This is a genomic window from Mycobacterium sp. 23, from assembly GCF_048287075.1.
Lineage (GTDB): Bacteria > Actinomycetota > Actinomycetes > Mycobacteriales > Mycobacteriaceae > Mycobacterium > Mycobacterium gordonae_B.
The window spans coordinates 5,129,811-5,187,481 of record NZ_JBLVUX010000005.1 but is presented as its reverse complement, the minus strand read 5'-3'; the positions used below and the strand labels follow the sequence as shown (position 1 = coordinate 5,187,481).

Annotated in this window: 45 protein-coding genes and 1 pseudogene (2 of these 46 cut by a window edge); 19 read left to right on the top strand and 27 right to left on the bottom strand. The window is 65.8% G+C overall.

Going from position 1 to position 57,671, the window contains the following annotated elements:
• The 3 genes in view from ACNQS7_RS25225 to ACNQS7_RS25215 are tightly spaced (at most 4 nt apart) and all read left to right on the top strand, a layout consistent with a single transcriptional unit that may run on beyond the window.
• On the top strand, window positions 1-473 hold the end of the coding sequence (locus ACNQS7_RS25225; RefSeq protein ID WP_418014680.1) for an acetyl-CoA acetyltransferase. The gene continues 757 nt to the left of window position 1, outside the view; the window shows 473 of its 1,230 coding nt (coding positions 758-1,230); the start codon falls outside the window, past its left edge; its stop codon occupies window positions 471-473.
• A 1-nt stretch (window position 474) separates the two neighbouring features.
• Window positions 475-2,001, top strand: a complete 1,527-nt coding sequence (locus ACNQS7_RS25220; protein ID WP_418014679.1) for a carotenoid oxygenase family protein — start codon at window positions 475-477, stop codon at window positions 1,999-2,001.
• A 4-nt stretch (window positions 2,002-2,005) separates the two neighbouring features.
• Window positions 2,006-2,479 (top strand): VOC family protein, encoded by a 474-nt coding sequence (locus ACNQS7_RS25215; RefSeq protein ID WP_418014678.1) that lies wholly within the window; start codon window positions 2,006-2,008, stop codon window positions 2,477-2,479.
• 40 nt (window positions 2,480-2,519) lie between these two features.
• Here ACNQS7_RS25215 and ACNQS7_RS25210 read toward each other — a convergent pair whose 3' ends face one another.
• The 10 genes from ACNQS7_RS25210 to ACNQS7_RS25165 form a co-directional block, all read right to left on the bottom strand.
• Window positions 2,520-2,954: an SRPBCC family protein gene (locus ACNQS7_RS25210; protein WP_418014677.1), complete on the bottom strand. Its 435-nt coding sequence runs from the start codon at window positions 2,952-2,954 to the stop codon at window positions 2,520-2,522.
• An 83-nt stretch (window positions 2,955-3,037) separates the two neighbouring features.
• Window positions 3,038-3,466, bottom strand: coding sequence for a hypothetical protein (locus tag ACNQS7_RS25205; protein ID WP_418014676.1), 429 nt, complete (start codon window positions 3,464-3,466; stop codon window positions 3,038-3,040).
• 27 nt (window positions 3,467-3,493) lie between these two features.
• Window positions 3,494-4,267, bottom strand: coding sequence for a VOC family protein (locus tag ACNQS7_RS25200; protein ID WP_418014675.1), 774 nt, complete (start codon window positions 4,265-4,267; stop codon window positions 3,494-3,496).
• A 77-nt stretch (window positions 4,268-4,344) separates the two neighbouring features.
• Window positions 4,345-4,818: an SRPBCC family protein gene (locus tag ACNQS7_RS25195; RefSeq protein WP_418014674.1), complete on the bottom strand. Its 474-nt coding sequence runs from the start codon at window positions 4,816-4,818 to the stop codon at window positions 4,345-4,347.
• A 4-nt stretch (window positions 4,819-4,822) separates the two neighbouring features.
• On the bottom strand, window positions 4,823-5,002 hold the full coding sequence (locus tag ACNQS7_RS25190; RefSeq protein WP_418014673.1) for an antitoxin: 180 nt from the start codon (window positions 5,000-5,002) through the stop codon (window positions 4,823-4,825).
• 77 nt (window positions 5,003-5,079) lie between these two features.
• Window positions 5,080-13,800, bottom strand: a complete 8,721-nt coding sequence (locus ACNQS7_RS25185) for a PPE family protein (protein WP_418014672.1) — start codon at window positions 13,798-13,800, stop codon at window positions 5,080-5,082.
• A gap of 255 nt (window positions 13,801-14,055) precedes the next feature.
• The gene (locus tag ACNQS7_RS25180) at window positions 14,056-16,440 is read right to left on the bottom strand and encodes a cation-translocating P-type ATPase (RefSeq protein ID WP_418014671.1); all 2,385 of its coding nucleotides are present in this window, start codon (window positions 16,438-16,440) and stop codon (window positions 14,056-14,058) included.
• Window positions 16,437-18,020, bottom strand: a complete 1,584-nt coding sequence (locus ACNQS7_RS25175; protein ID WP_418014670.1) for a serine hydrolase — start codon at window positions 18,018-18,020, stop codon at window positions 16,437-16,439. The genes ACNQS7_RS25180 and ACNQS7_RS25175 overlap by 4 nt, the downstream gene beginning before the upstream one ends.
• 19 nt (window positions 18,021-18,039) lie before the next feature.
• The gene (locus tag ACNQS7_RS25170; RefSeq protein WP_418014669.1) at window positions 18,040-19,158 is read right to left on the bottom strand and encodes an MBL fold metallo-hydrolase; all 1,119 of its coding nucleotides are present in this window, start codon (window positions 19,156-19,158) and stop codon (window positions 18,040-18,042) included.
• 5 nt (window positions 19,159-19,163) lie between these two features.
• Window positions 19,164-19,895 carry an enoyl-CoA hydratase gene (locus tag ACNQS7_RS25165; protein WP_418014668.1) on the bottom strand — a complete coding sequence of 244 codons (732 nt, stop codon included), beginning with the start codon at window positions 19,893-19,895 and terminating at the stop codon, window positions 19,164-19,166.
• A 28-nt stretch (window positions 19,896-19,923) separates the two neighbouring features.
• Between ACNQS7_RS25165 and ACNQS7_RS25160 the strand changes: the two are divergent.
• Window positions 19,924-21,422 (top strand): annotated as a pseudogene (locus ACNQS7_RS25160) (carboxyl transferase domain-containing protein).
• Here ACNQS7_RS25160 and ACNQS7_RS25155 read toward each other — a convergent pair.
• Window positions 21,407-21,952, bottom strand: a complete 546-nt coding sequence (locus tag ACNQS7_RS25155; protein ID WP_418014667.1) for a TetR family transcriptional regulator — start codon at window positions 21,950-21,952, stop codon at window positions 21,407-21,409. The pseudogene ACNQS7_RS25160 and the gene ACNQS7_RS25155 overlap by 16 nt on opposite strands.
• 103 nt (window positions 21,953-22,055) lie before the next feature.
• Here ACNQS7_RS25155 and ACNQS7_RS25150 point away from each other — a divergent pair, with 103 nt between their 5' ends.
• On the top strand, window positions 22,056-23,183 hold the full coding sequence (locus tag ACNQS7_RS25150) for an FAD-dependent oxidoreductase (RefSeq protein WP_418014666.1): 1,128 nt from the start codon (window positions 22,056-22,058) through the stop codon (window positions 23,181-23,183).
• 3 nt (window positions 23,184-23,186) lie between these two features.
• Here the strand turns inward: ACNQS7_RS25150 and ACNQS7_RS25145 are convergent, their stop codons facing one another.
• Window positions 23,187-24,230, bottom strand: a complete 1,044-nt coding sequence (locus tag ACNQS7_RS25145) for a PPE family protein (RefSeq protein WP_418016141.1) — start codon at window positions 24,228-24,230, stop codon at window positions 23,187-23,189.
• 137 nt (window positions 24,231-24,367) lie between these two features.
• Between ACNQS7_RS25145 and ACNQS7_RS25140 the strand changes: the two genes are divergently transcribed.
• The 5 genes from ACNQS7_RS25140 (at window position 24,368) to prrB (ending at window position 29,655) form a co-directional block, all read left to right on the top strand.
• Window positions 24,368-24,991, top strand: a complete 624-nt coding sequence (locus ACNQS7_RS25140; protein ID WP_418014665.1) for a TetR/AcrR family transcriptional regulator — start codon at window positions 24,368-24,370, stop codon at window positions 24,989-24,991.
• A 103-nt stretch (window positions 24,992-25,094) separates the two neighbouring features.
• Window positions 25,095-25,709: a TetR/AcrR family transcriptional regulator gene (locus tag ACNQS7_RS25135; RefSeq protein ID WP_055580634.1), complete on the top strand. Its 615-nt coding sequence runs from the start codon at window positions 25,095-25,097 to the stop codon at window positions 25,707-25,709.
• A 75-nt stretch (window positions 25,710-25,784) separates the two neighbouring features.
• On the top strand, window positions 25,785-27,455 hold the full coding sequence (locus ACNQS7_RS25130; RefSeq protein ID WP_418014664.1) for an FAD-binding dehydrogenase: 1,671 nt from the start codon (window positions 25,785-25,787) through the stop codon (window positions 27,453-27,455).
• A gap of 132 nt (window positions 27,456-27,587) precedes the next feature.
• Window positions 27,588-28,289 (top strand): two-component system response regulator PrrA, encoded by a 702-nt coding sequence (gene prrA / locus ACNQS7_RS25125; RefSeq protein WP_036364553.1) that lies wholly within the window; start codon window positions 27,588-27,590, stop codon window positions 28,287-28,289.
• Between the two features lie 25 nt (window positions 28,290-28,314).
• Window positions 28,315-29,655 carry a two-component system sensor histidine kinase PrrB gene (prrB, locus tag ACNQS7_RS25120; protein ID WP_055580674.1) on the top strand — a complete coding sequence of 447 codons (1,341 nt, stop codon included), beginning with the start codon at window positions 28,315-28,317 and terminating at the stop codon, window positions 29,653-29,655.
• Here prrB and ACNQS7_RS25115 read toward each other — a convergent pair.
• Genes ACNQS7_RS25115 through ACNQS7_RS25105 form a run of 3 tightly spaced genes read right to left on the bottom strand, consistent with a single transcriptional unit; the run spans window position 29,652 to window position 32,666 of the window.
• Window positions 29,652-30,353, bottom strand: a complete 702-nt coding sequence (locus ACNQS7_RS25115; protein WP_418014663.1) for a hypothetical protein — start codon at window positions 30,351-30,353, stop codon at window positions 29,652-29,654. The two genes, prrB and ACNQS7_RS25115, sit on opposite strands and share 4 nt — an antisense overlap.
• Window positions 30,350-31,621: a hypothetical protein gene (locus ACNQS7_RS25110; protein ID WP_418014662.1), complete on the bottom strand. Its 1,272-nt coding sequence runs from the start codon at window positions 31,619-31,621 to the stop codon at window positions 30,350-30,352. Before ACNQS7_RS25110 ends, ACNQS7_RS25115 begins: the two co-directional genes overlap by 4 nt.
• A gap of 13 nt (window positions 31,622-31,634) precedes the next feature.
• The gene (locus tag ACNQS7_RS25105) at window positions 31,635-32,666 is read right to left on the bottom strand and encodes an OmpA family protein (RefSeq protein ID WP_418014661.1); all 1,032 of its coding nucleotides are present in this window, start codon (window positions 32,664-32,666) and stop codon (window positions 31,635-31,637) included.
• A gap of 100 nt (window positions 32,667-32,766) precedes the next feature.
• On the opposite strand from ACNQS7_RS25105, the gene ACNQS7_RS25100 reads away from it, so the two are divergent.
• Together ACNQS7_RS25100 and ACNQS7_RS25095 are read left to right on the top strand one after the other, a co-directional pair.
• Complete coding sequence (locus tag ACNQS7_RS25100) at window positions 32,767-33,030, top strand: DUF2630 family protein (protein WP_418014660.1); 264 nt, start codon at window positions 32,767-32,769, stop codon at window positions 33,028-33,030.
• 8 nt (window positions 33,031-33,038) lie between these two features.
• A complete protein-coding gene (locus tag ACNQS7_RS25095) occupies window positions 33,039-34,589 on the top strand; it encodes a phytoene desaturase family protein (RefSeq protein WP_418014659.1) in 1,551 nt (516 codons plus the stop codon).
• Between the two features lie 73 nt (window positions 34,590-34,662).
• On the opposite strand, the gene ACNQS7_RS25090 is transcribed toward ACNQS7_RS25095, so the two are convergent.
• Entirely contained in the window at window positions 34,663-35,955 is a 1,293-nt protein-coding gene (locus tag ACNQS7_RS25090) for a citrate synthase (protein ID WP_055580627.1), read from the bottom strand.
• 192 nt (window positions 35,956-36,147) lie between these two features.
• Here ACNQS7_RS25090 and ACNQS7_RS25085 point away from each other — a divergent pair, with 192 nt between their 5' ends.
• Window positions 36,148-39,333, top strand: a complete 3,186-nt coding sequence (locus tag ACNQS7_RS25085) for an AAA family ATPase (protein WP_418014658.1) — start codon at window positions 36,148-36,150, stop codon at window positions 39,331-39,333.
• On the opposite strand, the gene ACNQS7_RS25080 is transcribed toward ACNQS7_RS25085, so the two are convergent.
• Window positions 39,322-40,095, bottom strand: a complete 774-nt coding sequence (locus ACNQS7_RS25080; protein WP_418014657.1) for an acyltransferase domain-containing protein — start codon at window positions 40,093-40,095, stop codon at window positions 39,322-39,324. The genes ACNQS7_RS25085 and ACNQS7_RS25080 overlap by 12 nt on opposite strands.
• Window positions 40,096-40,140: 45 nt before the next feature.
• Window positions 40,141-42,756 carry an AAA family ATPase gene (locus ACNQS7_RS25075; RefSeq protein WP_418014656.1) on the bottom strand — a complete coding sequence of 872 codons (2,616 nt, stop codon included), beginning with the start codon at window positions 42,754-42,756 and terminating at the stop codon, window positions 40,141-40,143.
• 189 nt (window positions 42,757-42,945) lie between these two features.
• Between ACNQS7_RS25075 and ACNQS7_RS25070 the strand changes: the two genes are divergently transcribed.
• Window positions 42,946-44,511 carry a PE domain-containing protein gene (locus ACNQS7_RS25070; protein ID WP_418014655.1) on the top strand — a complete coding sequence of 522 codons (1,566 nt, stop codon included), beginning with the start codon at window positions 42,946-42,948 and terminating at the stop codon, window positions 44,509-44,511.
• A gap of 170 nt (window positions 44,512-44,681) precedes the next feature.
• On the opposite strand, the gene ACNQS7_RS25065 is transcribed toward ACNQS7_RS25070, so the two are convergent.
• Window positions 44,682-45,956, bottom strand: coding sequence for an MFS transporter (locus ACNQS7_RS25065; RefSeq protein WP_418014654.1), 1,275 nt, complete (start codon window positions 45,954-45,956; stop codon window positions 44,682-44,684).
• A gap of 350 nt (window positions 45,957-46,306) precedes the next feature.
• Here ACNQS7_RS25065 and ACNQS7_RS25060 point away from each other — a divergent pair, with 350 nt between their 5' ends.
• Entirely contained in the window at window positions 46,307-47,458 is a 1,152-nt protein-coding gene (locus ACNQS7_RS25060; RefSeq protein WP_418014653.1) for an IS30 family transposase, read from the top strand.
• A gap of 48 nt (window positions 47,459-47,506) precedes the next feature.
• On the opposite strand, the gene pdxH is transcribed toward ACNQS7_RS25060, so the two are convergent.
• A complete protein-coding gene (pdxH, locus tag ACNQS7_RS25055) occupies window positions 47,507-48,133 on the bottom strand; it encodes a pyridoxamine 5'-phosphate oxidase (protein WP_418016140.1) in 627 nt (208 codons plus the stop codon).
• Window positions 48,134-48,238: 105 nt separating this feature from the next.
• Between pdxH and ACNQS7_RS25050 the strand changes: the two genes are divergently transcribed.
• Entirely contained in the window at window positions 48,239-49,360 is a 1,122-nt protein-coding gene (locus tag ACNQS7_RS25050) for a citrate synthase 2 (RefSeq protein WP_418014652.1), read from the top strand.
• A gap of 12 nt (window positions 49,361-49,372) precedes the next feature.
• Here ACNQS7_RS25050 and ACNQS7_RS25045 read toward each other — a convergent pair whose 3' ends face one another.
• The 3 genes from ACNQS7_RS25045 to ACNQS7_RS25035 all read right to left on the bottom strand — a co-directional run bounded on the left by ACNQS7_RS25045 (window position 49,373) and on the right by ACNQS7_RS25035 (window position 51,195).
• A complete protein-coding gene (locus ACNQS7_RS25045) occupies window positions 49,373-50,125 on the bottom strand; it encodes a sterol desaturase family protein (RefSeq protein ID WP_418014651.1) in 753 nt (250 codons plus the stop codon).
• A 10-nt stretch (window positions 50,126-50,135) separates the two neighbouring features.
• Complete coding sequence (locus ACNQS7_RS25040; protein ID WP_418014650.1) at window positions 50,136-50,744, bottom strand: TetR/AcrR family transcriptional regulator; 609 nt, start codon at window positions 50,742-50,744, stop codon at window positions 50,136-50,138.
• 124 nt (window positions 50,745-50,868) lie between these two features.
• Entirely contained in the window at window positions 50,869-51,195 is a 327-nt protein-coding gene (locus ACNQS7_RS25035; protein WP_418014649.1) for a hypothetical protein, read from the bottom strand.
• A gap of 222 nt (window positions 51,196-51,417) precedes the next feature.
• On the opposite strand from ACNQS7_RS25035, the gene ACNQS7_RS25030 reads away from it, so the two are divergent.
• Window positions 51,418-51,876, top strand: a complete 459-nt coding sequence (locus ACNQS7_RS25030) for a VOC family protein (RefSeq protein ID WP_418014648.1) — start codon at window positions 51,418-51,420, stop codon at window positions 51,874-51,876.
• Here ACNQS7_RS25030 and ACNQS7_RS25025 read toward each other — a convergent pair.
• Together ACNQS7_RS25025 and ACNQS7_RS25020 are read right to left on the bottom strand one after the other, a co-directional pair.
• Window positions 51,873-53,567 carry an FAD-dependent oxidoreductase gene (locus tag ACNQS7_RS25025; RefSeq protein WP_418014647.1) on the bottom strand — a complete coding sequence of 565 codons (1,695 nt, stop codon included), beginning with the start codon at window positions 53,565-53,567 and terminating at the stop codon, window positions 51,873-51,875. The genes ACNQS7_RS25030 and ACNQS7_RS25025 overlap by 4 nt on opposite strands.
• A 19-nt stretch (window positions 53,568-53,586) precedes the next feature.
• The gene (locus ACNQS7_RS25020) at window positions 53,587-54,624 is read right to left on the bottom strand and encodes an AurF N-oxygenase family protein (protein WP_156452796.1); all 1,038 of its coding nucleotides are present in this window, start codon (window positions 54,622-54,624) and stop codon (window positions 53,587-53,589) included.
• 205 nt (window positions 54,625-54,829) lie between these two features.
• Between ACNQS7_RS25020 and serC the strand changes: the two genes are divergently transcribed.
• A complete protein-coding gene (gene serC, locus ACNQS7_RS25015; protein ID WP_418014646.1) occupies window positions 54,830-55,960 on the top strand; it encodes a phosphoserine transaminase in 1,131 nt (376 codons plus the stop codon).
• A 103-nt stretch (window positions 55,961-56,063) separates the two neighbouring features.
• Window positions 56,064-56,843 carry a septation protein SepH gene (gene sepH, locus ACNQS7_RS25010; protein WP_418014645.1) on the top strand — a complete coding sequence of 260 codons (780 nt, stop codon included), beginning with the start codon at window positions 56,064-56,066 and terminating at the stop codon, window positions 56,841-56,843.
• A gap of 44 nt (window positions 56,844-56,887) precedes the next feature.
• Here the strand turns inward: sepH and ACNQS7_RS25005 are convergent, their stop codons facing one another.
• Both ACNQS7_RS25005 and ACNQS7_RS25000 read right to left on the bottom strand, forming a co-directional pair.
• On the bottom strand, window positions 56,888-57,166 hold the full coding sequence (locus ACNQS7_RS25005) for a DUF2537 domain-containing protein (protein ID WP_055580613.1): 279 nt from the start codon (window positions 57,164-57,166) through the stop codon (window positions 56,888-56,890).
• A gap of 9 nt (window positions 57,167-57,175) precedes the next feature.
• Window positions 57,176-57,671 carry the 3' portion of a TrmH family RNA methyltransferase gene (locus tag ACNQS7_RS25000; RefSeq protein ID WP_418014644.1) on the bottom strand. It continues 329 nt past the right edge of the window, so the window shows 496 of its 825 coding nt (coding positions 330-825); the start codon falls outside the window, past its right edge; its stop codon occupies window positions 57,176-57,178.

Genomic DNA, 57,671 nt, shown 5'->3' with positions numbered 1-57,671 from the left:
GTTGGGGGCATCGCACCGTCGGGTTGGGCTTGCGTCAGAAGCTGGACCGCTCGAGCGACGACCCGTACGTGTTGCCCCACGTGCGCGCCGCGGTGCTCGACGCATTGCGGCGTGCCGACGTGACCCTGGACGACGTGGACGGGTTCGAGGTGCATGACTGTTTCACCCCCAGCGAGTATCTCGCCATCGACCACATCGGTCTGACCGGGCCCGGGGAATCGTGGAAGGCCATCGAGAACGGGGAGATCGAAATCGGCGGCCGGTTGCCGATCAACCCCAGTGGCGGCCTGATCGGCGGCGGCCATCCGGTCGGGGCGTCGGGAATTCGCATGTTGCTCGACGCGGCCAAGCAGGTCAGTGACGCGGCCGGCGACTACCAGGTGGAAGGCGCGAAGACCTTCGGCACGTTGAACTTCGGTGGCAGTACCGCCACCACGGTCAGTTTCGTTGTCAGCACTACGCGAGGAATGTGACATGGATGTCGAGGTGATTGGCAAGTACCTGTCAACCCTCCCCGAGGATGACGACCACCCCTACCGCACCGGCCCGTGGCGTCCGCAGACCACGGAGTGGAAAGCTGACGACCTGACCGCGGTGGAGGGTGAGGTTCCGTCGGATCTGGACGGCATCTATCTGCGGAACACCGAGAACCCGCTGCATCCGGCGTTCAAGACCTACCACCCGTTCGACGGCGACGGCATGCTGCACGTGGTGGGTTTCCGCGACGGGACGGCGTTTTACCGCAACCGGTTCGTACAGACCGACGGTTTCCTTGCCGAAAACGAAGCGGGTGCACCGCTATGGCCCGGACTGGCCGAGCCAGTCGAGTTCGCCAAACGCGACAAAGGCTGGGGCGCACGCGAATTGATGAAAGACGCGTCCAGCACCGACGTCATCGTGCACCGCGGGGTCGCGTTGACCAGTTTCTACCAGTGCGGCGACCTGTATCGGGTGGATCCCTATTCAGGCACCACGTTGGGCAAGGAGAGCTGGAACGGCGGCTTTCCGGTCGACTGGGGCGTATCCGCACATCCCAAGGTGGACAACAAAACCGGCGAGCTGTTGTTCTTCAACTACAGCAAGCAGGACCCGTACATGCATTACGGCGTGGTCGACGAGAACAATGATCTGGCCCACTACGTCGACATCCCACTGCCCGGCCCCCGGCTGCCCCACGACATGGCGTTCACCGAAAACTACGCCATTCTCAACGATTTCCCGCTCTTCTGGGATCCCCAACTGCTCGAACACAAGGTGCACCTGCCACGCTTCTACCCCGACATGCCGTCTCGCTTCGCGGTGATTCCGCGCCGCGGTTCGAGCGCCGAGATCCGTTGGTTCGAGGCGGACCCGACGTTCGTCTTGCACTTCACCAACGCCTACGAGGACGGCGACGAAATCGTGCTGGACGGTTTCTACGAGGGCGCGCCGCAACCTATGGAAAGCGGTGCGGGTCCAGCTGGCAAGTGGGAGAAACTGTTTCGGTTCCTGGCTCTGGACCGGATGCAGGCCCGATTGCACCGCTGGCGATTCAACCTGAAGACCGGTGCGGTCAAGGAAGAGCAGCTGTCAGACTCCATCACCGAGTTCGGCATGATCAACGCGGACTACGCGACGTCGCCCTACCGCTACGTGTACGCCGCCAGCGGCAAGCCCGGCTGGTTCCTGTTCGACGGACTGGTCAAACACGATGTGCTCACCGGCGGCGAGGACCGGTACTCATTCGGCGACGGCGTCTACGGCAGTGAGACCGCGATGGCGCCCCGAACGGGCGGCAGCGGCGCGGAAGACGACGGCTACCTGGTGACCCTGACGACCGACATGAACGCGGACGCGTCGTACTGCCTGGTGTTCGATGCCGCCCGGGTCGGGGAAGGTCCGGTGTGCAAACTGGCACTGCCGGAACGCATTTGCAGCGGTACCCATTCGACCTGGGTGCCCGGCACGGAGTTGAGACGGTGGGGTCGGGCCGAGACAGCGGCAGACGCCGTGGGGCTGTAGACGCATGGGCAAGCACCGCACGACGCACTGGCCCCTGTCGTTGGCGTCGATCGGATCCATCCGATTCGCCCGACGCTCATCGAACTTCGCCGCGACGGTGCGGTTCTACCGCGAACTGGTAGGGCTGCCGCTGCACGAGACCTTCGGCGACAGCTACGGCAGCAACGGCGCCATCTTCGGGCTGCCCAGCTGGAATCTGACGATGGAGATCGTCGAGTCAATAGAGCCCGTCGCGGTAAACCCGCATGAACAGCTGTGCCTGTACTTCCCGGATCGGCAATCCCAACAGGCGGCGATCGCGCGCCTGGAGGGCGCGTCGTGTCCGCGTGTCGAGCAGCACCCCTACTGGGCGGCGATGGGCGCGGTCACCTACCGGGACCCCGACGGCCGCGAGGTCGTGTTCGCGCCCTTCGTTTACGGCGTCAACGAGCCGGGGGGTAGTTCGGCCTCCGGCACGCACGAGTTCCCCTCGAACTGATACTTTTCGCCGCGCTTGTTCGCGGCTTGCGGCCCGGACACTACTCCTCCAAGGCACTCGCGCATCGGTCGAGAATCGCCCGGAAGTTCCAGGGGAACAGGCGGGAGGTGAGGGCCTCCATTGCCTTGCCGCCCGCGCGAACAGGATGGCGGTATTCCGTTACCCAGCTGACGTGAGTTCCGTCTGCTTGAGGGGTGAAGGTCAGAGTGCCGCCCCTGTGGTCGAAGACAGGGAATGACCGGACGATCCGATACGAGTAACCGCGCGGTGGATCGTATGCGGTGATCTCTTCTCGAAGCCACATGCCGGTGGCGATCGCCTCCCGCAGTGCACCGGCGCCCTGGCCCGGCGAGTTCTTTGCCCAGCCGGCCTTGAGGATGAGCGGCGCCGCGGTCAAGTTAGCGGGATCCGACAGCCAACCAAAGACTCGTTCGGGCGAAGCCCTGATCGTCCGCTCCACATGAATCTTGACCATCAGTAATCCCGCCTCTGTCGTCTGCGTACACCGGCAGGGAAGCCTTGGAAGGCAAAGCTTCTGGTCCCGACGTCCCCCACGTTCTAGCGTCCTCTGCCAAACGCAACGGTCGCCACCGCCCACAGCGCACACAGCACCGCGCACCCGGCGGCGACCGCCCCCACGTACAACCCGTACTCGGCTGTTACCGGCGCATTGACGTTGCGCTGGTAATAGAGCACCATCAGCGCGCCGATCAGCAGCGAAATGACCAGCGCGGCAATCGACGCCGCCCGCACCGAGAGTCCGCGGCCCACCATCGCGCCGGCCACCAGCAGCGTCGACGACAGCAATACGATCAGTTGACCGGCGCCGAAGCCACGAGGCAGCTCCAGGCTCCCGTGGGTCCCACCGATGGCGTTCGCCCAGCCACCACCGTTGACCTTCGTCGCCAGCCAGGGCATCCAGGCGCTGGCCAGCACCGCTGTGGCGAACAGCGCCACCAGCCAACCGGGACGCAGGTGGCGGGTCATGGTTGCGAGGTTAGTCGAGGCAGCGCCTCAGTCCTGAAGCGACGACAAGTTGAAGGCGACTCCCGTCGGATCCGCGGCCGCGGCCAGCCGCCCGTAGGGGGTGTCCTCGGCCTCGCGTAGCACCGCACCACCGTTGTCGGCGATCACCTGCAGCGTCTTGTCGACATTTTCGGCGCCGAAGAAGATGTTCCACTGCGACGGCACACCCTCGGGCAGGAATCCCGCTCCGTCCATCACGCCGAGCAATTGTTGGTCACCGAACCAGGCTGTGGTGTAACGGAATTCATCGGTGTCGCCGACCTGCTCGGTGCGCCAACCGAACACCTCGCGGTAGAAGTCAACGGCGGCGCGGTAATCACGCGTCGTCAACTGGTGCCAGACGGGTGCACCGGCTTCACCCGTCACCTCAAAACCGCGGTGCTGCAACGGCTGCCACAGACCGAAGGCGGCACCAGACGGATCGGTCGCCACCGCCATGAAGCCCTTGTCGGGAACCTCCATGGGCTGCATGCAACCTGAGGCGCCGGCCGCGGTAATTGCCGAGACCGCCGCACCGATGTCGGCGGTGTGGAAGTAGGTGGCCCAGTTGTCGGGAGCCTGCCACTCCGGATTGTTCGCCATCAACCCGGCGACGGCACGGCCGTCTTTGGCGGCGTTGATGTAGCCGCCGTAGTCCGGGCCGGCGGACTCGAACGTCCATCCGAAGACGGTTCCATAGAAATCTTGCGCACGGTCGACGTCGGATGTGGTCAGGTCGATCCAGCAGGGGGCGCCCAGCGGCGCGTCGTCACGGATTGGCACAAGGTCCTCCTTGGTCGGTGGGTACCTCGATATCGACTCGGCCTGAGCCGGAATGTCATCGGCACCGACCGGTCAACTCAGCGATGCAGGACGTTGTCGCCGTTCGTCCCCGGGTCGGGGCGGGCGAACACCCTGACGAAGTTCTGCAGGGATTCCCGGATGTCGCTGCGTAACGCGGCGGCGACAACCATGCCGATCGGGCCGAACAACGCCGGCCCGCCGAGGTGCACGTCGAAGCTGACGACCGAACCCTGCTCTTTCGGAGCGACTTTGGCCATCAGTTTCACCTTGACCCCGCCCACGCCGTCGCCGTTGAGCGTCATACCTTCCGGCGGCTTATAACGCACGATCGTCCACCTGATGCGGTTGGGCATGCCCTTGACCTCGACGTAGGACTCGATCACGGTGCCCTTTTCGAGCACGTCGGGCAGCTTGCTACGCCAGACCTTGTGGATGGTCAGCCACTCCCGGTACCGGTTCAGGTCGGAGGCGTGTGTCCAGGCCTGTTCCGGCGGCAGCGGTACATCGATTGATCCGGAGAGTTTCGCCATGTCGTCAGCTCTGCTGGCCGCCGGTGTCGACGATCTTTCTGGCCTCCTCCTGCACCTTGTGGATGGTGTCGGAGTACTTGCCCTGCGTCTTGTCGTCGACGAACTCGCCGGCCTTGGTGATCGCCGTCTCGACCTTGTCGGCGTTCTGCGCGAGCAGGTCTTTGGCTCTGTCCAGGAATGCCATGTGCGCTGTTCCTTCCCCATGGGTCTCCCCCCCGGGAGCCCTACTTTGCTGGGAAAACCCTACTTGTCGGGAACGGGCTAGGGCACGCTGCCTTCCAGGAACAGACCGGACAGTCGCGTGCCGGCGTTACCGATGCCGGAGATCAGGCCGGCTATCAGGATGTCCAGGCTGCTGGTGTTGCCAATGCCGGACATGGCGCTGCCCAGGTTGGTCAGGCCGGACAGCAGTTCGCCGCCGTAGTTCTCGAACCCGGAGATACGCGAGCCGACGTTGAAGAGGCCGGAGATGGTGTCACCGATGTTGCCGAATCCGGATATGCCACCGCCCCCGGAGTTGAAGAAGCCCGACGACGGGGCGGTGGTCGAGTTACCGATGCCGGGCATCGCAAGCAACTGGGAAATCGGCACGGTGATCGGGCCGCTCCCTCCGGCAAGACCAATGGAGAGGAATGTCGTATCGCTGCCGACGGTCAAATCGAGCGGAATTGTGGCAAGTCTGATCTCCGGCACCTGGATTGGCTCGAGCGCTGAGCGCAATGGAATCTGCAGGCTGATCGGAAGGCCCGAGACCGGGACGTGGACGTTCGGGAACGGGTCGGGCAGCGGGATCACCAGGTCGAAGCCGTCGGTTTGGGCGTCGACCACGATGTCGAAGTTGACCGGGATCGCGCCGCCGTTCACAGCGTGAATTGTGAACGGGTTCACGGTGAGTCCGGCGATGTTTCCGGTAACCGGCAACTTGATCAAACCACCGCCGGCCAGGGTCAGGGGGATGTCGGGGATGGTCAGGGTGTAGTCGGCCGAGATCAGGCCCTGGCGGTCACCGCGCCACAACAGGCCGTTGCTCTGGTTACCCGAGATGAACGCCCCGGTATCCAGGTCGCCGGTGTTGGCCCACCCGGTGTTGGTGTCCCCGGTGTTGAACCCGCCGGTGTTGACATCACCGGGGTTAAAGGACCCGGAATTGAAATCACCGGCGTTGAACCCGCCGCTGTTATAGCTACCCGCATTGGCCCAGCCGGTGTTGAACCCACCAGCGTTGAACACCCCGGTGTTCGCCGTCCCGGAGTTCCCGATCCCGGTGTTGAACGACCCCGAGTTCCCGATCCCGTAGTTCCCCGTCCCGGAATTGAAGAACCCGACATTCCCGGTCCCGGAGTTGAACAACCCCACGTTCCCCGACCCCGAATTGAACGCCCCGAACCCCACCTGATGATCACCGGTCAACCCGACGCCGAAATTATTGCTACCGGAGTTGCCGAACCCGAAATTCCCCGTCCCGGTGTTCCCCCACCCGATATTCACACTGCCCGCATTGCCCCCGCCCCAGTTCCCGCTCCCGGCATTACCGGCCCCCACATTGAAACCACCCAGGTTGCCCCAACCCACATTGCCCGACCCCGCATTGCCCGACCCGACATTCCCATCACCGACATTCCCGCCCCCCAGATTGCCCCCACCCACATTCCCGCCACCCAGGTTGACATCCCCCACATTCGCCAGGCCCACATTCGCGCCACCCACATTGGCCACCCCCAGGTTGAACACCCGCTCCACACCCGCACCCACCCCCAACACCGCGTTCGACCACCCCGAGACACCCTCACCCACATTCCACAACCCCGACCCCAACCCACCCACATTCCCCACACCCGACAGCACCCCAGTCGACACATTCCACCAACCCGAACCCCCACCCACATTTCCAAACCCCGACGCACTACCGGCACCACTGTTAAAGAATCCCGACGACGGCCCACCGGTGGCATTCCCCAAACCCGGCCCCGCCACCAACCCGAACACCGGCACCACGAGTGGACCCAGACCCGGACCGGAGAAGCTGAGCTGCAATCCTCGGCCCGGACCGCCCACCAACAGGTTCAACGACGGACCGAGGACGACGATCTGATCGGTTTGGAGCGGTCCGATGGTGCCGGTAATGCTGTTTCCGCCGCCGTTGGGATTGACCAGGTCCAGTGCCGGGATCGTGAACGGGTCGATCACGATGTTGCCGAGGGCGCCGGTGATGGGGATGTTCAGCGGGATGGTGACGTCTAGGCCGATGGCGATGCGGGGGATGGTCAGGGTGTAGTCGAAGGCGGCTTGGCCCTGGTTGTCTCCGCGCCAGAAGAAGCCGTTGTTCAGATCACCCCGGTTGAACCCGCCGGTGTTGAAGTCCCCGGTGTTGGCCCAGCCGGTGTTGTAATCCCCGGTGTTGAACCAGCCCGTGTTCGTCTGGCCAGGATTCCACGAACCGGTGTTCGACGACCCCACGTTGAAGCTGCCGGTGTTGTAACTGCCCGGATTGGCCACCCCGGTGTTGAGAACACCGGTGTTGAACACCCCGGTATTGAGCCGGCCCGCATTGAACAACCCGACGTTCGACTCCCCGGAATTCCCGATCCCCCAGTTCCCCGACCCGGAATTGAACAACCCCACATTCGCGGACCCCGAATTGAACAACCCCACATTCCCGCTACCGGAGTTCCACGCCCCGAACCCCACCTGATGATCACCGGACAACCCGAAACCAACATTGTTCGACCCCGTATTACCAAACCCCACATTCCCCAGCCCACTGTTACCGAACCCGAAATGACCGTCACCCTGATTACCCCACCCCACATTGAACGAACCCAGATTCGCCGCCCCCACATTATGAGACCCCAGATTCCCCGACCCCAGATTGAAACTCCCCACACTCCCCAACCCGACATTCCAGGCGCCCACATTCCCCAAACCAACATTCGAGTCACCGACATTGCCGAAACCGACATTCCCCCAACCGACATCAGCGAACCCGACATTGCCCACACCCAGACTCGCCAACCCCACACCCAACACACCCGAGGGCCCCGCCCCCACCGACGCGGTATTACTGATCCCCGACAACGAATCACCCAGATTCGACACCCCCGACAACAAAACACCCAGGTTCTTCACACCCGAGACCATCGACCCGACATTGCCGTACCCGGAAACAACCTGACCGATATTCCCCAACCCCGACACCCCACCCGCACCGGAATTGAAGAACCCCGACGACGGCGCCACCGTGCTATTCCCCACCCCCGGCACCGCAGCCACATGCAGCAACTGCACCACCACCGGCCCCGCACTCCCACCCACATTCACCGTCAACGGCGTCCCCACACCACCCAACACCACATTGTTGAAGGCGATGGTGTTTATCCGGATGGCCGGTGTCGTGATGGGCTGCAGGAAGTTGTTGGCAACTCCAATCTCCAGCCTGATCGGCAGGCCCGGCACGTCGACACCGACGTGCCCTACGGGGTCGGGAAGATCGATGCCGATGGTGATGTTCGGGGTCTGCCCGAGCAGGGTCAGGTGGCCGACGACCGGAATCCCGCCGCCGCCGACACCGTGAACCGAGAACGGGTTGACGGTGAGTCCGGTGATGTTGCCGGTGATGGGGATGTTGAGGATGCCGCCGCCGGCCAGGGTCAGGGGGATGTCGGGGATGGTCAGGGTGTAGTCGGCCGAGATCAGGCCCTGGCGGTCACCGCGCCACAACAGGCCGTTGCTCTGGTTGCCCGAGATGAACGCCCCGGTATCGAGGTCGCCGGTGTTGGCCCACCCGGTGTTGGTGTCCCCGGTGTTGAACCCGCCGGTGTTGACATCACCGGGGTTAAAGGACCCGGAATTGAAATCACCGGCGTTGAACCCGCCGCTGTTGTAGCTACCCGCATTGGCCCAGCCGGTGTTGAACCCACCAGCGTTGAACACCCCGGTGTTCGCCGTCCCGGAGTTCCCGATCCCGGTGTTGAACGACCCCGAGTTCCCGATCCCGTAGTTCCCCGTCCCCGAATTGAAGAACCCGACATTCCCGGTCCCGGAGTTGAACAACCCCACGTTCTCCGACCCCGAATTGAACGCCCCGAACCCCACCTGATGATCACCGGTCAACCCGACGCCGAAATTATTGCTACCGGAGTTGCCGAACCCGATATTGCTCAGACCGCTGTTCCCGAAGCCGAAATTAGAATCCCCATCATTACCCCACCCGATATTGAACGAACCAAGATTCCCCCACCCCACATTATGGCCACCAAAGTTGCCCCACCCCACATTGCCCGCACCCACGTTCCCGGACCCGACATTGCCCCCACCGACATTCCCGCCCCCCAGATTGCCCCCACCCACATTCCCGCCACCCAGGTTGACATCCCCTACATTCGCCAGGCCCACATTCGCGCCACCCACATTGGCCACCCCCAGGTTGAACACCCGCTCCACACCCGCACCCACCCCCAACACCGCGTTCGACCACCCCGAGACACCCTCACCCACATTCCACAACCCCGACCCCAACCCACCCACATTCCCCACACCCGACAGCACCCCAGTCGACACATTCCACCAACCCGAACCCCCACCCACATTTCCAAACCCCGACGCACTACCGGAACCACTGTTAAAGAATCCCGACGACGGCCCACCGGTGGCATTCCCCAACCCCGGCCCCGCCACCAAACCCAACACCGGAACCACCACCGGGCCCACCGCCGGACCCAACAAACTCAACCGCAACGACTCACCCGGCCCACCCACCAACAGATTCAACGACGGACCCGACACCACAATCGAATCCACCACAATCGGACCAATGGTGGCGTCCAGGTTGTCCCCGTTCAGATGGAGCGCCGGAATCTGAAATGAGTCGGTAACGATGTTGCCGAGGGCGCCGGTGATGGGGATGTTCAGCGGGATGGTGACGTCTAGGCCGATGGCGATGCGGGGGATGGTCAGGGTGTAGTCGAAGGCGGCCTGGCCCTGGTTGTCTCCGCGCCAGAAGAAGCCGTTGTTCAGATCACCCCGGTTGAACCCGCCGGTGTTGAAGTCCCCGGTGTTGGCCCAGCCGGTGTTGTAATCCCCGGTGTTGAACCACCCCGTGTTCGTCTGGCCGGGATTCCACGAACCGGTGTTCGACGACCCCACGTTGAAGCTGCCGGTGTTGTAACTGCCCGGATTGGCCACCCCGGTGTTGAGCACACCGGTGTTGAACACCCCGGTATTGATCCGACCCGCATTGAACAACCCGACGTTCGACTCCCCGGAATTCCCGATCCCCCAGTTCCCCGACCCGGAATTGAACAACCCCACATTCCCGGACCCCGAATTGAACAACCCCACATTCCCGCTACCGGAGTTCCACGCCCCGAACCCCACCTGATGATCACCGGACAACCCGAAACCAACATTGTTCGACCCCGTATTACCAAACCCCACATTCCCCAGCCCGCTGTTACCGAACCCGAAATGACCGTCACCCTGATTACCCCACCCCACATTGAACGAACCCAGATTCGCCGCCCCCACATTATGAGACCCCAGATTCCCCGACCCCAGATTGAAACTCCCCACACTCCCCAACCCGACATTCCAGGCGCCCACATTCCCCAAACCAACATTCGAGTCACCGACATTGCCGAAACCGACATTCCCCCAACCGACATCAGCGAACCCGACATTGCCCACACCCAGACTCGCCAACCCCACACCCAACACACCCGAGGGCCCCGCCCCCACCGACGCGGTATTACTGATCCCCGACAACGAATCACCCAGATTCGACACCCCCGACAACAAAACACCCAGGTTCTTCACACCCGAGACCATCGACCCGACATTGCCGTACCCGGAAACAACCTGACCGATATTCCCCAACCCCGACACCCCACCCGCACCGGAATTGAAGAACCCCGACGACGGCGCCACCGTGCTATTCCCCACCCCCGGCACCGCAGCCACATGCAGCAACTGCACCACCACCGGCCCCGCACTCCCACCCACATTCACCGTCAACGGCGTCCCCACACCACCCACCGTCAGCCCGTTCAACGTGATCGGATTGACAGCGATCCGCGGAACTGCGATGGGCGTCAACGTGTCGTCGATAGTGACGTGAAGATTCAGCGGCAGCGGGGGTATTGGGATGGTGATCGACGGGAGCGGGTCAGGGAGACCGACACGAATATCGAGTCCACCGGTGTCGGCGCCCAACACATTGATTCCCAGGTTCACCGGGATCGCGGCACTGTTTTGGCCGTGCACGGAAAAGGACTCGATGGCCAGTCCGGTGATGTTGCCGGTGATGGGGATGTTGAGGATGCCGCCGCCGGCCAGGGTCAGGGGGATGTCGGGGATGGTCAGGGTGTAGTCGGCCGAGATCAGGCCCTGGCGGTCACCGCGCCACAACAGGCCGTTGCTCTGGTTACCCGAGATGAACGCCCCGGTGTCCAGGTCGCCGGTGTTGGCCCACCCGGTGTTGATGTCCCCGGTGTTGAACCCGCCGGTGTTGACATCACCGGGGTTAAAGGACCCGGAATTGAAATCACCGGCGTTGAACCCGCCGCTGTTATAGCTACCCGCATTGGCCCAGCCGGTGTTGAACCCACCAGCGTTGAACACCCCGGTGTTCGCCGTCCCGGAGTTCCCGATCCCGGTGTTGAACGACCCCGAGTTCCCGATCCCGTAGTTCCCCGTCCCCGAATTGAAGAACCCGACATTCCCGGTCCCGGAGTTGAACAACCCCACGTTCCCCGACCCCGAATTGAACGCCCCGAACCCCACCTGATGATCACCGGTCAACCCGACGCCGAAATTATTGCTACCGGAGTTGCCGAACCCGATATTGCTCAGACCGCTGTTCCCGAAGCCGAAATTAGAATCCCCATCATTACCCCACCCGATATTGAACGAACCAAGATTCCCCCACCCCACATTATGGCCACCAAAGTTGCCCCACCCCACATTGCCCGCACCCACGTTCCCGGACCCGACATTGCCCCCACCGACATTCCCGCCCCCCAGATTGCCCCCACCCACATTCCCGCCACCCAGGTTGACATCCCCTACATTCGCCAGGCCCACATTCGCGCCACCCACATTGGCCACCCCCAGGTTGAACACCCGCTCCACACCCGCACCCACCCCCAACACCGCGTTCGACCACCCCGAGACACCCTCACCCACATTCCACAACCCCGACCCCAACCCACCCACATTCCCCACACCCGACAGCACCCCAGTCGACACATTCCACCAACCCGAACCCCCACCCACATTTCCAAACCCCGACGCACTACCGGAACCACTGTTAAAGAATCCCGACGACGGCCCACCGGTGGCATTCCCCAACCCCGGCCCCGCCACCAAACCCAACACCGGAACCACCACCGGGCCCACCGCCGGACCCAACAAACTCAACCGCAACGACTCACCCGGCCCACCCACCAACAGATTCAACGACGGACCCGACACCACAATCGAATCCACCACAATCGGACCAATAGTCCCGCTCAGTTCCGAGCCATTCAGATGCAATGCCGGAATGGTGAAGGACGGGATGGTGATGATCGGCTGACCGTTCACCAGGGAACCAAGGGTGCCCGTGACCGGAATATTGATCGGCACATCAACGTCAATCTGCAGGGCAATACGAGGGATGGTGAAGGTCAGGTCAAAGCCGGCCTGGCCCTGGTTGTCTCCGCGCCAGAAGAAGCCGTTGTTCAGATCACCCCGGTTGAACCCGCCGGTGTTGAAGTCCCCGGTGTTGGCCCAGCCGGTGTTGTAATCCCCGGTGTTGAACCACCCCGTGTTCGTCTGGCCGGGATTCCACGAACCGGTGTTCGACGACCCCACGTTGAAGCTGCCGGTGTTGTAACTGCCCGGATTGGCCACCCCGGTGTTGAGCACACCGGTGTTGAACACCCCGGTATTGATCCGACCCGCATTGAACAACCCGACGTTCGACTCCCCGGAATTCCCGATCCCCCAGTTCCCCGACCCGGAATTGAACAACCCCACATTCCCGGACCCCGAATTGAACAACCCCACATTCCCGCTACCGGAGTTCCACGCCCCGAACCCCACCTGATGATCACCGGACAACCCGAAACCAACATTGTTCGACCCCGTATTACCAAACCCCACATTCCCCAGCCCGCTGTTACCGAACCCGAAATGACCGTCACCCTGATTACCCCACCCCACATTGAACGAACCCAAATTCGCCGCCCCCACATTATGAGACCCCAGATTCCCCGACCCCAGATTGAAACTCCCCACACTCCCCAACCCGACATTCCACAATCCACGATTACCCAGACCGAAATTAGCGGTACCCGTGTTGCCCACGCCGACGTTGGCGTCGCCCTGATTGGCCAGCCCCGCTTCAAACACGCTGACGCGGCCCGGTGGGTTTGCCACCGCGGATTGGGCAGATGTGAGCGCTGCCATAATCGCGCCGGACGGCTGCTGGAGTAATCGGGTGAATGGCGCCAGCGCCGACACGATTGCGGAAGCTTCAGCGCGGTATCCGAACATGGCGGCGACGTCCTGCGCCCACATCTGCTCGTACTCGGCATCCACGGCAGCGATCGCCGGCGCGTTCAAGCCCAGGAAGTTCGAGGTCACTAGTTTCACCAGCTGAGAGCGGTTCGCCAACACCGAACCCGGATGCACCGTCGCCGCCAGCGTCGCCTCGAACGCGGTCGCCGTCATGCGAACTTGCCCGGCGGCCTGCTCTGCTTGTGCGCCCGTCGAGGCGAGCCAGTCGAGATACCGACCGGCCACGTCGACCATCGCCGCAGACGCCGCACCCTGCCACGACGCGCCCACCAGCGTCGACGTTATCGAGGAAAACGCGGTTGTCGCCCAGCGCAACTCAGTCGCCAGCTCATCCCATGCGGCCGCCGCCGCCAGCAGCGTGCCAGTTCCTGCGCCACCGAATATGCGCGCGGAGTTGATTTCTGGTGGCGACACCACAAAATTCATCGCCGCAACCTCTCCGGCAGATGGCCGAGCCCGCAACCGCCCACCGCTCACCCGCAAATGACGCCGCGGCCAGCACCGCGGTTACCCGAACGTCTCAAGCGACTGATTGCGCGTCAGCCTACGCCCGATTCGGCCGGAATATGCCGAAATGTAACAAACACAAATGACCAGCGGTCATAAACGATTCGCGATTCATTTTGACTGTAAAATTCGTGTACAAATTGGATCTTTTATGCAAGCAATTGACGCTAATGTTCAGGACGTCCGCCGGTGCCACACTTGCGGCCGCACGCCGAGGATCCTGGCCCGAACCCACCACATCGTCTCGATCGTGGCGGCCCCCAGCACTCCGATACCCAGCGCGACCGAGGTGACCCATAGATTCGACGGGTCCAGGAAGAACTTCTTCTGAGCCCACGGCAGACTGAAGATCAGCACGTATGCCGATGCCGAGGCGATCACCAGCGCCAACCGCCACCACTCGTACGGTCGGGCCGCAACCGCAAGCACCCAGACCGCGGTCACCAGCAAGGTGATCAACGCCGCGGTGGACGCCTGGTCCTGCTCCACCGACGTTGCGTGACGGCCGTGGTAGGCGGTCAGGTAGGTCGCGAACGTCGCAATGCCGACGATCAGACCAGCCGGCAGCGCGGAGGTCAGCACCCGCCGGACGAAGCCCGGGTAGGCGCGCTCGTTATTCGGCGCGAGCGACAAGATGAATGACGGAATTCCGATGGTGAACCACGCCGCGATGGTGACGTGGATCGGCTGGAACGGATAGAGCAGCGGCTCGGCCCCCAGCGGCTTGGCCAGTAGACACTCGAGTCCAACCAACAGCGCCAGCAACGCGGAGTAGACGGTTTTGGTCAGGAAAAGAGTAGCGACCCGCTCGATGTTGCCGATCACTCGCCGTCCTTCGCCAACGACATACGGCAAGGTGGCGAACCTGTTGTCCAGCAACACGATTTGCGCGACCGCCCGCGATGCTGGACTGCCGGCACCCATTGCCACTCCGATGTCGGCGTCTTTGAGGGCCAGCACGTCGTTGACGCCGTCTCCGGTCATTGCCACGGTGTGACCGTGTGATTGCAGGGCATGGACGATGGCGCGTTTCTGGTCTGGGCGGACCCGGCCGAAGGTGTTGTGTGAGTCAAGCGCGTCGGCCAGTTCCGCTTCACCGGCGGGCAGTCGGCGTGCGTCCATCGGTTGGCTGTGCAGACCGAGCTGGTCCGCCACCGCCCCGACCGACACCGCGTTGTCGCCTGAGATCACTTTGACCGATACTGATTGCGCGGCAAAGTATTCCAGTGTCTCACGGGCATCCGGGCGTACCCGCTGCTCGAGCACCACCAAGGCCGCCGGCGTCACGGCACCCGGGGCCTCCGGATCGTCCACCGGGACATCGGCGGATCCCAACAACAGCACCCGCAACCCTTGGGCACCGAACCGCTCGGCCTGCTCGGCCGCCGCCGACCGCGGATCGAGCAGCACATCGGGCGCACCGATCACCCAGTTGCCGTGATCGCCGAACGACACGCCGCTCCACTTGGTCGCCGATTTGAAAGGCGCTGTCGCGCTGGGGATCCAGCCAGGCGCCGTGTCGTAGGCCTCGGAAATTGCCAGCATGCTGGCATTCGGGCGGGGGTCGGCCGCGGCCAGCGCGGCGAGCACCTCGGCGACGCTCTCCCCGGCGGCGTCGAGTTCCCGGACTTCGGACACCCGCATTCCGGTTTCGGTCAGGGTGCCCGTCTTATCGGCGCAGACCACGTCGACGCGTGCCAATCCCTCGATGGCCGGCAACTCTTGCACGAGACACTGCCGCCGGCCCAGTCGGACCACGCCGACGGCGAACGCGATCGACGTCATCAGCACCAGTCCTTCGGGCACCATCGGCACCAGCGCGCCCACCATGGCAAGCACCGACTCGCGCCACCCCACGTTCGTGGTGAACAGCTGGGTGTAGATGGTCAGTAGTCCCACCGGGATCAGGAGGTAGGTGATGAACTGCAAGATCCGGTTGATGCCGTTTCGCAGTTCGGATTTCACCAGGGTGAACTTGCTGGCTTCGGCGGCCAGTTTGGCCGCGTAGGCATCGCCGCCGACCTTGGTGGCACGGTAGGCGCCGGCGCCGGCGACAACGAAGCTTCCTGACATCACTTTGTCGCCAACGTCTTTGGCGATCGGATCGGCTTCGCCCGTCAGCAGCGATTCGTCGATCTCGAGGCTACGCGCTTCGACGACCTCACCGTCGACCACGATCTGATCGCCAGGGCCCAGCTCGATGATGTCGTCGAGCACCACGTCCCCGGGTGGCAGGGTGACCGTGCCGGATTGCCTGCGCACCAGAGGTTTTGCCTGACCGATGATCGCCAACCGGTCCAGGGTCTGCTTGGCGCGGATCTCCTGGACCATGCCGATGACGCTGTTCGCGAGGATGAGCATCCCGAACAGCCCGTTGATCAAAGATCCGGTGAGCAGCACGATGCCGAACAACACGCCGAGGATCGCATTGATCCGCGTGAAGACATTGGCCCGGACGATGTGAGCGATGCTGCGGGTGGCACGCTCGGGAACGTCGTTGGCCTGACCGTCGGCGACCCGCTGCGCCACCTCCGCATCGGTCAGGCCAGTGGCGGTCATCGCGTGAAGGTCCCCAGGCCGCTGGAGTCGAAGTATTCGATCTTCAGTGCCTCGCCGGTGAAAACTGCCGTAGAAACCGAACCGGGCAAGGCGTTTTCGGTGGACAGCGGGAAGGTGAAGGTGTCGCCGTCCCAGTGCGCCAAGTCGAAGGTCTGGTTTTTCGGTCCGAGTGTAAGCTGCAGCCGGCCGTCGTGGTCGCTGACGGTGGCCGGTCCCCAGTAGTCGTTGTTATAGACGCCGGCGTAGTCGCTCAGCGGCTTGGCCGGTGCGGGGCTGATCGGCGGCTGCTTGCCGGCGAGCGTGCCGTCGGGGTTGTTCATCGGCGCAAGTTGTTGCCGGTACAGATTCGCCCAGTCCTCTCGCACCTGGCCGTATTGCACCAGATCCATGAACTCCGCGGTCAGCGCCTCCGGAATACCGTACGGTGCGGCGTTGGTGAGGGCGATGATACCGATATCCTCCGATGGCATGACGGCGAAATTCGTTGCGGCGCCGAGCCCGAAGGCGCCCGAGTGGCTGTACATCGTGCGGCCAGACGAGGTCACCGAGGTGTTGAACCCGTGGCCGTAGGTGCCGGCTCTGGCATTCGGATTCCTGGCTGCAGTCGAGATGACCTGCGGGGTGATGGCCGGCAGTAGCGCCTCCGGTGAAGTGATCCGCTGGCCGTTGTAGGTGCCGTTGGCCATCACCATCGTCAGCCAGCGCGCCATGTCGTTGACCGACGAACTCACCCCGCCGGCCGGCGTCTGAGGGTCGGGATCGCGCTGGAATCGCGCTTCCCACCTGTCACCACTTTTGATGTGGTTCACCGCGTGATTGGGCCTGGCCAGGAAATCGGCGAACTTCGAACTGGTCGACGTCATTCCCAGCGGGCGGTACAGGACCTCCTCGGACAGGTCCTCCCAGGGCTTGCCGGCCGCCGCGGCCACCGCCTCGGCAGCTGCCGTCACGCCGAAGTTGGTGTAGGCGTAGCTGATCCGAAACGGCGCGAGCGGCAGGTATTTCAACCGATCCAGCACCTGCTGCCGGTCGTAGCCCAGATCTTCCAGTGCGTCGCCGGCGTGGTCGGGTAGACCCGAGCGGTGCGAGTAGAGGTCGGCGACGCTGACGTGCGTGGTGACATAGGGATCGATGAGGGTGAAGCCCGGCAGCTTCGTCGCCACCGGCGTATCCCAGGTGACGGCGCCTTCGGTCACCTGGTGTGCCACCACGGTCGCTCCGACCGACTTGGAGACCGACGCCAGCTGGAACACGGTGTCGGCGTTGACCTTGTTGTCCGGACCATCGCCTTTGCCGGCATCCTTGATACCGAAGCCTTTGGCGTACAACGTCTTTCCGCCGTGCACGATCGCAACGGCCATACCCGGGACGCCGGAGTTCTTCATCAGCTCGGCCACCAGGCCGTCGACCTTGGCGACGGCGTCGTCGATGCGCCCGGCGGGTATCTGCACTCCGGACACTTCGTTGGGAGGCACCTGCGCCGGCGGCGATGAAGGCCCGACGACCGGCCGGGAGGATCCACAACCGGTCACCGCGAGCAGCATCATCAGCAGTGCGGCGGCGGCCGCGCGTTTCGTCATGGCCGCACTTTAGCCCGCGTTACAGCCGCCACCACGGGTTGAATCGCAGCGGGTTGACCGTGTCGATGCGCTGCCCGGGCACCGGCACGGCAACTTGAACGCCATCCGGCTCGGCGGCCTTGAGCACCCGCTCGACCGGCTCCGCCCAGGGGTGAGGCGCCAACCGGAAGGTGCCCCAGTGGATCGGTACCAGCAGCCCCGAACCCGAGTCGGTGACGTCCAGATGTCCCCGGACCGCCTCTTCGGGATTCATGTGGATGTCGGGCCAGGCCGTGTTGTACGCACCGATCGGCATCAGCGTCAGGTCGAACGGTCCGTGGTCGGAACCGATCTCAGCGAAGCTCTTGGTGTAGCCGGTGTCGCCGCCGAAGTATGCGCGGTGGCGGGGGCCGATGAACGCCCAGGAGGCCCACAGGGTGTTGTTGCGGGTGAAGAAACGACCCGAAAAGTGCCGGGCCGGCATGCAGACGATGGTCAACTCGTCGACTTGCGCGCTCTGATTCCAGTCCAGTTCGACGATCCGCTGCTCGGGTATCCCCCATGAGCGCAGGTGCGCTCCCACCCCGAGCGGCACGAAGAACGGCGCCCGTTGGGTGCGGGCCAGCGCGCGCACGGTGTCGATGTCGAGGTGGTCGTAGTGGTCGTGGCTGATCACTACCGCGTCCACCGCCGGCAGCCCTTCCAGCAGGACGGGCGGCGGGTGCAAACGTTGCGGACCCACGATGTCCGACGGCGAGCAGCGGTCACTCCACACCGGATCCGTCAGTACGCGGTACCCGTCGATCTCCACCAACGCCGTCGAGTGCCCGAACCAGCTCACCGCCAGCTCCGCCGGCTCGCCCTGGTAGATCGACGGCGAGGCCAACGGGATCGGCTTCGCGGGCAGGCTGGCGCCACGGTTCCCGATCAACTCCCACGCGATCTGCCGCATCTCCTCGCGGTTCATCACATAGAGCGAACTCGGGTCGAGGTTGACGAAAACCCCGTCCTGGTAGTTCGGCGAACCTTCGGAGACCGCCGCGATCGCCGACGGGTCGGCGCCCAGCGCCGCAGGCGCGCCGTGCAGCGCCCGCAGCAGCCAGCCACCCGCCGCCAGCGAAACCGTACCGCCGGCCAGTCGCAGCGCCCGCCGCATCATGACAGTTACGCCCCCTGAAAGTTCGGCGGCCGCTTCTCGATCCGGGCGACCTGCGCCTCGATCACGTCCTGGCTGCCCCACGCCTTGTCGAAAAGATCCTTGTGCTCGGGCCGCGGTTCTTCGATCGACCCGTCGTCGTTGAGTACCCGCTTGGCGTGCTGGATAGCCAGCGGCGCCAGACCGGAAATCTCCGCTGCCCATTCCTGCGCATCCGCGAGCGTTCCGATTCGGTTGGCCATCCCGGTCTGCAGCGCCACGTCGGCGGTCAGCTTCTCGGCGGTCAAGAGCATTGCCCGCGCCCGGCCGTGACCGACCAGCGACGACAGCCGACGGATACTCCAGTTATCCAGGGCCAGGCCGTATTTCGAGGTCGGGAACTGAAAGAAGGCGTCCGGGGCTACGACCCGCAGGTCACACTGCATGGCCAACTGCAGTCCCGCGCCGATGGCCGGTCCGTTGACAGCGCCGATGACGGGGACCGGCACCGCGTCCATCACCCGGTGCAGCTCGACCAGCCGGTCGGGGTAATCCGCGGCGAAGGCGTCTCCGGACAAATCGGCGCCCGCGCAGAAGGCGGTGCCCTGGCCGGTCAGCACGACGACCCGGGTGTCGGTCCCGTCGGCCTTGAGCAGAGCTTCCCGCAGTTCCTCCACGAGTTGGGAGTTCAGGGCATTGCGTCGCTCGGGCCGCTGCAGCTCGATGGTCGTGACGGCTTCGGTCTGGGTGACACCGATCATGGGGGCCAGGATATATAGCCTCGTCCTTGTGAGCCGGATCACGACCGACCAACTGCGCGACGCAGTGCTCGACGAGGGCTCGTTCGTCAGCTGGGACATCGGCCCGCTGCCAGTGCCGATGTCCAGCGGTTATGCGCGCGAGCTCGCCGACGCGCGCGCCGCCGGCGGCCGCGACGAATCGGTGTCGACCGGTGAGGGACGGGTGTTGGGACGGCGGGTCGCGCTGGTGGTCTGCGACTTCACCTTTCTGGCCGGCTCGATCGGCGTGGCCGCGGCCGAACGCATCACCACCGCGGTGGAGCGCGCCACGGCCGAGCGGCTGCCGCTGCTGGCGTCACCCTGCTCGGGCGGCACCCGGATGCAGGAGGGCACTGTCGCGTTCCTGCAGATGGTCAAGATCGCCGCGGCCGTCAAGCTGCACCGCCAGGCCCACCTTCCCTATCTGGTCTACCTGCGCAATCCGACCACGGGCGGGGTCTTCGCGTCGTGGGGTTCGCTCGGCCACGTCACCGTCGCCGAGCCCGGCGCCCTGGTCGGGTTCCTGGGTCCCAGGGTGTACGAACTGCTGTACGACCAGCCGTTTCCGGCCGGCGTTCAGACCGCGGAGAATCTGCAGCGTCACGGGGTGATCGACGGCGTCGTCGGGCTCGATGAGCTGCGGGCGACGCTGCACCGGGCCCTGACGGTCATCGCGGACACTCCCGACCTGCCTCCTGCCCAGCCGCCTGGCGAACCGATTCCCGACGTGCCCGCCTGGGAATCGGTGATCGCTTCGCGTCGCGCCGACCGCCCCGATGCGCGGTATCTGCTGCGGCACGGCGCCACCGACCGGGTGCTGCTGTCGGGCACCGGCCAGGGTGAGGCGGCGACGACGCTGCTGGCGCTGGCCCGCTTCGGCGGTCAGCCCGTGGTTGTGCTCGGCCAGCAGAGGATGAACGGCGGCGGGGAAACACCGTCGGGCCCGGTTCGCTGCGCGAGGCCCGCCGCGGCATGGCGCTGGCCGCCGAACTTCGCCTGCCGCTCGTGCTGGTGATCGACACCGCCGGTCCGGCGCTGTCGGCCGAAGCCGAGCAGGGTGGGCTGGCCGGCCAGATCGCCCAGTGCCTGGCCGAGCTCGTCACGCTGGACACGCCGACGGTGTCGGTGCTGCTGGGTCAGGGCAGTGGCGGGCCGGCGCTGGCGATGGTGCCCGCCGACCGGGTGCTGGCCGCACTGCACGGCTGGTTGGCGCCGCTGCCACCGGAAGGTGCCAGCGCGATCGTTTACCGCGATACCGACCACGCGGCCGAACTTGCTGCTGCACAGGGCATTCGGTCGGCCGATCTACTGGCGTCCGGGATCGTCGACGCTATCGTTCCCGAGCATCCTGACGCCGCCGACGAACCGGTCGAGTTCGCGCGGCGGCTGTCGGCGGCCATCGCCGCTGAGGTCCATGCCCTGCGTGAGACGCCGGGGTCGCAGCGCCTGGCCGCGCGTTTGCGGCGCTACCGCCGCATCGGGCTACCGGAAACTCAGTCGTCCAGATAGCGCTGGATCGTCGGTCCGAGCCACCCGACGACCTCGTCCTGACTCATATCAACCACGGGCGGCAGCCGTAACACGAAGCGACACATCGCCAGACCCAGGATCTGGGTGGCAACGAGCCCGGCCCGCTTGCCGGCTTCACCGGGCGGCGCCCAGGCTGCCACCAGCGGCTGCAACTGAATTTGGAAAATCTCCCGCATCCGTTGTGCCGCGTCGTCATTCGTGGCACTACAGCGCAACAGAATGACCAGGGCGTCGTCGCCACCCGCCCAGCGCCGCAGGAAATGGCCCACCAGCAACGGGCCGAGACGGTCCCGGTCAGCAGGTGCGAAATCCGGTAACCGCAAATCGAATTCGGCTGCGGCGGCGAACAGTCGATCCTTGGTGCCGAAGTACCGCATCACCATCGCCGGATCCACGCCGGCGTCTGCGGCGATTGCCCGGATGGTGGCGGCCTGAAACCCGGCCGTCCCGAACCGCTCGCGCGCTTTGGCCAGAATCAGGGCCTTGGTTTCCGCCGATGACCGCCTCATGTCAACAACTGTAGGCCAACATGTGTTGACATACCGGGTGAACGCGCGCATCATGGGCTATGTCAACAGTTGTTGACTTAGCTGGTCGAGGAAAGGACGCACCATGAAAGACACCGATGTCCTCGTCGTAGGTGCCGGGCCCACCGGGCTCACACTGGCCGCCTCGCTGGTTGCCCGGGGAGTCGACGCGGTGGTGGTGGACGAACTGCCGTCCGGCGCCAACACCTCCCGCGCCGCCGTGGTGAATGCCCGCAGCCTGGAATTGCTGGAAGACCTAGACGTTTCCCGGCGCCTGGTCAAGGCCGGGCTGACCGCGCCGCGATTCACCATGCGGCAGGGCTCACACGTCCTTATCCGGGTCGACTTCAGCGAGCTGCCGACCGCCTACCCGTACAGCCTGATGATCTCCCAAGCCGACACCGAGCGGGCGCTGGAGAATCGGCTGAATGAATTGGGCACTGGGGTGATTCGGCCCAAAGCGGTGAGCCACCTGAGCCAGGACGCAACCGGGGTCACCGTGTCCTTCGACGACGGCGACAGCGTCCGTGCGGGCTACGTCGTCGGCGCCGACGGGATGCACAGCACCATCCGCCGGCAAGCCGGAATCGGCTTCACCGGTGGGGAATTCGCCGAGTCCTTCGCGCTGGCCGATGTGCGGGTCGCCGGCGACGCTCCCGCCGACGAGGTCATCCTCTTCTACGGCAACGAAGGCCTGACCGTGCTGGCGCCGTTGCCCGGTGACGTCTACCGCATCGTGGCCCCGGCTGCCCAGGCGCCTTCAGTGCCCACGGTCGAGTTCGTGCAGGATTTGCTGGACAGCCGCGGCTTCGGTCCGGGACGCACGGTCGTCACCGAGTTGGTCTGGGGGTCTCGCTTCCGGATCCAGCACCGCGTCGCCGACACCTACCGGGCAGGCCGGCTGATCCTGGCAGGCGATGCCGCGCACGTGCACAGTCCCGCCGGCGGCCAGGGCATGAACCTGGGCATCAACGACGCCGTCACACTGGCAGAGGCACTGGCCGAGGTTTCTGACTCCGCGCTGGACGCATACAGCGCGACCCAGCGAGCGCGCGCACGACGGGTCCTGAAGCTGACCGGACGGTTGACGAAGGTCTCGACCATGCCGCGCCCGCTGCGCCCGGTCCGCAATTCGGCCATGCGCCTTGCGGCACACGTTCCGGCGGCACGACGAAAGTTCGCGTGGCAACTGAGCGGCCTGGTCAACCGGTGAGCGTCATACCCCGACCTGCGGGATCACGCTGGGCCGCTGCTGCACCACATGCGAACCCCCGCCGCCGCCGACCATCCGCCCGGGCATGCCGCCGTTGGCACCCCCTCCCGCCGGCACCGGCATCATCGGCATCCCGGCACCGGACCCGGCTGCCACCTCGGCGTTAGCGATCGTCGCGGCACCGGCAAGGCTGGTGCCGGGCAACGCCGAAGCAGCCCGCGGGTCCGGCACCGACCCGACCCAACTCTGCGGCACCGACAACGCACCGACCGTGCGCGCCTGACCCAGTCCCGCCGCCGTGCCGAAACCGGTTACACCCGTCGGCTTGATCGCCTCGACTGCCGCGATGGCGGGCAGTTCCGACGGCTCCGAGGCCCCGACCAGCGCGGCACTGCCCGGCGACCCGGCGCCGCCCAGACTGGAAAGCGGTGTCAACGCTGTGCCGACCGCAGTGGACGCCAACTGAAAGCCCTGCGACACCGCGTCCAGTGGGATCGCCTGAGCGACCGTCACCGCCTGTGAGGCAAACCCGGCGAGCTCGGCCGGCAGCGCCGCGAATGGCGTCAACGAGACAGCCACCGAAGCCGCGTCCGCGAGATAGCCCAGCATGGCGGCCACATCCTGGATCCACATCTCGATGTAGAGGAAGTCCGCGGCCGCAATCGCCGGAGTGTTCTGGCCCAGGAAGTTCGTCGCTATCAACGCCAACTGATGATTCCGGTTGGCCGTCACCTCAGCGGGATGGACGGTGGCGGTCCGAGCCGCCTCAAATGCCGTCGCCGCCGCGCGGGCTTGCACGGCCGCCACCTCGGCGATGGCCGACGAGGCGCTCAACCACGCGACGAAACCCGCTGCGATGCCGACCATCGCATTGGCCGCGGGACCCGCCCACGACCCGCTGACCAGATCCGATATCACGGAGTCGAAGGACGAAGCCGAAAACTGCAGCTCTGACGTCAGCCCATCCCATGCGGCGGCCGCCGAGAACAACGGTCCGGAACCGGGCCCGGTGTACATGCGCGCCGAGTTCACTTCCGGAGCCAGCATTTCGAAACCGATCACCTTCACACACCTCCTTCATCAACCGTCCAAAACATACATTTATGTATACGATACGTCAATACATTTTATGCTATTGTGCATCCGATACGCTTATGGATCACAGAGAGAGGGCGGAGCGGCGAATGACGTCAGCGAGCACCGCAAAGGCGACGCGCGTCACCAAGCGCCGCGCCGAAACCCGCGGACGACTGATCGATGCGGCGATCGAAGTCTTCGCCGAGAAGGGCTATGGGCAGGTCACCATCAAGGATGTGTGCACCGCGGCCGGCTACACGCGGGGCGCGTTCTACTCGCAGTTCGAAAGCCTCGAAGAGCTGCTTTTCGTCATCTATCACCAATGGACGGCCCAGATCGCCGAGCAGGTGCGGGGCGCCGTCGACGCCGGCGATCCGGTCAACGACCTGCCCGGGATCATCGCGCGCATCGTGGAGACGCTGCTGCTCGAGCGCGAGTGGCTGTTGATCAAGGTAGACCTGCTGGCGGTGGCCGCGCGCAATCCGGAGCTGGCCCAGCGCTGGTCCGTCCACCGTCGCAAACTGCGCAGGACCATCGAGGAGCTGCTCATAGCCCGGGGCATCGGGTCGCATGAGTCAATCGGCAGCGTAGGAGAGACGGCCCAAGCCGTAATCGCCCTTTATGACGGTCTGGCCACCCAGCTGATCCTGGAAAACGACGACGGGGCCGCGCGCGCCCGGCTCATACAGCTGCTCAACGTGGTACTTACCCCGGGCGGAACCGCTCCCTGACCACCCGGAGAACTCACGTCGACGACATTCGGTCCCCGATGTGGCCCTCCACGTATCCGATGTGGCAATGTATCGGCTACATAAATAACCAGGGGGTGCACACATGGCTACTGCGACCACCACTGCGAAGCCACCGCGAGTCACCAAACGCCGCGCCGAGACCCGCGCCCGCCTCATCGAGGCGGCGTTCCGCGTATTCGCCGAAAAGGGCTATGGCCACGTGACCATCGAGGACGTGTGCGAGGCCGCCGGCTATACCCGGGGCGCGTTCTATTCGCAGTTCGAGAGCCTGGAGGAGTTGTTCTTCCTCTTGTACGACGAGTGGGCCGGCCGCACCGCGGAGCAGGTCCGCGCCGCGATGGAGGGCGCCGACGCAGTGGTCGACCTGCCCGGAGTCGTCAACCGGATCGTCGACACGCTGCTTCTCGAACGTGACTGGCTGCTGATCAAGTTCGACTTCCTGCTGTATGCGGCGCGCAACCCCGAGCTCGCCCACCGCTGGGAGGTCCATCGCGCGCAGCTGCGCAAAGTGATCGAGGAACGGCTGATCGCCAGCGGCATCGGGTTCCACAAAGCGATCGACAGCGTGACCGACACGGCCCGCGCCATCATCGCCGCCTACGACGGGGTCAGCATCCAGCTACTACTCGACAGCGACCAGACGGCGGCGCGCGCTTGGCTCACCCAGCTGATGAACGTTGTGTTGACTCGCGATTGACCCTTTCGATGCGTCCATGCATATGATACATTTGTGTATCTAGTTAGGTGTCGTGGCGCACGGAAGGGCTGTTTCATGGACGCTGATGTCATCGTTGTGGGTGCGGGGCTGGCCGGGCTGGTCGCCACCCACGAACTGACCCGCCGCGGCAAGAAGGTCGCAGTGGTCGATCAGGAGAACGAGGCCAATCTGGGCGGTCAGGCCTTCTGGTCGTTCGGCGGTCTCTTCCTGGTCGACACCCCCGAGCAGCGGGTGCTGGGGATCAAAGACTCCCTCGAGCTGGCCTGGAACGACTGGTCCGGCAGTGCGGCGTTCGATCGCCCTGACGACGAAGACGTGTGGGCGGCCAAGTGGGCCCGTTCCTACGTGGAGTTCGCCGCGGGCGAGAAGCGGTCCTACCTGACCGACCTGGGTATCAGGTTCATGCCCACGGTGGGGTGGGCCGAGCGGGGTGACCTGCGTGCCGACGGACACGGCAACTCGGTACCGCGCTTCCACGTCGCGTGGGGGACGGGCACCGGAGTCGTTGAGCCTTTTGTGAATTCGGCCCTGGACGCCGCACAGGACAATCAGGTGACGTTCTACCACCGTCACCGTGTGGACGAATTGGTGTTCACCGACGGCGCGGTCACCGGCATCAAGGGCACGGTGCTGGCCCCCGATGATGCGGTGCGCGGCGCCCCGTCCAACCGAGACGCGGTCGGCGAGTTCGAGTTGTCGGCGCAGGCGGTGATCATCACCACCGGCGGGATCGGCGGCAACCACGAGATGGTGCGGCGGTACTGGCCCGAGCGGATGGGCACCCCACCGTCGTCGATGATCACCGGCGTTCCGGAATACGTCGATGGGCGCATGCTGGACATCGCCCATGACAGCGGGGTCCGCCTGGTCAACCGCGACCGGATGTGGCATTACACCGAGGGCGTCAAGAACTGGGACCCGATCTGGCCCAAGCACGCCATCCGCATCATTCCGGGCCCATCGTCGATGTGGTTCGACGCGCTGGGCAGACGACTGCCGGCGCCGTTCCTGCCCGGCTACGACACCCTGGGCACGCTGAAGTATCTGCGCACCAATCCCGAGATCGCGAACTACGACCACTCTTGGTACGTGCTGACCCAGAAGATCATCAAGAAGGAATTCGCCTTGTCGGGTTCGGAACAGAACCCCGACATCACCGGCAAGAGCCTGATGAAAGTGCTGCAGCAGCGCATCTTCAACAAAGACGCGACGGGTCCGGTCGAGGCGTTCAAGGCGCACGGAGCCGACTTCGTGATCGCGGACAACCTCGAAGATCTCGTCGCAAAAATGAATGCCCTGACCGATGAACCGCTGCTGGATCCAGCCGGAATCCGCGCCCAGATCGAGTCCCGCGATCTGCAGATCGCCAACCCATTCTGCAAGGACGTGCAGGTGCAGGGCATCCGCAACGCCCGGCGCGCACTGGGCGATCGATTGGGCCGGGTCGCCGCGCCGCACCGCATCCTGGACCCCAAGGCCGGACCGCTGATCGCGGCCAAGCTGCACATCCTGACGCGAAAGACGTTGGGCGGCATCCAGACTGATTTGTCCTCCCGCGCCATGGGCAAGGACGGTCAACCCATCCCCGGCCTGTACGCGGCGGGAGAGGTCGCCGGGTTCGGCGGCGGAGGCGTGCACGGATACAACGCGCTGGAGGGGACGTTCCTGGGCGGTTGCATCTTCTCCGGTCGGGCGGCCGGCCGCGGTGCCGCCGACGACCTCTGATCCCCGCGAGTCATCCCCGCGAGCAGACACAAAATCGCACCTTAACCGGGATTTCTGTGCGAGTTTGTGTCTGCTCGCCGGTGGAAGGAGCGCCTCCCACCGCCGTTGCGCTCAATCAGGCAAGATAGGCGCATGGACACTGGTGTGAACTCACCTCGGGTCTTGGTGGTCGACGACGACTCCGATGTGCTCGCGTCGCTGGAACGTGGTTTGCGGCTGTCCGGATTCGAGGTGTCCACCGCGGTCGACGGCGCGGAGGCTTTGCGCAGCGCCACCGAGACGCGGCCGGACGCGATCGTGCTCGACATCAACATGCCCGTGCTGGACGGCGTCAGCGTGGTAACGGCACTGAGAGCCATGGACAACGACGTGCCGGTGTGCGTGCTGAGCGCGCGCAGCTCCGTCGACGACCGGGTCGCCGGGCTGGAGGCCGGTGCCGACGACTACCTCGTCAAGCCGTTCGTGCTGGCCGAGCTGGTGGCGCGGGTGCGCGCCCTGCTGCGCCGCCGCGGCGCCACCGCCACCTCGTCCTCGGAGACCATCACGGTGGGTCCGCTGGAAGTGGACATCCCGGGCCGACGCGCCCGCGTCAACGGCGTCGACGTGGACCTCACCAAGCGGGAGTTCGACCTGCTTGCCGTGCTCGCCGAGCACAAGACGGCGGTGTTGTCCCGCGCGCAACTGCTCGAGTTGGTGTGGGGCTACGACTTCGCGGCCGACACCAACGTCGTCGACGTCTTCATCGGATACCTGCGGCGCAAGCTGGAAGCCAACGGCGGTCCGCGGCTCCTGCACACCGTCCGCGGAGTCGGTTTCGTGCTCAGGATGCAATGAGCGCGGTGGGTGCCCGATGGTGGCAGTGAACATCCTGTCGCGAATCTTCGCCCGCACACCGTCGCTTCGGACTCGGGTGGTGGTCGCGACGGTCATCGGGGCCGCCATTCCGGTGCTGATCGTGGGCGCCGTGGTCTGGGTGGGCATCACCAAGGACCGCAAGGAACGGCTGGACCGCAGACTGGACGAAGCCGCCGGGTTCGCGATCCCGTTCGTCCCCCGCGGCCTGGATGAGATACCGCGATCCCCCAACGACCAGGACGCGCTGATCACCGTGCGCCGCGGCAACGTGATCAAGTCGAACACCGACATCAACCTGCCCAAGCTGCAGGCCGACTACGCCGACACGTTCATCCACGGCGTGCGCTACCGGGTGCGCACGGTCGAGATCCCGGGTCCGGAGCCCACCTCGGTCGCCGTCGCCGCGACGTATGACGCCACCTACGCCGAAACCAACAACCTGCACCGCCGGGTACTGCTGATCTGTACCCTGGCCATCGGCGCCGCGGCCGTATTCGCTTGGCTGCTGGCCGCTTTCGCGGTGCGGCCGTTCAAACAGCTCGCCGAACAGACCCGCTCGATCGACGCGGGTGACGAGGACCCGCGGGTCGAAGTGCACGGCGCCAGTGAAGCCGTGGAGATCGCCGAAGCCATGCGAGGCATGTTGCAACGCATCTGGAACGAGCAGAACCGGACGCAGGAGGCGCTGGCCTCAGCCCGAGACTTCGCGGCCGTCTCATCGCACGAACTGCGGACCCCGCTGACCGCGATGCGCACCAACCTCGAGGTGCTGGCCACCCTCGATCTGCCCGACGACCAACGCAAGGAAGTGCTCAGCGACGTGATCCGCACCCAGTCGCGGATCGAGGCCACGCTCAGCGCGCTCGAGCGGTTGGCACAGGGCGAACTGTCCACCTCCGACGACCACGTGCCCGTCGACATCACCGATCTGCTCGACCGCGCCGCCCACGACGCCACCCGTATCTACCCCGATCTCGATGTGTCGCTGGTGCCGTCGCCGACGTGCATCATCGTCGGGATGCCGGCCGGGTTACGGCTGGCCGTCGACAATGCCATCGCCAATGCCGTCAAGCACGGCGGCGCCACCCACGTCCAGCTGTCCGCGGTCAGCTCACGGGCCGGAGTCGAGATCGCCATTGACGACAACGGCAGCGGGGTGCCGGAGCAGGAGCGACAAGTGGTGTTCGAGCGGTTCTCCCGGGGCTCGACAGCGTCGCATTCGGGGTCGGGCCTCGGGCTGGCTCTGGTCGCGCAACAAGCACACCTGCACGGCGGGACGGCGTCGCTGGAGGGCAGCCCGCTGGGTGGAGCGCGCCTGGTCCTGCGCCTTCCCGGACCGAGCTAGTTCTTACGCGTGCTGTTGCGCCAGGGCGTGAAGAACGCCCGCGCGGCGAACTCCTCGTCCTGGAACCAGACTTGGGCCTCCGTGTCCTCGTAACACTCATCCTCGGGTCCATAGAACAGCCGGGAATCCATGCGTCCCTTGATCGTCCACCCCTCCGGGCCGCTGCCGTCGAGGTTGGCGCGCATGGACCCCGGGCCGTAGGGCGCATACGGCATCAGCGGCAGAACGATGGTCTCGGCTTCGCTGCTTACTGGGATCTTCTCCGTCGCAGCATCTTTCGGAACGGGCCTGCGTCTGGGCGGGGCACCTTTCGACCTCGCCTTCTTGGCGGCGGCCTTCTTCGCCGGCCTCTTGCGTACCACCGGAATCTGTTCCGTCGGATGGTCTTTGACGACGGGAATCCGTTCGGTCGCCGCATCGCCGGAGACGGGCCTGCGCTTTCGCGGCGGCGCCTTGGAGACGGCCTTCTTCTTCGCCGGTCCGGCTTTGGGTTTGGGCTTGGCGGCCGGCAGCTTATTGGTGGGCGCCTCGGCGGCCGGGGCTTTCATCGCCGGTTCGGGTTTGGGACGGGGTTTCGGTTCAGCAACGGCCCAGGCCGGCATCTGAAGTCTGGCGGGCCGGGCCATCAGCGTGAACGTCAACACCATGCCCAGCCCGAACGACACGGCGGCCAACCACCAGTGCACCTGGGCGATCACCGCTTCACTCCGATGCCGGGCCATTGCGACGGCGGGCCCGGCCACTGCGGCTGCGGCAGTTCGGTCTCGGGCTCGGCCGCTTCGGGCTCCTCGCGCTCGACCGTCCCGGCGCCTGGCCACTGAGACGCGGTACCCGGCCACTGTGGTTGTGGCACCTCTGGCTCAGGTTCTGACGACTCGGCGACCTCGGGTTCCGGCTCGGGCTCAGGCTCGGGTTCGGGCTCTTCGGCAACCTCGGCAGCCGGCTCCGCATCCTCCGGCTCAACCGTCTGCGGGCCGGGCCACTGGGAAGCGGGGCCCGGCCACTGCGGCTGCACCAGCGCCGGCTCAGGTTCAGACGACTCGGCAAGTCCCGGCTCCGGTTCCAGTTCCGGTTCCGGTTCGGGTTCGGGTTCGGGGGCTGCGGCGGCCGGCTGGACAATCTCCGGCTCGACAATCTGGGGACCGGGCCACCGGGGCTGCGACAGCTCAGAGTCCAGCGCCTCGGCGACCCCGGGCGCTAGTTCGGCATCGGGTTCGGGTTCTGGCTCAGGCTCTGCTTCAAGAACTGCGGCGACCGGCTCGACGGTCTCCGGCTCGACAATCTGCGGGCCAGGCCACTGCGGCTGCGACAGCCCAGATTCCGACGCCTCGGCAACCGCCGGCTCGGGTCCTGGTTCGGCGACCGGGTCCGCCATCTCCGGCTCGACCGCCTCGGGTTCTGACGACTCTGCGACCGCGGTCTCGACGTCACCGGGTTCGGGCTCGGGCTCTTCGGGTTCTTCGAAAACCTCGGCGACCGGCTCCGCAATACCCGGCTCAGCCGATTGCAGATCGGGCTGCGGCTGCGCCGGCTCAGGCTCAGGCACGTCGGCCACTTCGGAATCTGCCTTCACTGCCTCGGCTTCGAGTTCCGGCTCGGCTACTTCGGCAACCGGCTCCTCGACCGCCGGGTCGGTGGGTGCACCCTCCACCATCTCGGCAACCTCGGACTCGGGTGCGGGCGGGGGCTCCTCTGCGACCTCGGACTCCGGCTGGACCGACTCCGGCCACAGCAGCTGCTCGAACGTCTCAGACTCCTCGGCCGGCGCCGCCTGAGGCTCGGGCCCCACCGGCTGAGGCACCTTGCTCGCAGCAGGAAGCGATTCCGAAACCGGCTCGGGCGCAACCTCTTCCGGCTTCCGTGCCGATCTGTCGGACTTGATCAACAGCGAGGCGATCCCGTAGGCGACGGCCGACCCGGCCACAAAAGCAGCCAGGTAGACCAACCACTGGATCAGAAACCCCATGCTTGATTCTCCCCTAGCCGACCACAAGCTCGGCGCGACGGTTCTTCGCACGACCCTCAGCCGTGTCATTACTGGCTATCGGGTTTGCCGAACCCAGACCTTTGGCCGTGACGCGATCCCGGGTCACGCCGTTGGCAATGAGGAACTCGGCCACCAGGTTGGCCCGCTGCACGCTCAACGGAATGTTGATCCCCTCGGCGCTGGCGTTATCGGTGTACCCGTTGACTGTGATGCGCGCGGCCGGGCAGGCCTTGAGCTGGTCGGCCACCCGGAGCAGAATCTGCGTGTCGTCCGGAGTGAGGCTCACCCCGTCGGTGCCGAAGGCCAGTGGACCTCCGGTCATCTTGTTGAGGACCGCTTGGAGGTTGTCGCAAGCGCCAGGCCCGGGAGGCGGGACGGGGGCACCTGCCTGCGGCACATTCGGCGTGATCTGACCCCTGGCCACGATCGTGTTGGAGACGTTCACGCCCGGCCAGGCGCTGACCACCGCGCGCTCGACGGCGTCCTTCTGATCCGGCGATGCGGTGCCGCCCAGCGTGACGGTGTCTTTCTCGACCTTCAACGTGAAATCAGGGATCGGCGCGCCGGCGGTGAAAACCGGCTCTGCGAGCGCGAAGTCGAGGGTGCGCACGAGTGGGTCGATATGAATCTGGTCGACGACACTGACACCGGGAGGCGTAAGAGCTTTAAGGGATTTGATCAGCGCAGCCTTTGCGGCGTCGTCGGGGACGTCGCCGATCAGGGTGACGCTGTTTCCGCTGCGGCTGATTGAGAGCAACGACAGCGACAGGCTCGGAGCATTGGCGGCGTTCGTCGCACCGGCCGGCGCGGCCGTGAGCGTGGGCAGGTCGCCGGTCGGCCCGTTGACGCCCATCGGCCGCTCATATGCGCCGTATCCGACGATCGCCAGCAGAAACGGAATCGCAGCGAGCCCGATCAACCAGGCGCGCCCGAGCCGCTGACGGTGGTATCTCGGGGTGGGCTGAGCCTGGTCGCTTTGCCGGGCGGGCGCGAGCGCTTCGTCCACCCCCACATCTGGACCCACCGTCGCTCCTCACTCAAACCGCCGTTGTTCGCGCTTTCAGGCGATATGAGCCTACCGAGTCCGCATACGATACCGAGGGAACGTGGGGCAGACTGGTGCAATGGCCAACGGAAACAAACCGACGGACAGCGACGCCCTGGCACACATCCGTGACCTGGTCGCCCAGGAGAAGACCCTGCGTGAGCAGGTGCAGCAGGGTGAGATCTCCACCGACGAGGAACACGAGCGGTTGCGCCGCCTGGAGGTCGAACTCGATCAGTGTTGGGACCTGCTTCGGCAGCGCCGGGCCCTGCGCGAAACCGGTGGTGACCCGCGCGAAGCCGCGGTGCGACCGGCCGATGAGGTCGAAGGCTACATCGGATAGCCCGTTCAATGGCTGACGCCGATTTCGATGCAGTCATCATTGGCGGCGGCCATAACGGCCTGGTCGCCACCGCCTATCTGGCCCGGGCGGGCCTTCGGGTGAGACTGCTCGAACGCTTGCCGCACATCGGCGGTGCCACCATATCGGCGCAGGTCTTCGACGGTGTTGACGTCCGACTGTCGCGTTACTCGTATCTTGTGAGCCTGCTGCCGACGCGCATTCTCGAAGACCTCGGTGCGCGAGTGCGACTGGCCAGACGACCCTACTCGTCCTACACGCCGGACCCGGGAACGTCGGGACGCACCGGCCTGCTGGTCGGGCAGAACGGCAGCTTCGCGGCCATCGGAGCGGCCGAAGACGAGCGCCGCTTCGCCGCTTTCTACCGGCGTTGCGGGCAGGTCACCGGGCGTCTCTGGCCTACCTTGCTCGAACCATTGCGCACCCGGGAGCAGGCTCGCCAACTCGTGCTCGATGGCGGCTCCTCTGATGGCATGGCCGCATGGCATGCCATGGTCGAGGAGCCGATCGGACATGCCATCACCGACGCAGTGACCAGCGACGTGGTTCGCGGTGTCATGGCGACCGACGCGCTGGTCGGCACCTTCGCACGCCTGAACGACACGTCGCTGCTGCAGAACATCTGCTTCCTGTACCACGTGCTTGGCGGTGGGACCGGCGACTGGAATGTGCCGGTCGGCGGCATGGGCGCGGTGTCCTCGGCCCTAGCCGCCGCGGCGACTCGTCATGGAGCCGAAATAACAACGGCCGCTGATGTTTTCGCTCTGAATCCGGATGGTGAGGTGCGCTACCGCAGCGACGGGGGCGAGCAACGGGTCCGTGGCCGTTTTGTGCTGGCAGGCGTCGGGCCGGCGGTGCTGGCCGGCCTGCTGGGCGAGTCGGCGCCACCGGTGGCGCCGGGTCCGCAGGTCAAGGTCAACATGGTGCTCAGTCGGTTGCCGCGCCTGCGCGATCAGGACGTGAGCCCCGAAAAGGCTTTCGGCGGCACGTTTCACGTCAACGAGACATGGTCGCAACTCGATGCCGGATACCTGCGGGCCGCCGCCGGTCAGCTGCCGGATCCGTTGCCGTGTGAGGCGTACTGCCATTCCCTGACCGATCGCAGCATCGTCTCCCCCCACCTGCCCGGCGTCCAGACGATGACGGTATTTGGCTTCCAAGCCCCAGTCTCCGGATCTCCGGAGCCGGACCGACTGCGCGAGCAACTGACCGATGCCGTGCTGGCGTCGTTGAATTCCGTTCTGGCCGAACCGATTCAGGATGTGCTGCTGCCCGACGCGCATGGACGCCCCTGCCTGGAGACCACCACGACGCTGGATCTACAGGACCGGCTGGGAATGACCGCGGGCAATATCTTCCACGGCGCGCTGTCGTGGCCGTTTGCTGAGGACGACGATCCGCTGGACACGCCGGCGCGTCGGTGGGGCGTGGGCACAGCGCACGACCGGATCATGCTGTGCGGGTCCGGTGCCCGCCGCGGCGGGGCGGTCTCGGGCATCGGTGGGCACAACGCCGCCATGGCGGTGCTGGCCTCGCTTTAGCTGCGCGAGCAGACGCAAAATCGCCCTAGGAGCGCACGCTCCAGGGCGATTTTGCGTCTGCTCGCGCTACTAACTAGCGCCCGTCGATGCCGGCGTAGTCGCGCTCGGTGTAGCCGGTGTAGATCTGGCGCGGACGCCCGATCTTGCTGTCGCCCTCGTCGTGCATCTCGCGCCAGTGCGCGATCCAGCCCGGGAGCCGGCCCAGCGCGAACAACACGGTGAACATCCGGACCGGGAAGCCCAGGGCCCGGTAGATCAGGCCGGTGTAGAAATCGACGTTCGGGTAGAGCTTGCGCTCGATGAAGTAGTCGTCGGTGAGCGCCGCCTCTTCCAGCTGCTTGGCGATGTCCAGCAGCGGGTCGCCGCCGAGCTTGGCCAAGATCTTGTCCGCCTGCTCTTTGACGATCCGGGCCCGCGGGTCGTAGTTCTTGTAGACGCGGTGACCGAAGCCCATGAGCTTGACGCCGGCCTCACGATTCTTGACCTTGCGAACGAACTCGCCCACGTCGTCGCCGCTCTCGCGGATCTGCTCGAGCATCTCAAGCACGGCCTGGTTCGCGCCGCCGTGCAGCGGACCCCACAAGGCGTTGATCCCGCCGGAGATCGACGTGAACAGGTTGGCCTGGGAGGACCCGACCAGCCGCACGGTCGACGTCGAACAGTTCTGCTCGTGGTCAGCATGCAGGATCAGCAGCATGTCCAGGGCCCGAACCACCTCGGGGTCGGCCTGGTAGGGCTCGGCGGGCAGACCGAACGTCATGCGCAGGAAGTTCTCCACCAGGGTCAAAGAGTTGTCCGGGTAGAGGAACGGCTGGCCGACCGACTTCTTGTAGGCGTAGGCGGCGATGGTGGGCAGCTTGGCCAGCAGCCGGATGGTGGACAACTCGACCTGGGTGTTGTCGGTGGGGTCCAGCGAATCCGGGTAGTAGGCCGACAGCGCGTTGACCGTGCTGGACAACACCGGCATCGGGTGGGCGTTGCGCGGGAATCCGTCGAAGAACCGCTTGAGGTCCTCGTGCAGCATGGTGTGCAGCTGGATGCGCTGGGTGAATTCCGCCAGCTGATCGGTGGTGGGCAGCTCGCCGTAAATCAGCAGGTAGGAGACCTCGATGAACGTGGACTTCTCGGCCAGCTGATCGATCGGATATCCGCGGTAACGCAGGATGCCGGCGTCGCCGTCGATGTAAGTGATGGCGCTCTTGCACGAGGCCGTATTGACGAAGCCGTTGTCGAAGGTGGTGTGCCCGGTCTTCGACAGCAGCGGACCCAGCGCAATGCCGTCGGCACCTTCTGTTGCGTGGACGACCTTCAGGTCGATCTCGCCCCCCGGGTACTTCAGAGTTGCGGTGTCGTCGGTGTCGCCCACGAGAACCCCTTTGCGCTCAGGCTTGATATGGCTACCCGCCCCAGGACCGGCATCGGTGCACTAGGTGCGTATAGGTGAAGGTAGTCGTTATCTCGACGGCGTGCCTTCCCGGGGTCGGATCTGCACGCCGGCCGCCCGGCGGAGAACCTGAAACTCCGCGCAACGTGCTGGTTAACGCCCTATCCTTGGGCGGTGACCACGTGCGGGTCGTGCGGCAATGAGCTGCGTGAGCACGCCAAGTTCTGCGACCAGTGCGGCGCTCCCAGGATCTCTGCGGCCGATACCGCAAAGTACAAGCAGGTGACGGTGCTGTTCGCCGACGTGGTGCGTTCCATGGACATCGCGGCGGCGTTGGACATCGAGCGGCTGCGCGAGGTGATGACCGAGCTGGTGCAGCGCTCGGCCGCGGTAGTGCAGCGCTACGGCGGGACCGTCGAGTACACCGGCGACGGGGTGATGGCACTGTTCGGCGCGCCAGTGGCTTTAGAGGACCACGCCTACCGCGGATGCCTGGCGGCGCTGGCCATCCAGGAGGACGCCGCCGGGCTGGCGGCCGAAGTCGCCCGCCGCGACGCCGTGGCGCTGCAACTGCGAGTTGGCCTCAACTCCGGGCGGGTCATTGCAGGCGAGATCGCGTTGGGTTACGCCGCGACGGGAGAGACGGTCGGGCTGGCCCAACGCATGGAATCGGCCGCGCCGCCGGGCGGGGTGCTGCTCTCAGCGGCGACCGCACGGCTGGTCGAGCACGTCGTCGTGCTGGACGAGCCCGAATGGGTGCCGATCAAGGGGGCCGACCAACCGGTGCTCGCCCGCCGGCTGCTGTCGGTCCGCCGGCCAGACGGTATGGTGCCGCGCGCTGAGGCGAGTCTGGTGGGCCGGCGCTGGGAGATGGCGGCGCTGGACGCCACAGTCGACCGCGCGATCGGCGGCCGCGGCGGCGTCGTGACGGTGGTGGGACCGCCAGGCATCGGCAAGAGCCGGGTGGCTCGCGAGATCGCGGCGCGGGCCGCCTCACGCCGCGTAGAGGTGTACTGGACGTTCTGCGAATCGCACGCCCGCGACGTTTCCTTCGGCGTCGTGGCCAGGTTGCTGCGCGCCGCCAGCGGCGTCACGGGCCTCGACGGACCCGCCGCCCGCAGGCAGGTCCGGGACACCGTGCCTCCCGATGCCAACCCGCAAGACCTGCTGATGCTCGACGATCTGCTCGGCATCGCCGACCCGGACGTGCCGCTGCCCCAGATAGACCCGGAGGCCCGACGGCGCCGGTTGACTTCATTGATCAACAGCACAACGCTGGCACGCACCGATCCGGCGCTGTTCGTCGTCGAGGACGCGCACTGGATCGACGCGGTCAGCGAGTCGATGCTTGCCGACTTCCTCACCGTCATCGCCGGTACCCCGTCCGTGGTGTTGATCACCTACCGTCCGGAGTACCAGGGAGCGCTGACGCGGGTACTCGGAGCCCAGACGATAGCGCTTGCGCCGCTGGCTGATTCAGATACGGCGGCACTCCTCAGTGAGCTGCTCGGTTCCCATCCCTCGGTCGGCGACCTGGCACCGATCATCGCCGAGCGCGCCGCGGGCAACCCGTTCTTCACCGAGGAGATGGTGCGGGAACTGGTACAACGCGGGACGCTGACCGGCGAGCGCGGCAGCTACATCTGTTCTGCGGCAGTCGCCGAGCTGAGTGTGCCTGCCACGGTGCAGGCGGCGATCGCGGCACGCGTCGACCGACTCGATTCGGCCGCGCGGCGGACGTTGAGCGCCGCATCGGTGATCGGTGCCCGTTTCGACGCCGGGCTGCTCGCAAAGTTGGGCATCGAGCCGCAAGTCGAGGAACTGCTGCGTGCGGAACTGATCGACCAGGTGCGGATGGCACCGAGCGCCGAGTACGCGTTTCGACATCCGCTGATCCGCCAGGTGGCCTATGAATCGCAGTTGAAGGCCGACCGCGCCGAGTGGCACCGGCGACTGGCCACGGCCATCCAATCGGGTGGCCCGACATCGGCCGATTCCGATGCCGCGCTCATCGCCGAACACCTGGAGGCCGCCGGCGACCTGCCTGCGGCTTATGGCTGGCAGATGCGCGCGGGAACGTGGTCGGCGACCCGCGACGTCACCGCCGCCCGGGTCAGTTGGGAGCGGGCACGACGGATCGCCGACGCGCTGCCCGACGACGACCCCGACCGGCTGTCGATGCGCATCGCCCCCCGCACCATGTTGTGCGCGATCAGCTGGCAGGCGATACAGGAAACCCGCGGCCTGTTCGAGGAACTGCGGGAGTTGTGCACCGCGGCCGGCGACAAGGTGTCACTTGCTATCGGCATGACCGGGCTGGAAACCGAGCTCATGTTCGCCGCGCGGACGCGCGAGGGGTCGCGGCTGGCATCCGAGCAGATGGCACTGCTTTTCTCGATCGACGATCCCGCGCCGACCGTAGGTTTGGCGTTCATAGCGTTCAACAACTGGTTCGATGCCGGCGAATTCGGCGAGATCCTGCGGTGGTCGGACATCGTCATCGACCTGGCCGACGGCGACCCCGCCAAGGGGGCTGAGTTCGGTTTCGGATCGCCGCTGGCGGCAGCGCTGGCCTGGCGCGGCGTCGCGGGCTGGTGGGTGGGCCGTCCTGGCTGGCGTCAAGACGTAGATGCCGCCTACCTGGCCGGGCAGCGTGATCCGACATCTCAGGCGATGATCGCCTGCTGGACTTACGGGCTGGCTATCAGCTACGGAGTGCTCCGGGCCGATGACGCCACGCTGGACAAGCTCGAGCAGGCACTGCATACCGCCGAAGGATCGAGCAACGCGGCGCTCAGCATCGTCAAGTACGGACTGGCAGCTGCACTGCTGCGCCGAGACGCCGGCGCCGACCGCGAGCGCGGCCTGGAACTGATGATGCAGGTCCGCGACATCTGGCTGAACGAACCCATTCCCTTCCTGGTTCCGGTCGCCGAGCTGTGGGTCGCCCGGGTCAGATCCCGACGCGGCGAGCACGACGCCGCCATCCCGGTCATGCGCAGTGCGGTCGACGAGCTGTACCGAGCGGGTCGCCCCTTCTTCGGTGTTCTCGCCAGCGGCATGCTGGTGGAGACCCTGCTGGAGCGGGGCACCGAGGGCGACCTGGTCGAGGCGCAAGACGCCATGGAACGCTTGGCTCACCTTGGTGGACAACAGGATTGGGCGATGCGCGAGATCACGCTAGTGCGGCTGCGTGCTCTGATGGCCCGCACCCGCGGCGGCGACGACGTTTACCGGGATCTATCGGACCGTTATCGGGCCATGGCCGAAGCACTCGGATTCGAGGGACACGCCGGGTGGGCCGAGGCAATGATGGAGCACGCTGCCGATCGCCCGGCCCCGCACAAGTCAGGTAATTGACGCAATCTCCCCCAGGAACTTCTGGATACCGGGGATCAGAACCGGGCACGGGCTGCATTCGATGAAAGTCCGGTAACCGCGTTCGCACGACCACCGGACGGCTTCGTTGAACAGGCCGGCTTGTTGCAAGTTGGCGAACCAGTAATCGGCGTCGAGGATCGACGTGTCCAGTCCGGCGCCGGTGACCGAGGAGATGAACGGAACATCCGCGCATCGCGGCCGCATTCCGCCGAGCGAGACGCGCAACCGTTGGCGAAGCGTGTCCACCTCGGCACAGTGGGTGTCCGGAACCGCCCCGATCGCGTTGCCGCACAACGTCACCACTCGCGCGGCGTCTCGCAGCGACAAGGCACCGGAGACGTATGCCGCCGCGACTTCACCCAGGGCTAGGCCTATCACCGCATCCGGATGGATTCCCATCGCACGCCACTGCGCAGCAAGCGACACCGTCACCGCAAACAGCACCGATGGCGCGACGTCGGGGCGATCCGGCCTGGGGCACCCGGCGCCGCACAGCACCGTCCCGAGCAGCGGCCAATCGACGAACTCGGCGAAAGCGTCTTCACAAAGCCGCAACTGCGCCCGGAACGCATGCGCGCATTCGACGGCCGCGAGCGCACCGCCAGTCAGGCACGAACTCTGTCCGGGGAACACGAACACCGTCCCACCGGTCGCGATGGCCTTCGCGACAAGATCTTCGGTACGAACGCCCCTACGGGCGGCGAAGCTCGCAGCGATCACAGGACTCGGCCGACGGGTCACTCGGCCATCATGTGAAGGTCAGCGTCGAACTCAAGCAGTATTCCGCTACTCAAGTCGGCGATGCGACACCAGCGCGGCGAGTTCCTCGCGGGTGGTGGTGCCGGTTTTCGACATCGCCCGGTAGATGTGGCTTTCCACGGTGCGTACCGAAAGTGTCAGCCGGTCAGCGACCGCCCGGTTGGACAAACCCGCACCGATGAGCATGACGATCTCCCGCTCCCGATCGGTGAACGGCAGCGGTTCGCTTGCCTGGCGACGCGCTGGAGTCGACACCCCGCCGCACTGCTCTGCCAAGGCATCCGCCCTGGCCGCACAGCCCAGGGCCGAGCCCCGTAACCCCTGGTTGCGGTACGCGACGGCGGCATGGGCGGCCGCGTCGATCGCGGCAATGTGGTCACCGACCTGTTCGAACTCGTCTGAGGCCGCGGCGAGCCCACCGGCGTCGCCCGAATTGAGGGCGGCCGAGAAGCGCGCCGCGATGCCGACCCGCGGTCCCTCGACAACCGCTTCGAGCTCGTTCAACCTGGCTGCGCCGGATCGGTCCCCAAACTGGGCGGCGGTCTGCAGACACAGCACTTCCGCCCCGAATTGCCCTTTCGCCGAGGCCTTTTGGGCCGTAGCCAACGCGATCGAGATCGCCTCGGAGACGGCGCCCTGGACCGCAGCCACCCACGCCCGCGCCACACCGCGCTCGTAGTCCAGCGACCGGAAAGGGCGATGCTGTTTGTCCAACGCGGCGAGCTCGGCAGTCGCCTGCTCGAGGGATCCTCTGACGGCCAGGGCAGTGATCCGGCAGATGTCGTACCGGTATCCCCAGCCCAGTGCGTGCGTAGCTGTCAGTCCTACCACTGCACTTTCCAGCAACGGGCCCGCGGATTGCACATTCCCCGCTCCGAGTGCGGCCCTACCCCTGATTGCGGCACCCAGCAATTGAGCAGCCCCCGGCATGTCGGCCGCCCGACGGCTCACCCACTCGGCCACCTCGAGGGCCTCTGAAATTCGGCCCGCCCACAACAGCGCGCTCACGTGCGAATCCGCGATGTTGAACGCCATCTGCGGTGCGTCGAAAGAGCGTGCCGCACTGGCATATCCGGCCTCAGCGAGGGCTGAGGCTTCGCCGGCTCGTCCCGCATCCGCGGTTATTGTGGCCAGGACCCAGGCGATCTCAGCGCCGACGACCGCGGGTAGCTCGGTCAGTACCAGGCTCTTCGAGGCGCGCAGCGCGGCATCCGGTTCGTCGGTCGCAAACCAGTAGACCGTCAGAAAGGCATCGATATAGCTACGCACCTGCGGTGCTGCGGTCCGCGCCGCGTCGTCGATGATCGCCTTTGCGCGCGCGGGGTCACCGAGCGCCCACAGCACGTTGCTGGCCCGCAGGAACGCGAGTCGGGCGCGCTCTATGTCTGTCAGCAGGCTGACGTCCATACCGGCCAGCACCGCGTCGGCGTCGGCGCCCCGGCCCAACCAGGAAAGTGCATGCGCGCGAACGAAACTCGCGTCGGTACCCGCTCCGGCCCGGACCGCGGCGTCGCCAAGTCGATCCGCCAGCGGCAAATCCGCCAACCAGACAGCGCCATGCGCCGCGCTGACGAGGAGGTCCGGGTCGGGTGTGAGATCGGACTCCAGACTCAGGGTGGCGCGGCGCACCACGACCTGGATGTCGTCGCTGCGGTCGCACGTGGCGAGTTCAGCGGCAACGAGTCCGCGCAATCGCCTCAGCCGGGTCGACGGCGCGCGCCGTCGGCGCACCTCACCGTAAAGCGGGTGCGCCAAGCGCACCTGCACACCGCCGTCGGACGACTCGAGAGTGATAAGGGCACGCGTGTCGGCCTCCTCTATCGCTGCCGGGTCAGCGATGCGCCTCAGGTGCGACAGCTCGACGGGCTCCCCGACAGCGACCACGTCAACCACGTCGCTGACCGGCGCGGGCAGGGCTCCGATACGGCATTCGATCAACTCGACCAGTCCGGGCGGCATGACGGGATCGCCCAGCCAACGCCAGTAACCGTCCCGGCGGACGATTCGCCCATCTGCGACCTCCTGCTCGACGATGTTGCGCAGATACAGCAGGTTGCCGCGGGTGAGCCGCCAAAGTCGCTGAGTGGCAATCGGATCCATGGGCCCACTCAGAGTGGCTGAGAGCAGCGAGCCGGTTTCCTCGAGCGATAACGGCTGCAGGTCGATTCGTTCGAATTGGCCGATCCCCCAGATCTCCTGCACCGCAGGTGGAACGGGATCGCCTCCGCGAACGGTGAGCAACACCTTCGCGGCTCCCCGCTGCACGACCTGGTGGAGCACGAAAATCGAGAGCTCGTCCAGCAATTGGACGTCGTCGACGGCCAGCACCACCGGAACACCCTCGGGCGCCGCCGTCAGGGCTTCCATCACGGCGCGGGGCAACTGCACCACGTCGCTGACTCCTGGCTGCGCCCACTCGGTAAAGGCGCCCAACGGAATCGCCCGAGCCGCCGAGGTGCCGACGGCCCATCGGCCCTCGCAACCCCTGGAAACGGCTGCAGACAGCGCTTCGCGAGCGATCCGACTCTTACCGACCCCCGCTGGACCGCAGACGACGACGCCGGGGGTGTCCGAGGCCGCGAGGGCAGCTTTGATGATCCGCAGCTGCTCCAAGCGGCCGACCAGCGGCCACGACAAGCGCACGTCCGTAGCGTACGGGTAAGCACCGCGGATTCACCGGCTTATCGGGCCAACACCAGGCTCTGGTGAGTTCAGCATGCGGTCCTGAAGTTAAGTACCCGACTACCTAATCCCCAGCCGCCAGTTCACGTGAGGCTTGGCAGAACGCCCCGGCCGGTCCGGTGCGCCACGATGAGCAGTTGGGGGACAGGCATGTCTTACGTGACGGCAGCACCGGAGCTGATAACCGTGGCCGCAACGGATTTGGCCGCTATCGAGTCGACGCTCACCGCGGCCAACACAGCCGTGACGGCCCAGACTACGGCCGTCCTCGCCGCGGGAGCCGATGAGGTGTCGGCAGCCGTCGCCGCCTTGTTCTCCAACCACGGCCGGCAGTACCAGGCGCTGAGCGCCCAGGCGACGCGGTTCCACGATCAGTTCGTGCGCATCCTGGCAACCGGCGCCACCTCGTACGCCAGCGCGGAGGCCGCCGCCGCCCGGCCCCTGCAGAGCCTGCTCGACCTCGTCAACGCGCCTTTCGTGACCCTGACCGGGCGTCCGCTGATCGCCAGCGGAGCCAACGTCACCGCGCGGCCCGGACCCGCGGCAAGTGTGCAGGAACTGCTGGCCAACCTGGGCCTGGGCAACAAGGGGACCGCCAACGTCGGCAACGGCAATACTGGCAACGCCAACTTCGGCAGCGGCAACACCGGTGATTCGAACTTCGGCGGCGGCAACGCCGGCAACGCCAACATCGGCAGCGGCAACACCGGCAGCCGAAACCTCGGCTCCGGAAACATCGGAGACGGCAACTTCGGCTTCGGGAACGTCGGCACCAACCTTTACGGCCCGGGCGATAATAACGTGGGGCTGGGCAATACCGGTAACGACAACATCGGCCTGGGAAACAGCGGCAACGGAAACCGGGGCGGCGGAAACACCGGCAATTACAACAGCGGTGCCGGCAACACCGGCAACAACAACACCGGATTCGGCAATACCGGAAACAACAACATCGGGATCGGCCTCACCGGCAACAATCAGGTGGGCATCAACCTGGCAGGACTGCTGAACTCAGGCAGCGGCAACATCGGATTCGGAAACTCCGGTACCAATAACATCGGGCTCTTCAACTCCGGCAGCGGCAACATCGGGCTTTTCAACGCGGGCACTAACCTCGGACAACTGCCGGGCATCCACAACAACATCGGCATCGGAAATTCAGGCGCCGGCGGTTTCGGCCTCGGTAACACCGGGGCCCTGAACACCGGTATCGGGAACGCCGGCGTTGTCAACACCGGCTTCGGGAACTCCGGCAACTACAACACCGGTATCGGAAACGCCGGCACCGTCAACAGCGGCTTCTGGAACGCCGGTGACTACAACACGGGTAACGGGAATTCAGGCGACACGAACACCGGTCTGTGGAATTCGGGTAACGCCAACACTGGCATCGGATCCATCTTCGACACCGGTCTTTCCAGCTCGGGCTTCAACAACACGGGAACCAATGTGTCGGGCTTCAACAACACCGGCTCACAGATGTCGGGTCTGCTCAATACCGCCAAAGGCGGCGGCGTCGTGAATCACGGAATCTCGGGCATCTCGAATTTGGCCACCGGCGGGTCAGACATCAACGGCCGGATGTCGGGCTTCTTCAACACCGCCGTCACCGCGGCGATCGGGGGCCAACCGATCGGCAAGGTGAGCGGCTACGACTCGGGCTTTTTCAACTTCGGCACCGGAATCGCGGGCTTGTTCAGCCTCGGTGGCATGTGAGTTCAGCAATTCCGAGGAGGGATACGATTACCTGCCAAATGACGGTCGTGAGCATCGCATAGACCGCTATTTTGAGCTTGCGTAGTCGGCTACCTTTTGCCAAAGATTCGCGGAAAAATCTTCATGTCCGGCGGATGATTTCGGCGTCACCTTTGCCAGCTTCGAAGGGCTTACCGCTCAACGCTCCGGTTCGGCGCGCGATAACGGATGAACGCCGGAGCGACGAGCGCTGCGACAACGACACCCACGATCGCAAGCGTCCCACCGCCGGCCGCTGCGGCGGTGGTTCCGACGACCGCCGCCGCGGCCCCGTGCAGTGTGTCGGCCAGCCGAGGCCCTCCACCGACCACCACGGTGAACACTCCCTGCAGCCGTCCAACCAACTCGTCGGAGGCCGCCTCCTGCAGGATCGTCTGCCGGAACGCGGCCGACACCATGTCCGCCGCACCGCCCACTGCAAGGAAGGCGACCGCGGCCCACAGCATCGCGCCCGCGCGCCCGTGCGCAGTGCCGCACACCAACCCGAACCCCATCATGGCCAGGCCCCACACGACGATTGCGGCGACGATCGTCTGCCCCTGGCGCCTGATGGCGGGCAACCAGCCCGAGAACACACCGCCGGCCACCGCCCCGACGGATATCGCCGCAGCCAGCAACGCCATTGCCGACCCGCCCTCGATGGGACCGCCGAAGCTTTCGTGAGCGATCTGCGGGAACAGCGCACGCGGCATGCCGAAGATCATGGCTATCAGGTCGACGACGAATGACATCAGCACCACGGTGTTCCCCGCCAGATAGCGGAAGCCCTCGAGCACGGCGCCGATCCCCCAGCGCGCCTCGCCGGACGGCTCCAGCGACGGCATCGGCGACAGTCGGATCGTCGCCCAGATCGGCGCCAGGCAGGCCAGCGCGTCAACCAGGTAGAGCGTCGAGAGGTCTACCCAGTTCAACAGCAGACCCGCCAGCAGCGGACCCACGATCGCCCCGAACTGGCCGACCGTCATATTCAGGGCATTGGCCGCCGGCAGTTGCTCACCCGGCAGCATCCGCGGGATCGCGGCCGACCGGGCGGGTGAGTTGACAGCGAAGAATCCCTGCTGCAACGCCAGCAGACAAAGCACCACCCACACGTTGTGCAGGGCCAACGCGGCCTGCAACCACAACAACAGCGACCCCGCCGCGAGCCCGCACGCGGAGATGATCAGCAGCAGGCGCCGGTCCATCGCGTCTGACCAGGCACCGCCGAGCAGACCGAACACGATCAGGGGCACCAGCGCGAACAACCCGGCCGAGCCGACATACGCGGAGTTTCGCGTCAGCGCATAGATCTGTACCGGGACAGCGAAGACGGTCAGGTTGGCCCCGATGACGGTCGGAATACCGGCCACCCAGAGTCTGCGGAAATCAGTTGTGCGCAGGGGCGTGGTGTCCGCGAAGAGGGCCATCGTCGCCGAGCGTAGCCGGAACCCATCACGCATAAACGTGCCGCGAGCGTGACGTCAGGGTGGGTTTCGGCGCCTCAGACTCAAGTGGTCGCTGCAACACCTGATCGGTTTAGGGGTGTTGTCTGGTGTCGTTGGCAGGTTTGAGTAGCAAACAGGCGGAGTTGGATGCGGCGCGGGCCGTGTTCTTGGAGGGTGTCAGGTCGGGTTTGTCGCGAACGGCGGCGGCAACGGTGGCTGGGGTGTCGCACACTACGGGCAACAAATGGGCTCGGGCCGCGGGGTATCCGCCGGTGGCCCGACATCATGGGATTCGGTACGCGGCTGCTGTCCGGGAAGCGTTTTGGGCAGCGATGTATTCGGGCGATTCCCCCGAGCAGGCCGCGGTGCACGCCGGCGTGTCGCTCACCCGGGCCCGTATCTGGGTCAAACAGGCTGGTTATGTGCCCAGAACCCGACCCTGCGCCGAAGCTGAGATCGATGCGGCGCGTCGACCGCGCGCGCCGTTGACGTTCATCGAACGGTGCCGACTTGAGGAGTTGCTCGAATCTGGCTGCGCCCCGCGGGACGCGGCGCAGCGGCTGGGCCGCCATCGTGACACCATCGAGCGCGAGGTGGTCAAGGGGATGACCGGTTCGGGGTATCGGGCCAGGGTCGGCCAGGACGTGGCTGAGGCCAACCGCAAGCGCCCCAAACTGCGTCACCTTGAGTCCAGGCCTGCACTGTTGGCCGAGGTGGTGGCACGGTTGGAGAAGAACCATAGCCCCGAGCAGATCGCGGGCCGGCTACGCGAAGATTACCCCGACGATCCGGAGATGTGGGTGTCACACGAGACGATCTATCAGGCGATGTATGTCCAGCCGCGCGGGGAGCTGGCCCGGCTGGTCAAGACCGCGTTGCGTACCGGCAGGACTCGGCGAAAGCCACAGGGCCGCAGCGAAACTGGCGTAGGCAAGCTCAAGGGGATGATCAACATCAGCGAGCGTCCCGCCGAAGCCGATGACCGCGCGATCCCTGGACATTGGGAAGGGGATTTGATCCTGGGCAGCACCGCCTCGGGCTCAGCGATCGGCACCCTGGTCGAGCGCACCACGGGATTCGTGGTGCTGCTCAGGCTGCCCGGTGACCACACGGCGGCCACCCTGGCCGAGGCGATGACCGCCAAGATTCCCGAAATCCCGGAGGTCCTGCGTCGCTCGCTGACCTGGGACCAAGGCAGCGAGATGGCCCTGCACACCCAGATCACCGAGGCCACCGGCCTGCCGATCTACTTCTGCGACCCACACACCCCTTGGCAACGCGGCACCAACGAAAACACCAACGGCCTGCTACGCCAGTACTTCCCCAAAGGCACCGACCTGTCGTTCTACGGCCCCGGCTGGCTCGACGAGGTCGCCGCGGAACTCAACGCACGACCCCGCAAACGCTTCGGCTGGCGCACACCCGCCGAAGAACTCGACCGACTACTCTCAGACCCGTCCACATTCGTTGCAGCCACCGCCTGAATCCAAGCGCCGAATCACGCCCTGACGTCACACTGGGCGAGATGACCGCTAGGGCTGCAGCCGTTCGACCTGACCGTCGATCACCCGAATCCGGTTGTGCAGCCGGTTTTCCCGCCCCTGCCAGAACTCCACGACCTCCGGGGCGATCAGGTAGCCGCCCCAGTTCGGGGGCACCGGGATCTGTTCGGTGTCGGCGAAGCGCTCGGTCACCTCGGCGAGTTGGTTGAGCAATGCCGCGCGCGAATCGATCGGCTGCGACTGGCGCGAAGCCCACGCTCCCAGCTGCGAGCCGCGCGGCCGCTTGGACCAGTAGTCCTCGGTGTCCTGCGGGCCGACCTTGCTCACCGCGCCACGGAGGTGGATCTGCCGGCCTAAGAGGTACCAGGGGAACGTCGCCGACGCGTACGGCGTCGCCGCCAGATCCAGCCCTTTGGCCGAGTCATAGTTGGTGAAGAACGTGATCCCCGCCTCATCGGCGCTCTTGCACAATACGGTGCGGCTGACGGGCCTGCCGTCGGCGACGGTCGCCACCACCATGGCGTTCGGCTCGGCGATGCCGGCTTGCGCAGCGTCGTCAATCCATTTGTGGAACAACGCAAGCCATCCGTCGGCGAGCCAGTCCGCATCAAGGTCCGGACTGCCGTCCTTTTCGACGGAGCCGTACTCCACCCGCATCCCGGCCAGGTGCTGCCCATCAGGTTCGGTCACCGCCCCAAGGCTACTCGGCGGCAGTTACCGGCCGGTAGTAAGCGGTGCGGGCGCAGGTGCAAGAATTTGCCCATGACTGTGGTTCCGGAGGATTTTGTCCCAGGCCTGGAAGGCGTCGTAGCCTTCACCACCGAAATCGCCGAACCCGACAAAGACGGCGGCGCGTTGCGCTACCGCGGCGTCGACATTCAGGATCTGGTGAGCCAGCGGGTCACGTTCGGAGACGTCTGGGCGCTGTTGGTCGACGGTGAGTTCGGTCGCGGGTTGCCGCCGGCCGAGCCGTTCCCATTGCCGATCCACACCGGTGACGTGCGGGTCGACGTGCAGGCCGGCCTCGCGATGCTGGCCCCGATCTGGGGGTACCAGCCGCTCCTGGACACCGAAGAATCGGTCGCGCGCGACCAGCTGGCCCGTGCCTCGGTCATGGCACTGTCCTATGTCGCGCAGTCGGCGCGCGGCATCTACCAGCCAGCCGTACCACAACGCGTGATCGACGAATGTTCCACCGTCACAGCACGTTTCATGACCCGCTGGCAGGGCGAGCCGGACCCCAGACACATCGAGGCGATCGACGCTTACTGGGTCTCGGCCGCCGAACACGGCCTGAACGCATCGACCTTCACCGCCCGGGTGATCGCTTCGACCGGCGCGGATGTGGCTGCGGCGCTGTCTGGCGCGATCGGGGCAATGAGCGGTCCCCTGCACGGCGGGGCGCCGGCCCGCGTACTGCCGATGATCGAAGAGGTGGAACGCACCGACGACGCCCGCGGTCTGGTCAAGGGCATCCTGGACCGCCGCGAGAAGTTGATGGGTTTCGGACACCGGGTCTATCGCGCCGAAGACCCGCGGGCGCGGGTGCTGCGGGCGACCGCCGAACGGCTGAAAGCACCTCGCTACGAGGTTGCCGTCGCGCTCGAGCAGGCGGCGCTGGCCGAGCTGCGGGAGCGCCGGCCGGACCGGGCGATCGAGACCAATGTTGAGTTCTGGGCAGCGGTCATCCTTGACTTCGCCGAAGTTCCGGCCAACATGATGCCGGCGATGTTCACCTGCGGCCGCACCGCCGGCTGGTGTGCCCACATCCTCGAACAGAAGCGGCTGGGCAAATTGGTGCGCCCGTCGGCGATCTACGTAGGGCCGGGGCCGCGCAGCCCGGAATCGGTCACAGGCTGGGACCGAGTTCTCACCAACGCTTAGCGAGGCCGCCGATTACGAGGCCACCGTCGCCGCGGCGGTCACCGGCTTCTTATACGTACCAAAAAGCTTGTCGCCGTAGCTCATAACGACCGACAGATTAGTGGGTCGCTTTTCGGAGTGATGCAGCTCGTGCCCCGACGCCGCGGGCAACAGCCAACGGGGATAGAACATCATGTCGTAACCGCTGTGCGTGATCACCATGGCGGTGGTGTTTGCCACCGCATATGCGACCACGATCATCGGATGCGCCCCGAACACCAACGGCGGCACATAGAGGCAGAGCATCACCATCAGGCCCTCGACCGGATGCACCACGAAGTTGGTCCAGATGGTCAGCGGCGATTGCACCCGGTGGTGCAGGAAGTGCACCTTCTGAAATACGAAACGGTTGCCATGCTCAAGCCGATGCCACCAATAGGTCAGGAACTCTCCGATCACCATGAAGCACCCGAGCTGAGTGACGAACGCTACCAACGTCGGTGCTGCGGTGGGAACATCGGCTACCCAGGGATGAAATATCCGATGCAGGACGAAGAACGCCACCGCTGCGCCCACGTAAGTGGACATGATCCGCAACCCCAGCTTGGTAGCCGCTCTGGCCGAGATCCTCTGGTAGACAACGACGTCGAAGATCGAGTAGACGACACCGGTCACCAGCACGACCGCGACGACAACCGGCAGGAAATACAATGGAAACTCGAAGAACCCCACGCCCAGATGCTGCAACATCCAGTCCCAAATAGGCTGCAATGCGGTGTGATTCATGGTGTCGCTCCTATTCGTGCGAGGTGTCGGTCAGCAGCCGCCGGGCGGCGAGTCGCAGTTCGGTGATGCACTGCTCGACGGTGATATCACCGACCCCGAGCAGCGCCAGATCGGCGAAGAACACCCGCCCGAGCACCGTCATCGCCGGGTCGAGCGACAGCGACTCCGGCACGTTTTCGACGGCCCCGCCCAACAGGTCCAGGAACATGCGGCGAACGCCGAGACGGAACTCGTCGGCGACCGGACCCTGGGCCAGCACCGAGGCCATGGTGGCCCGCACCATCGGCAGGTCCGATGCCGCTTCCCGGACCACCTGTTCGATCGCGACGTCGACGGCGTCGGCCGGCACTACAGCCGCGGCGGCAATGGCATGCGGAATGCGTTGCGCCACATCATGACCCCAGGCCAGCGCGGCCTCGCACACCACGTGCTCCTTGGACGCGAAGTAGCGGTAGGTGGTCGCCCTGGAAACTCCGGCGGTGGTGGCGATCTGCTCCATACCCACGGCTTCGTGACCGTGCTCGCGAATCAATTGGCGGGCGGCCGCGAGCAATCGCTCACGCACGTCACGCTGACGCGCGTCCATCGTGCGGTGAATCGTCAAGGTCGTTGGGTCCACCCGATCATCCTTTGCCGCCGGCCGTGCTGAGACAGTTGCTGCTACAGATGTCTCACTTTCAAATGAGACGACTGTATCAGCAGCCGTGTCGGCGGACAAGGGCGCCGATCGAGCGTCGGCGAGGTCAGATCGTCGTTCGGTTATGGGAGGAACCGCGGATGACCGAGGTGATGGCGCGCCCGAAACGGCGTTCCACAGAGCTGATGAGCTTCATTACCTGGTCTTGATCGGTGCTGTCAGCCGCGACCGCGAACACCCGCGAGGCGGGGTAGCCGTGCACGACGCGGGTCAACTGGCCGACGTGCCGCCCGGAAACCGCGACGGAGTAGCCGGTCGCCAGCAAGGCCCGTGCGGCAAAGTAACCGGCGTCCGACCCCGCGTCCATGACCAGGAAAAGCTTCGGCAGATCCGCGGGCGGCGTCCCCATCAGGGCAGGGGCGGTGCGTGACATGACACTCAACCTAAAGATTGTGGCGGCCGCCCAGAATCCACCGATCGGACAGTTGAGGATGAAATCGGGCGTCAGCCGATCGGGGGCGCGCGGCCTCCTCCGATCGGCGCCGGCCGGTCCTGTCGGGGCCTCCGGTTACGGTTCGCGATGAGATCTGCCGACCGGGCCGGTCAGTATGTGTGAGCCCGGGCGGGCGATACCACCAACCCTAAGGAGTGACCCATGGCCATCAAGGTTGAACCAGCAGTGACGCCGCATCTTGTCGTCGACGACGCCGCTGGCGCGATCGACTTCTACGTCAAGGCATTCGACGCTGTCGAACTGGCCCGCATCCCCGGCCCGGACGGCCGGCTTATTCACGCCGCGGTGCAGATCAACGGGTCGACGGTGATGCTCAACGACGACTTTCCAGAGATGTGCAATGACCAGTCGATGACTCCGAAATCGTTGGGCGGTACGCCCGTGACCATCCACCTCACGGTCACCGACGTTGAGACCAAGTTCCAGCGGGCGCTCGACGCCGGCGCCACCGTGGTGATGCCATTGGAGGACCAGTTCTGGGGCGACCGCTATGGCGTCGTCGCCGACCCCTTCGGGCACAACTGGTCGCTGGGCCAACCGGTCCGCGAGGTCAGCCCGGAGGAGATCAAGGAGATGATGTCGGCTCCCGCCGGCGGCTAAAGCGAGTCCCGCAACCGGGCCAGCAGGCGCCGTCCCCGGGACGGCTCCTGCGGCGCGGTGGCCGCGGCGGCGAGCATATCGGCGACGTCGGTGAACTTGCTGCGCGGACGACCGTGAGCACTGCCGCGCGCCACCTCGGCCGCATCGATCGCGCGCCAACCCGCGGAGTCGACGACGTCGGGCTGGCGCGCGGCAACCAGCCCGGTCAGCACCGAGGGGCCGGCCGCCGGGTCGGTCAGTTTTCCGGCGTTGAAGTCGGCCACCAGTGCCTGCACGGTTTGTAGCGAGCACGACTTGTTGGTGCCGATGAAGCCGGTGGGCCCGCGCTTGATCCAGCCCGCGACATAGGCGCCGGTGACCGGCAGGCCGGACTTCGGGTCGACGACCCGCCCGCCGTCGTTGGGCACGACGGCCGCTGAGGCGTCGAACGGCAGATCGCGAATCTCTTTGCCACGGTATCCAATTGACGTAAGAACCAGGCCCGCGTCGAGTCGGTGGGGTGCGCCGGTCGCGGTGACCGAGAATTCGACCCCGGCGGCCCGTTGCGTTCCGGGGATGCGTTGTGGCGTCAGCCCGTAAGCCAGCCGGATACGCGGGCGCGACGCCGATTCCGAACCATCACCCAGGGTGCTCAGGATCTCTAGCTTGTGCCGGGTCAACGGATCCGAGACCGAGTCCAGATCCGCACGTACCCAGCGCTGGTCCTCGGGATCGAGCACGACCTCACAGGCGCCCGTGAGCCCGATCAACTCGGGCAGGGTGAAGGCCGAGTCCGCCGGTCCGCGACGGGCGGCGATCACCACCTCGCGGACAGCCGACTTGCGGAATGCCTTCAGAGCATGGTCCGCGATGTCGGTCTGGGCCAATTCGTCCGGGTTGGCGGTGAGCACCCGCGCCACGTCGAGCGCGACATTGCCGTTACCGATTATCACGACCCGCTCATGACTGAGATCGATTGGGAGATCGGCATATTGGGGATGGCCATTGATCCACGCCACCAATTCGGTGGCCGTGCCGGTACCCGGCAGCCCCATTCCGTCGATATTGAGCCGACGGTCATCGGGTGCGCCGACCGCATAGAGCACCGCGTGGTGGTGCTCCAGCAATTCGGCGTGGCTGACATGCCGGCCGACCTCGACGTTGAGATAGAACCGGAAACCGCGGTGCTCGGCAACCCGATCGAACAACCGGGTGACCTTCTTGGTGTGCTGGTGATCGGGCGCCACCCCGGCACGCACCAGACCATAAGGCGTGGGCAACTTTTCGAAGACGTTTACCCGTACGCCCTGCTGCACCAGGAGTTCGTCCGCTGCATACATCGCCGCGGGGCCCGATCCCACGATGGCGACCGTCAGTGGCCGGCGGCGGGTACGCACCCGCGCGGCCGGGATCACCGGCGCCAGCTTCGACGTCGGCGGCAACTTCACGTCGGCGGCTCGTTCCGGGTAGAACGACGCGTTGATCTCGACGAACGGCAATTGGCCGGCATCCAGCTTGCTGTCCGGGACGATTGCGCCGACCGGGCAGGCACTGACGCAGGCACCACAGTCCACACAGGCCACCGGGTCGATGTAGAGCATCTCCGATGTCGCATAGCCCGGCTCGTCGGGCGACGGGTGGATGCAATTGACCGGACACGCGAAGACGCAGGACCCGTCATTGCAGCACGACTGAGTAATAACGTGCGGCATAAGGCAACTCGCAGACTGGTCAGGCAGCCGGCGCCGTGGTCAGGTGCTGGCGCTGCGGCTCACTGCGGTAGCGCGACGGCTTGCCGTTGATTCTGCAGATCCGCCACATCAGCCGGGCGGAGCGGTTTTCCATCAGCCCGGTGTCGTAGGCCAGCATTCGAACGTCGGCGAACATGTCGCGCAACCACTTTCGCGACTCAGGCGAGCGGAAGAACAGCTCCTTCTTCACCGAACGCGGGATGTCGAACTCCTGCCAGAAAGCCTTCGGCGGGATCAGGATCGCGTTACACAACGTCCGCATGGTCAGCGGGAAGAACAACGAGGTCCAGAAGCGTTGGCGGCGGTTGAGATTCGGCAGACGCCGGCGCAGGAACTCGTGAGCGAACGAGATGTGGCGGGCTTCCTCGGCCACGTGAATGGCCATCACCCGTTCCATGACCGGGTGCAGCGCCTTGCCCTCCCGCAGCACCTGCTTCTGGGTGTGGTCGATCGGCTCCTCGCCGGCCAGCACCCCGATGAAGAACGCCACCGGCAGCGGACCGGCCACCAGTGGGACCAGCGGGGAGATCCAGCGCAGCCGCCGTGGCATCCCCGGGACGTCGGCGCCCACCCGGTTCACCATCTCCTGGAACATCATGGTGTGGTTGCACTCTTCGACCGACTCGTGCAGGCAGTAGCGGTATTCAGGCGATCCGTTGGGCACCCAGAAGGTGTAGTTCATCAGCCCGCGGATCAGGATGGACTCGAAGTGCAGGCCCACCTTGGCGACATTGGCCTGGCGCCACATGCCGATCTTGATCTGCTTCTCCTCAGGCTGCGCCTGATACCACGGGTGCCGGCCCAACGGGTCGGTCGTCGGGAGGATCCACCGGGGATCATTGTCGGTGACGGCGAACTCCGGTGACTCCCAATCGATATCGGTGTACGGGTTGAAATTGCGCCGCACAGACCCCTCGGACAGTGTGGCGAGCATTTCCACGTACTCCGCGTCGTCCCGCACCTCCATGTTGCGGCGCCAACGTCGAACCATGCGCGTCCTGGCAGTCGTAGCAACCATCAGAAGCCTCCCCAGCGAGGTTGAGATCCGGACGAATAAAGAACACGGTACCGCCGGTACTGGGAATTCTCCAGGGCGGTTCCGGAGGCTGTGACCCAAGCCGCGTCGTACCTCGAGTGTGTCCTGGCTCACATGCCGGATCGCGACCAGGCGTTATGCCGACCGCTTGGTTTTCGGTCCCCGGCCGCTCACTACCCTGTTCACCATGGCTGACCAGCTCACGACTTCCCTCGAGATACCCGCCGACCTCAAACCGCGCGACGGCCGCTTCGGCTGTGGCCCGTCGAAGGTACGGCCCGAGCAGCTACAGGCGCTGAGCACCACCGCCGCGGCGCTGTTCGGCACCTCGCACCGCCAGGCGCCGGTGAAGAATCTGGTGGGACGGGTGCGTTCGGGCCTGTCGGACCTGTTTTCGCTGCCGGACGGATACGAAGTCATTCTGGGCAACGGCGGCGCCACGGCGTTCTGGGATGCCGCGGCGTTCGGCTTGATCGACAAGCGGTCGCTGCACCTGACCTACGGCGAATTCAGCTCGAAGTTCGCTTCCTGCGTCGCCAAGAACCCGTTTGTCGGCGACCCGATCATCATCAAAGCCGACGCCGGTTCCGCGCCCGAGCCTCAGTCCGACCCCTCGGTCGATGTGATCGGCTGGGCCCACAACGAGACCTCGACCGGTGTCGCGGTGCCGGTGCGGCGACCCGCCGACTCCGGGGACGCCCTCGTCCTCATCGACGCCACCTCGGGGGCCGGCGGTCTGCCCGTCGACATCAACGACGTCGACGCCTACTACTTCGCGCCGCAGAAAAACTTTGCCAGCGACGGCGGCCTGTGGCTGGCGGTCATGAGCCCGGCCGCCCTGGCCCGCGTCGAGGCGATCGCCGGCTCGGGTCGCTGGGTCCCCGACTTCCTGTCGCTACCCGTCGCCGTGGAGAACAGTCTCAAGAACCAGACCTACAACACCCCGGCAATCGCCACGCTGGTGCTGCTGGCCGAGCAGCTCGACTGGCTGCTGGGCAACGGCGGCCTCGATTGGGCGGTCAAGCGCACCGCGGATTCGTCGCAGCGGTTGTACTCGTGGGCCGAAGATCGCGCTTACACCACCCCGTTCGTCGCCGACCCGGCCCTGCGCTCGCAGGTGGTGGGCACCATCGACTTCGTGGACGACGTAGATGCGGCAGCGGTGGCCAAGACGCTACGGGCCAACGGGATCGTTGACACCGAGCCCTACCGCAAACTCGGCCGCAACCAGCTGCGGATCGCGATGTTCCCGGCCGTGGACCCCGACGACATCAGCGCTCTTATCAATTGCATCGACTGGGTGGTCGAGCGGCTCTGACAACCGCCCAGCGTGTCAGTACCCGGTTACCGGAGTTCGCTGCACTAGAGTTCGCACGTAACGATTCCGTCGCTGACGTGCACGGAGTCTGCGAGGAGAAGCCATGCGGGAACTCAAAGTGGTTGGGCTTGACCCCGACGGCAAATTCGTCCTCTGCGAGGGCGCCAGTTCGGCCGAGAAGTTCCGACTGCCGGCCGATGAGCGTCTGCGAGCCGTGCTCGACGGGGAGCCGATTCCACCCGAGCAGCCGGCGCTCGACATCGTCGTCACGAACATGTTGAGCCCCAAGGAGATTCAGGCCCGGATCCGCGCCGGTGCGTCCGTCGAGCAGGTCGCCGCTGCGTCCGGATCCGACGTGGCACGGATCCAGCGGTTCGCCAATCCGGTGTTGCTGGAGCGCTTCCGCGCCGCAGAGCTGGCGACTGCCGCGCACCCGGTCCTGGCCGACGGACCTGCGGTGCTGAGTCTGTTGGAGACTGTCACGGCGGCGTTGGTGGGACGGGGCCTGAGCCCGGAGAAACTCACCTGGGACGCCTGGCGCAACGAAGACAGCCGCTGGACCGTACAACTCGGCTGGCAGGCCGGCCGCTCGGACAACGTCGCCCATTTCCGCTTCACGCCCGGAGCGCACGGCGGCACCGTCACCGCTATCGACGACGCGGCCAGCGAGCTCATCGACCCCGAGTTCAAGCCCCGCCAGCTTGCCCCGGTGGCGCGCTTGGCGTTCGAGGCCGCCGCAGAACCGGCCCAAGCCCCACCGCCCGCGCAACCGAGCGCCCCGGACACGCCGGCCGAGCAGCCGGCCGGCAGCAGGCGCGGCAAGCCGGCCATCCCCGCCTGGGAGGACGTCCTCCTCGGGGTGCGCTCAAGCGGCCAACGCTGAGTCGAACGCAAGCCGGCGCAGCATCACGGTCGTCAACCAGGCGCCTAACTGGCACCCATCAGCGTCACGGCCAGCAGTGACACCCACGCCCCAGCCACCCCGATCGCCGCCCCGAGCACGAACCACCGCAACACCAGGGTGCGTCGCCAGCCCCACAGCGTTGGTGCAAGTCCGCCGACCGCCACCACATTGAGGCCCACGGCCAACAGCGGATGCACCCGGATCAGCCCGAGGCTGAGCACTACGATCGCGGCACCGGTGACGGCGGCGACGAAACCGGCCACCGCCAAACCCGTTGCCCAGGGCACGGACTCATCGTTCACGTCGCGAGCCTAGCCCGAGCACACCCGCTCGTAGAACGCCACCGCGGCCGCCGTCGCCACGTTGAGCGAGTCGGTGCCACGCGACATCGGGATCCGCACCCGCACGTCGCTGATCCGCAGCGCGGCCGCCGTCAGTCCGGGCCCTTCAGCGCCGACGAGCACCGCGACCCGTTCCTGACGCACCGTCGACATCGCCTCCCGCAGGTCGCGTGCGTCGCCGTGTGGCGTCATCGCCAACAGCCGGAAGCCGCGCTCGCGGAGTCGCACCAGGTCGGCCGGCCAGTCGCTGGCCCGCGCATAGGGCACCAGCAGCGCGTGGCCCATGGAAACCCGGACCGCGCGACGGTAGAGCGGGTCGGCGCAGCCGCTGCCGAAAACCACTGCGTCCACCCCCAGGCCCGCCGCGTTGCGGAAGATGGAACCGAGGTTCTCGTGGTCGTTGACCCCTTCGAGCACCGCCACGGTGCGCGCGCCGTGGACCACCTGGGCGACGCTCGGCTCGGCC

Coding starts and splice junctions, on each gene's coding strand:
- ACNQS7_RS25220 (WP_418014679.1), top strand. CDS start 475: ATGGATGTCGAGGTGATTGGCAAGTACCTGTCAACCCTCCCCGAGGAT.
- ACNQS7_RS25215 (WP_418014678.1), top strand. CDS start 2,006: ATGGGCAAGCACCGCACGACGCACTGGCCCCTGTCGTTGGCGTCGATC.
- ACNQS7_RS25210 (WP_418014677.1), bottom strand. CDS start 2,954: ATGGTCAAGATTCATGTGGAGCGGACGATCAGGGCTTCGCCCGAACGA.
- ACNQS7_RS25205 (WP_418014676.1), bottom strand. CDS start 3,466: ATGACCCGCCACCTGCGTCCCGGTTGGCTGGTGGCGCTGTTCGCCACA.
- ACNQS7_RS25195 (WP_418014674.1), bottom strand. CDS start 4,818: ATGGCGAAACTCTCCGGATCAATCGATGTACCGCTGCCGCCGGAACAG.
- ACNQS7_RS25190 (WP_418014673.1), bottom strand. CDS start 5,002: ATGGCATTCCTGGACAGAGCCAAAGACCTGCTCGCGCAGAACGCCGAC.
- ACNQS7_RS25185 (WP_418014672.1), bottom strand. CDS start 13,800: ATGAATTTTGTGGTGTCGCCACCAGAAATCAACTCCGCGCGCATATTC.
- ACNQS7_RS25180 (WP_418014671.1), bottom strand. CDS start 16,440: ATGACCGCCACTGGCCTGACCGATGCGGAGGTGGCGCAGCGGGTCGCC.
- ACNQS7_RS25175 (WP_418014670.1), bottom strand. CDS start 18,020: ATGACGAAACGCGCGGCCGCCGCCGCACTGCTGATGATGCTGCTCGCG.
- ACNQS7_RS25170 (WP_418014669.1), bottom strand. CDS start 19,158: ATGATGCGGCGGGCGCTGCGACTGGCCGGCGGTACGGTTTCGCTGGCG.
- ACNQS7_RS25165 (WP_418014668.1), bottom strand. CDS start 19,895: ATGATCGGTGTCACCCAGACCGAAGCCGTCACGACCATCGAGCTGCAG.
- ACNQS7_RS25155 (WP_418014667.1), bottom strand. CDS start 21,952: ATGAGGCGGTCATCGGCGGAAACCAAGGCCCTGATTCTGGCCAAAGCG.
- ACNQS7_RS25150 (WP_418014666.1), top strand. CDS start 22,056: ATGAAAGACACCGATGTCCTCGTCGTAGGTGCCGGGCCCACCGGGCTC.
- ACNQS7_RS25145 (WP_418016141.1), bottom strand. CDS start 24,230: ATGCTGGCTCCGGAAGTGAACTCGGCGCGCATGTACACCGGGCCCGGT.
- ACNQS7_RS25140 (WP_418014665.1), top strand. CDS start 24,368: ATGACGTCAGCGAGCACCGCAAAGGCGACGCGCGTCACCAAGCGCCGC.
- ACNQS7_RS25135 (WP_055580634.1), top strand. CDS start 25,095: ATGGCTACTGCGACCACCACTGCGAAGCCACCGCGAGTCACCAAACGC.
- ACNQS7_RS25130 (WP_418014664.1), top strand. CDS start 25,785: ATGGACGCTGATGTCATCGTTGTGGGTGCGGGGCTGGCCGGGCTGGTC.
- prrA (WP_036364553.1), top strand. CDS start 27,588: ATGGACACTGGTGTGAACTCACCTCGGGTCTTGGTGGTCGACGACGAC.
- ACNQS7_RS25110 (WP_418014662.1), bottom strand. CDS start 31,621: ATGGGGTTTCTGATCCAGTGGTTGGTCTACCTGGCTGCTTTTGTGGCC.
- ACNQS7_RS25100 (WP_418014660.1), top strand. CDS start 32,767: ATGGCCAACGGAAACAAACCGACGGACAGCGACGCCCTGGCACACATC.
- ACNQS7_RS25095 (WP_418014659.1), top strand. CDS start 33,039: ATGGCTGACGCCGATTTCGATGCAGTCATCATTGGCGGCGGCCATAAC.
- ACNQS7_RS25070 (WP_418014655.1), top strand. CDS start 42,946: ATGTCTTACGTGACGGCAGCACCGGAGCTGATAACCGTGGCCGCAACG.
- ACNQS7_RS25065 (WP_418014654.1), bottom strand. CDS start 45,956: ATGGCCCTCTTCGCGGACACCACGCCCCTGCGCACAACTGATTTCCGC.
- ACNQS7_RS25060 (WP_418014653.1), top strand. CDS start 46,307: ATGTATTCGGGCGATTCCCCCGAGCAGGCCGCGGTGCACGCCGGCGTG.
- pdxH (WP_418016140.1), bottom strand. CDS start 48,133: ATGCGGGTGGAGTACGGCTCCGTCGAAAAGGACGGCAGTCCGGACCTT.
- ACNQS7_RS25050 (WP_418014652.1), top strand. CDS start 48,239: ATGACTGTGGTTCCGGAGGATTTTGTCCCAGGCCTGGAAGGCGTCGTA.
- ACNQS7_RS25045 (WP_418014651.1), bottom strand. CDS start 50,125: ATGAATCACACCGCATTGCAGCCTATTTGGGACTGGATGTTGCAGCAT.
- ACNQS7_RS25035 (WP_418014649.1), bottom strand. CDS start 51,195: ATGTCACGCACCGCCCCTGCCCTGATGGGGACGCCGCCCGCGGATCTG.
- ACNQS7_RS25030 (WP_418014648.1), top strand. CDS start 51,418: ATGGCCATCAAGGTTGAACCAGCAGTGACGCCGCATCTTGTCGTCGAC.
- ACNQS7_RS25025 (WP_418014647.1), bottom strand. CDS start 53,567: ATGCCGCACGTTATTACTCAGTCGTGCTGCAATGACGGGTCCTGCGTC.
- ACNQS7_RS25020 (WP_156452796.1), bottom strand. CDS start 54,624: ATGGTTGCTACGACTGCCAGGACGCGCATGGTTCGACGTTGGCGCCGC.
- serC (WP_418014646.1), top strand. CDS start 54,830: ATGGCTGACCAGCTCACGACTTCCCTCGAGATACCCGCCGACCTCAAA.
- sepH (WP_418014645.1), top strand. CDS start 56,064: ATGCGGGAACTCAAAGTGGTTGGGCTTGACCCCGACGGCAAATTCGTC.